Origin of the sequence: Sphingomonas hankyongi (genome assembly GCF_023516575.1) — a bacterium.
GTDB classification, from domain to species: domain Bacteria; phylum Pseudomonadota; class Alphaproteobacteria; order Sphingomonadales; family Sphingomonadaceae; genus Sphingomicrobium; species Sphingomicrobium hankyongi.
Genome location: NZ_JAMGBE010000002.1, coordinates 1 through 56,054, shown reverse-complemented (window position 1 = coordinate 56,054; position 56,054 = coordinate 1). Strand labels below are relative to the sequence as shown.

Below are 56,054 nucleotides of genomic sequence, written 5' to 3'. Positions count from 1 at the left end.
TCTCGGTCCTACGTGACATCGCAAGACCTCGTGCGAACTTAATCCAGGGTATATCAACCCCAATTTAGCGCCCGAATTCGGGACTTTGCGGATTGGAACGGTCGTGTAACCTATGCGCGTTCGCGTTGTGTGGGTGGCGTTTGCATGATTACCGTGCACCTGAAGAAGTTGCGTAGGCGTGCTGAGGTGGCCCCCGAAGAGGAACGGGCCATTCGTAATGCCGTCAGCGAGACGCGTGAAATCCGCGCCGATCAGGTCCTCGTTCGATCGGGCCAGATGCTGGACGAGAGCCTGCTACTGCTGCGCGGCTGGTTGGCGAGAAGCAAAGACCTGCCCGGCGGCGAGCGGCAGTTCACGGAGCTTCATGTGCCCGGCGATTTTCCCGACCTCCACGGCTTCACCCTGAAACGCCTGGATCACGATGTGCTGGCACTCAGCGACTGTACCATCGCCGTGGTGCCGCATGAGCGGCTGCGAGAAATTACTGAGCGTTATCCGCGCCTCGCACGCATCTATTGGATGTCGACGAATATCGATGCGGCCATCCATCGTGAATGGGCTCTGTCGCTCGGCCGGCGCTCCGCCATCGCCCGGATGGCGCACGTCTTCTGCGAGCTTTACGAGCGTCTCCACATGGTAGGGGCGATGCAGGGCGATTCCTACGAGTTTCCGCTCACGCAGCGAGAGCTTGCGGAGTGCCTCGGGCTGACGGTGGTCCACGCTAATCGAACCGTCCAAGAAATCCGCCGTCGCAACCTGATCGGACTTGCAAATCGCCGGCTCACGATCCTCGATCGGGACCGGTTGAAAGGGTTGGCGGAGTTCGACCCAAGCTATTTGTATCTCGAGCGGCGGCCCATTTAGCCCACGCTGCCCTCCACCCAGTCTGCGTAGCTGCCCAGGATCTTGTCGATGGGCCATGTCACGATGCAGGGCACGTCGTAGCTGTGCAGTCCCGCAATGCGCGCGATCAACGCATCCGCCTGCTCATTCGATGTTTTCAGGATCGCGCCGACCTCTTCAGCACATTCAATGGCGCCCTGCCAACGGTAGATCGAGCGCACCGGACCCAAGATGTTGATGCAGGCGGCGAGGCGCTCTTCTATCGCGGTCCTGCCGATGCGCTCCGCTTCGTCCGCGCTGCCGAAAATTGCGTAGACCGACACGACGCTCATGTGCGTCTGCTCCCGAGTTCATGGGCTCCCCAGACTGTGCTCGCCAACAGCAGTGCGCCAACGGCTTGATGGAGCGCCGCAAGCCAGATCAGAACACCAGTGAGCACAGTCAGGATGCCCAGGATCACCTGCGTGCCGAAGGCTGAATGTATGGCGATCGAAGCCCGTCGGCCCCCAGGCACCCGCCGTACTCTTCGCGCGAACATCACCATGGCGACCACGACGACCCAAGCCCACCACCGATGGATGAAGTGGACGAGATACGGGTCGCTGGTCAGCGCCCAAAGCGAACCGTGGCTCCAGTCTATGCCTTCAGGCACAAATCGTCCCTGCATGTCGGGCCAGGTGGGCGCGACCTGGCCCGCATTCAGGCCCGCTACCCAAGCGCCGTAGAGCAGTTGCACGTAAAGGATCGCGAGGGTCACTGCTGCTTGCGCGGTCAGGCGGGAGGGCTCGTCCTGGCCAGTCTTCGCAAGACGGCGGAGATCAAGAGCCACCCAAATGAGCGTACCCATGATCGTAAGCGCCAGGAGAAGGTGCGCTGACAGTCGGAGGTGGCTTACGTCCGTTCGTTCGGAGAGCCCGGACATGACCATGTACCACCCCAGGGCGCCCTGCATCCCGCCCAGCGCTAGCAACCCCACCACCTTCCAACCGTAACCGCTCGGGATTTCTCGCCTGACTGCGAACCACAACAAGGGCAGTGCGAAGACGATGCCGATCAGGCGGCCGAGCAGCCGATGCAAGAATTCCCACCAATAGATTTGCTTGAATTGGTCTAGAGTCATGCCTGCGGGCCCGTTGATTTGCTGATACTCGGGCGTTGCCTGGTAAAGCACGAAGGCATGCATCCAATCGGAGTGCGTCAGCGGCGGTATCGCGCCGCTGATCGGCTTCCATTCGGTGATCGACAGGCCACTCTCGGTCAGTCGGGTAATTCCGCCGACCACCACCATCGCAAATACGAGCAGGGCGACAAACAGAAGCAGATTCGAGAGCGCGAGCGGACGCGCGCGGGATTGGGTCGGTGCCAAGGGAGTCGTGCGGGTAGCCATCGGTGAACGCCTATTTGCGCGCGACCAGCGGCGCGACAAGTGCCGAAATCGAGCTTATGATATATTGTCACCAGCGAATGCATTCTCTATATGCGGCTGCAGTGAATCAGTTGTCCGTCCCGAACTCGCGCCTTGACCGGCTAGCGATGACCCTGTCGGGTCTTTGCCTGGTTCATTGCCTGGCGACGTCGGTGCTGCTGGCGCTGCTCTCCGCCGCGGGCGGAATCCTGGGCGATCCGATCATCCACGAAGTTGGATTGGTCTTGGCGATAGCATTGGGCGCGATTGCGCTCGGCCGCGGCATTCGGGAGCACGGTTTCTGGCTGCCGAGCGCGATCGGAGGCTTGGGGCTGGCGTTGATGGCAGTTGCCCTCACTCAGCCGCATGGAGGCCGTGAGGCCATTTTCACGGTGGTAGGAGTGATGATCCTGGCGCTCGGTCATCGGCTGAACGTGCTGGCAAGCGAGTAGCGCGGCTGCTGCTTGCCCGTATGACCCGTCGGGACTAACTTCCGCTGTGTCCATGATCCGACACGACCATAAGCTCCATGAGGGCGCATCGCTAAAGCGGGCCGCTCGAGACCGGCTGGTGCGCGAAGGCGAGCAATGGACCGACATGCGCGCTGCGGTGTTTGACGCCTTGGCTGGCTTTGAGAAACCGGCCAGCGCTTATGACATCGCCGAAGCCGTCTCGAACACGCAGGGACGGCGAGTGGCCGCAAACAGCGTGTATCGTATCCTCGACCTGTTCGTGACGGCCAACCTCGCTCGCCGCGTGGAGAGCGCCAACGCCTATGTCGCGAACCAGCATCCCGGCTGTCTCCACGACTGCATTTTCCTCATCTGCGATACGTGCGGGCAGGCTGTCCATATCGACGACGACAACCTGACCAGCGGAGTCCGGGAAGCCGCGAAAGAGGCGGGTTTTTCCGCACCTCGCCCAGTCATCGAAGTTCGCGGCACCTGCGGGGACTGCCGCGTTTCCTGAGCAGGGCGTGAGGAATCGCTGAAATCGTTGGCGCGCTAAGGCGTGTTGGTGACATCTCAAAGGCTTGTGGGTAAGGCGCACACCCGATGAGCGATCGCCCTAATACGCCACTGCTGGATAAGATGCAGTTCCCGGCTGATATCCGTGCTTTAAGCAAGGAGCAGCTACCGCAGCTTGCCGATGAGCTCCGCCAGGAAATGATTTCGGCCGTTTCGGTGACGGGCGGGCATTTGGGAGCGGGCCTCGGCGTCGTCGAGCTTACGATCGCTATCCACTATGTCTTCAACACGCCGAACGACAAATTGATCTGGGACGTGGGGCATCAGGCCTATCCACATAAGATCGTTACGGGGCGCCGCGACCGGATCCGCACTTTGCGTCAGGGCGGGGGCTTGAGCGGATTTACCCGGCGCAGCGAGAGCGAATACGATCCTTTTGGGGCTGCTCACAGCTCGACGTCGATCTCGGCTGCGCTGGGCTTCGCGATTGCGAACAAGCTTTCGGGTGAGCCCGGGCGCGCGATCGCGGTGATCGGCGACGGCGCGCTATCGGCCGGCATGGCGTACGAGGCGATGAACAACGCCGAGGCAGCCGGCAATCGCCTGGTGGTGATTCTCAACGACAATGACATGTCGATCGCGCCGCCCGTAGGGTCGCTTCGCAACTCGCTCGCGCGGCTCGTCAGTTCCAGCAAGTATCTGTCGGTCCGGGGCGTGGCGCAAAAGCTGGCGCGCGCAATGCCCGATGCGCTCCACACGGCTGCCAAGCGCATGGAAGAATATGCGCGCGGCATGATGGCTGGCGGTACGCTCTTCGATGAGCTCGGTTTTTATTATGTCGGACCTGTAGACGGTCACGATGTGCGCGCGCTCGTCGAGGTCCTGGAAAATGTTCGCGATGCCGACATAGGGCCGATCCTCGTCCATGCGGTGACCCAGAAGGGCAAAGGCTACGCGCCCGCCGAGAACAGTGCCGACAAATATCATGGGGTGGTCAAGTTCGACGTTGTCTCGGGGATTCAAGCCAAAGCAGCTGCAGGTGCGCCGAGTTATACTTCAGTCTTCGCCAAAGCGCTTTCGGCAGAGATGCAACGCGACGAGAAGGTCGTAGCCATCACGGCTGCCATGCCTTCGGGGACAGGCCTCGATAAGGTGGCTGAGGCATTCCCGGAACGGACGTTCGACGTCGGCATTGCCGAGCAGCATGCAGTCACCTTCGCGGCCGGCCTCGCTGCGCAGGGATATCGGCCGTTCGCGACGATCTATTCGACCTTCCTCCAGCGAGCCTACGATCAGGTCGTCCATGACGTGGCAATCCAGAACTTGCCGGTTCGCTTCGCGATGGACCGCGCGGGTCTGGTGGGTGCCGACGGCGCCACGCACGCCGGCAGCTTCGACCTCGCGTACCTATGCACTCTGCCGAACTTCGTCGTCATGGCGGCCGCGGACGAGGCTGAGCTCTGCCATATGGTTCATACGATGGCATTGCACGACAGCGGCCCGATTGCCGTCCGCTATCCGCGCGGCGAGGGAAGGGGGCTGGCGTTGCCCGAGGCACCGCAGGCGCTGGAGATCGGCAAGGGGCGCATCGTAAGACAGGGTAACAAGGTCGCGATCCTTTCACTGGGTACCCGCCTTGCCGAGGCGGAAAAAGCCGCTGACCAACTGGAGGCAAAAGGCTTGTCCACCACCGTCGCGGACTTGCGCTTCGCCAAGCCCCTCGACGAAGACCTCATCCGCGGGCTGCTGACGACTCACCAAGTTGCCGTGACGGTCGAGGAAGCGGCGATCGGCGGCCTGGGTGCGCACGTGCTGACTCTGGCGAGCGACGAAGGATTGGTCGACGGGGGCCTCAAGATCCGCACCATGCGGCTCCCGGATCGCTTCCAGGATCATGACAAGCCCGAGAGGCAGTATGACGAGGCTGGGCTCAATGCGCCGCATATCGTGGAGACAGTGCTCAAGGCCCTGCGTGTGAACAGCGCCGGGGTCGAGGAGGCACGCGCGTAGCCAAGTCGCGCGCAGACCAGCTTTTGGTAAGCCGTGGGATGGCCGAGAGCCGAACACGCGCCCAGGCGCTGATAATGGCCGGAGCCGTGTTCAGCGGTGAGAGGAAGCTGGCAAAGCCCGGCGACATGTTAGCCGAGGATGCGCCCCTGGAAGTCCGCGGCAAGGACCATCCCTGGGTATCTCGCGGCGGCATTAAGCTCGATCACGGACTGACCCAATTCGGTTTCGATCCGGCCGGAGCCGTTGCACTAGATATCGGCAGCTCGACGGGCGGCTTCACCGATGTGCTCCTCTCGCGCGGAGCATTCAGAGTTTATGCGGTCGATGTCGGGACGAACCAGCTGGCCTGGAAGCTTAGGCAGGATCCGCGTGTTGTCGTCCACGAGCAGACCAACGCCCGAAGTCTCGACAACAAGCTTATCCCCGAGCCAGTGGATATCGTGGTTTGCGATGCAAGCTTCATCAGCCTAGCGAAGGTGCTCGATGCGCCGCTGAAGCTCGCGAAGCCTCATGCAAAATTGGTCGCATTGATCAAGCCGCAGTTCGAAGCCGGGCGCGATGAGGTGGGTAAGGGCGGCGTCGTCCGCGACCCCGCTATCCATCAGAAGGTCTGCACTGGGGCCAAAGGCTGGGTTGAATCGCAGGGCTGGACCGTGCTGGGCATTACGCCAAGCCCGATCACCGGGCCCGAAGGCAATGTTGAGTTCCTGCTTGGAGCCGAAAAATATGGTTGAACGTGCGGAACAGAAAAGCTGGTCGACGCTGGCGGTCATCACCGCGCCGCTGATCGTGTTGCTCGGCTCCGCGAGCGGGTGGCTGTCGAATAGCGGATATGGGAACAGCTGGTTCGCTGGACTAGATAAGCCCTTCTTCATGCCACCTGGCTGGGCCTTCGGCGTGGTCTGGCCCGCGCTTTATCTGCTGATGGGCATCGCGCTTGCGATGGTGCTCGCCGAACCACCAAGCCCGCGGAGGCGAACAGCGCTCACCCTCTTTTTCATCCAGCTGGCGCTGAACTTCGCATGGTCTCCGATCTTCTTCGCGGCCCATGACATCACCCTGGCGAAATATGTGATCTATGTGATGGCCATCCTGGCCGCGGCAACTGCTGGTCAGTTCTATCGGCTGCGTAAGCCGGCCGGCTTCCTGTTGATCCCTTACTTGGCGTGGCTGGTCTTCGCCGCGACGCTCAATTCGGCGATTGAGAGCCTCAATCCTGGGGCAGGAACGTCGCTACTGGGCTGAAATAGCTGGGGATAGTCCGCGGACGTCTCCTCTAAAGCTGGGGATAGACGCGGCACCCAGGGTGGCGAAATCGACGGCGACATCCTATTTGGCCGCCGAAAGGGAGGTATTCCTATGCAGTCCGAGAACAAGATGTTCGACGACTTCGTCAAGATGGTGAATGGCTTTGCCGGCACGATGGCAGGCATGGGCCGCGAGGCCGAATCGTCCGCGCGTGAGAAATTCCGTGAATGGATGGGGGGCCAGGACTTCGTCGGGCGCGACGAGTTCGAGGCGGTCAAAGCCATGGCAGCCGCGGCCCGTGACGAAAATGAGATCCTGAAGGCGCGGATTGCCGCGCTGGAAACCAAAAGTGCAGGGTCAGCACGCACAACGACTGCATCCAAAAGGGGCGGTCGTCCGAAGGGCGCGGCCGGAGCTTGAACCTGCGCGAGGAAGAAACCCAGGACGAGCGGGACGACGGCGCCCCGATCGAGGTCCTCGAAGCCTATTTCGAGGCGCGCGGTTGGGCTTGCGAGCGGACGGCCGAGGGTGAGATCGTGGCGTCCGCTACCGGAAGCTGGGCTCAGTATGAGCTTCGCGGCGTCTGGCGGCCCGAAGACCAGGTCCTGCAGTTTCTCGCCTTCCCTGACATCAAGGTCGGGCCCGAGAAGCGGGCCGCAATCTTCGAGGCATTGAGCCTGATCAACGAGCAGCTTTGGCTCGGCCATTTCGAAATGTGGTCCGGATCGGGGCTTGTCGTTTTCCGACATTCCACCATACTCGACGTGAGGGAGGACGATGGCCTCAGCCTCGAGCAGGCAGAGGCGATCGCCGAGGCCGCCGTCGAGGAGTGCGAACGCTTCTACCCGGTATTTCAGTTCGTCCTCTGGGGCGGGAAGTCGCCCGGCGAAGCAATCGCGGCAGCATTGATCGATACGCACGGGGAAGCATGACCACGATACCTCAATTACCCGTTCCGACCTGGTTCGTAGGATGCGGCAACATGGGCGGCGCCATCGTCCAGGGCTGGCGTTCGGCAGGCATCGACCTGTCCAACGCAGTAGTGATCCGCCCGAGCGGGACACCGGTCGAAGGCGTGCGCACCGTCTCAACTATTGCAGACGCTGGTGCCTCGCCGAAGCTGATTATACTCGCCGTAAAGCCGCAAAGGCTCGACGAGGTGGCGGATCAGCTGCAGCCTGCGCTCACCGAGAAAGCCGTAATTGTGTCGCTTCTCGCTGGTGTGGAAGCCGACAGCCTGCGCCACCGCTTCCCGAATGTCGCCTCAATCGTTCGCGCGATGCCTAACATCCCCGTGGCGATCCGCCGCGGAGTGATAGGACTGTTCAGCAAGGATGCGGACGATAGCGTCCGCCGCCAGCTGGCCGAGGCCTTCGCGCCCCTGGGCTTCGCTCCGTGGCTGCCTGACGAGGTGAAGCTTGCGGCGGTAGGATCGGTCGCTGGCGCAGGAACGGCGTATGTCGCACGCTTCATCGATGCGTTGCGCAAGGCCGCAGAGGAATGGGGATTAAGCACTGAGATCGCGTCGGTAGTCGCGCTTGAGACGGTGCTCGGCACGGCGTGGTTGGGCGCTACTAACCGCGATAGCATGGATGAGATCGTGCGCCGCGTGGCAAGCCCAAACGGGACGACAGAGGCAGGTCTCGCGGTGCTCGATCGGGATGGCGTTCTCGATCAACTGATTGCGGTCACCATAGAGGCCGCTGCGCGGCGCGGCGCAGAGCTCGCCGCCGAGGCAGAAGCGGCTACGCTTGCGGGAGCGTCACAGCTGCACTAGTCGCCCTGTCCTTAAGAAGGGCACGCGATGATTGGCGAACTCCACAAGGCAGGCGAAGCTGGCCTGCTCTTCGAACCGACGGCAAAGCCCGTTCCCGCCGAAGAGCGCGCTCGGCTGCTCATCGATCCCGGCTTCGGCCGTGTGTTCACCGACCACATGGCGATCATCGAATATGACGAGGAAAAGGATTGGCATGGCGCCCGCATAACCGCGCGGCATCCGTTCACGATGGACCCTGCATCGCCGGTTCTCCACTATGCCCAGGAAATCTTTGAAGGCATGAAGGCGTACCGCAGGCCGAACGGGGGCGCTGCACTGTTCCGGCCGGACGCCAATGCGCGGCGTTTCGCCAAGTCGGCCATCCGAATGGCGATGCCCCCGTTGCCTGAGGACATGTTCCTTGAATCGGTGCGTGCGCTTGTCCGCGCCGACAGGGAGTGGATTCCGGATACCGAGGACGGCTCGCTCTACCTGCGGCCTTTCATGATCGCGAACGGCTCCTTCCTGGGCATGCGGCCGTCGACCCAGTTCATCTACGCTGTGATTGCCTCGTCCGTCGGAGCTTACTTCAGGAACGACTCCCCCAGCGTGTCGCTATGGGTGACCCGCGAATATGTGCGAGCGGCGCGGGGGGGAACGGGCGAAGCCAAGTGCGGCGGAAACTATGCCGGTAGCCTGGTGGCCCAGGCGGAAGCCCTCCGCCAAGGCTGCGACCAGGTCGTTTTTCTCGATGCCGTCGAGCGCCGCTGGGTCGAAGAACTCGGCGGAATGAATGTGTTCTTTTTGTTCAGCGACGGGTCCATTCAGACCCCGCCCTTGGACGGCACCATCCTTCATGGCGTGACCCGCGATTCCCTCCTGACGCTTGCGCGCGATATGGGACTGGCGGTTCGCGAAGAGCCCTATTCCATTGAGCAGTGGAAAGCAGACGCGGAGAGCGGGCGACTCACCGAAGCCTTCGCATGCGGAACGGCGGCTGTGGTCACGCCCATCGGGAGCGTCAAGGAAGCCGACGGAACGTTCACGATTGGCGGCCAGTCCATGGGACCGCTGACGGCTCGCTTGCGATCGGCCCTAGTCGACATTCAGCGCGGAAGCGCTCCTGACCCCTACGGTTGGACCGAGCTGGTTTGACCCTGCACTAGAGTCCGAAAATCGAAAGATCGAGCTGTTCGCTCGGGCCGAACCAGACGACATGGCGCGTGTGATCGGCGACGTCGTCTCCAGTCTCCGCGTGGGCGAAAACGGTCAGTCCGTTTCGATTTAGCGTAAGCCATTGGGCGACGTCGCCAAACTGGTCGGTCGGAACGGTCAACTGAACGCTGCCACGCGGGTGCGGGCCGACGGGCCGTTGGTGGAAGTGGCCGACCGCTACTCCGAATCGCTCATGCGCCGCCTCGGCAACGGCTCGAGCTCTCTCGACCTCTTCGGGATCGAAATAGAGGTGGGCGTGAAAATCGTGGATCGCCGACTCTGCCATCCGCCCCGCTTACCAGATGCGCGCTCTCTTTTCCTTCGGGATGTAAAGCTTGTCGCCTGGCTTGATGCCGAACGCCGCATACCATTGGTCGATGTTCGGAACGACGCCATTGACGCGATACTTCCGGAAGCTGTGCGGGTCGCTGGTCGTATAGCGCTTGATTTCTTCGGGCGTTGCCTTGCCTGCCCAGGCTTGCGCCCAGCCGAGGAAAACGCGCTGCTCTCCCGTCAGGCCGCCGAGAACAGGTGCCGCCTTGCCATTGAGAGACAGGTGATAGGCGTCGAGTGCCATCGCTAGGCCACCGAGGTCCGCGATATTCTCGCCCATCGTCAGGTCCGGGTTGATATGAACGCCGGGCACCGGCTCGAACTTCGCATATTGGTCGCCGAGGATCTTCGCGCGACGCTTGAATTCGGCGGCGTCTTTAGGTGTCCACCAGTCGCGGAGAGCGCCGGCTGCATCGATCGTCCGACCCTGATCGTCGAAGCCGTGGGTGAGCTCGTGGCCGATTACTGCACCAACTGCGCCGTAGTTCAGCGCCGGATCAGCTTGGGCGTCGAAGACGGGCGCCTGGAGGATTGCGGCGGGGAACACGATGTCGCGAAGCGAGCCATTATAGGCATTGTTTGTCTGCGGGCTCATGATCCAGTCTGATTTGTCGACCGGTCCGCGGCTGCGGTCAGCGTAAAAGGTCCAGTTGGCGGCGGCGAGGCGGCGGACGTTGCCGAGCAGGTCGTCGCGACGAATGGCGATGGCCGAATAATCGCGCGGCTTGTCCGGATATCCGACCTTGATCTGGTAGGTGTCGAGCTTCTTGAGCGCTTCGGCCTTCGTCGGCGGCGACATCCAGTCTAGTTTCTCGATCCGAGATCGGAATGCCTTCATGAGGTTCCCAATCAGGTCATCCACGGCCGCCTTCGTCGCTGGCGGAAAATATTGCTCGGAATAGAGCTGCCCGACCGCCCAGTTCATCGAGCCGAGGCAAGTGCTTGCATCGACACAATCCATTCCGGCGACTGCGGCGAGCCCGCGCTTCCACCGCGGCTTGGGCTCCGCCTGGCCGGCGAGCTTCTGTTCGCGGAATTCGAAATAGGCGTCGAGGAAGGGCTGCGAGAGGTACGGCGCCGCGGTATCCGAGACCCTGAACGCCATCCAAGCCTTCACCGTGTCGAGCGGCGTCGACGCGATCACCGAGGCAAGCTTCGGCATGGCCGTGTTCGTGGTCACCACGAAGCGGTCGCGGTCGGCCACCGCAGCGCCTTCAAGGAAGCTCGCCCACGGAAATGCCGGAGCGAGCGTCGAAAGGTCGGCCCTTGAGGACGGATTGTATTGAACCGTCAGGTCCCGTTGCTGCACCTTCGTCCAGCTTGCTTCCGCCAGCGCGGTTTCGAAGGCTAGGACATTGTTTGAAGCCGTTGCTGGGTCGGGCCAGCCTGACAGCTGAAGCAAGGTTTGAATATACGCCCGGTAGGCGTCCCGTTCGCCGGCGAAATCTGCTTTCAAATAATAATCTCGGTCGGGAAGCCCGAGGCCGTTCTGGCCGAGATAGAGCGCATAGGCCTCCGGGTTCTTGAGGTCCGTGTCGATGGTCAGGCTGAAGGGAGAGGGATAGAGGGTGCCGTTGCCGGATCCCATCATCCTCGCCAGCGCAGCAAGGTCGGGCGCCGCCCGGATGGCGTCAATCTCGGGAGCCAAGGCGCGTGCGCCCAAAGCGTCGATCGCGGCCTGATTCATATAGGCTGCGTAGAAGGCCCCGACCTTCCCTCTTATGTCCGCCGGTTCGACCGGCGCTGCGACGGATGCCTCCCGAAGGATCCGCATCAGCTGCGCTTCCGTGCGGTCGCTCATGTCGTAGCGGCGCGAAGCGATAGGCCGGTCGGCTGGGATCTGCGTTCGGGCGAGATAGCTGCCGTTCGCGTATTGGAAGAAATCGTCGCCGGGCTTTACCGTCCTGTCGAACGCCGTGAGATCGTAGCCGAACGGTGGAAAGAAGGGCGCACCCGGACCCTCCTGGGCTGAGGCTGCGGTAGCGATCGCCATAGCTCCGCACGCAAGCAGAAATGACTTCTTCATGTTATTCCCCGTCCCCCTCGGATGAATGTCCAGCTTCCCTGCTAGGATGCTGCAGTACAAGCCGGAATAGCGATTCGACCAATGGGCGAACGGCGAATTGCTGTCGCCCTTCCCTTAGGCGCATCGGTGGGTATAAGCGCCCGCTCTCCCGCACATGCGGATTACGCCTGCTGGGGCGTCGCCAAGTGGTAAGGCACCGGTTTTTGGTACCGGCATTCGCAGGTTCGAATCCTGCCGCCCCAGCCAGTCGACTATGCTCGTCGAGACAACGCTGCGTTCGTCGCAAAATGCCGGCGCTATGCAGCTCGCTCGGCAGCTTTCATCGACAAGGCAGCGACGGCTCTTTCTGGCCGCGGATAGCTGCACGCGGACATTGTCGAAGGGAACGCTTTAACATGAGTCGCGCGATGCTGATCGCCGTCCTGCTGACGGCTGCCGTGATTCCGTCCACACAATCGCTAGCGGCGAATGCCGAAGCGAAGCAGTGCAAGGAAAGCCCCGAAAAGAAGGCCAAACGATCGATGTTTGGCGGGCTATTGGGCAATGTCGCCGGAAGTATGCTCGGCCAGGTCGGAGGCGGGCATGGTCGCGCCATTCAACAACACGGGTGCGGATACCGCAGCCAGCGTCTACGACATCTTCGGACGTCGCTATTACGCCGGTGCGCGCCTGCGCTTCTAAACCGACGAACGATCGTCAAAAAAAACTGGCGGCGGGGAGGAAACTCCCCGCCGCTTTTTATTGCCTAGTGGTCCGAATAACCTGAGGCTGATGCTCGCCGCTTCAGCAACGCGGTTGGTCGAAAAGCACGACCTGAGCGCGAGGCGACATCCTAACGGCGCGAGGACAGCAAAGCCCCGGGGGAAATCCATGCGTATACCAGTTGCCATTATGATCGGCGCTGCGATGGCCACGTTCGCCGTTCCTGTGAGCGCCCAATCGAATGTTCAAACGGCGGCTGTAACGCCGCTGACCGCGGAATCGACCAAGGAAATCCTGGCCATGGAGGCTGGCACCTGGGACGCCGACATAACTTTTCCGTCCGCAGAGACTGACAAGCGAAAAGCCAAGGGCGTACAGGTCAATCGGCTTCGTTCCGGCGGCATGTGGATCATCAACGAATTCCACGTCGATGGCACCCCCTATGAAGGCACCGGCATCTGGGGCTTCGACCGGACCAAAGGCAGGCTCAGCGGCATTTGGGTCGATAACAATGACGCGCAAATCCGCATGGATGACGGGCGCTGGGACGCGACCACCAAAACCATCACCTGGTCGGCCAATATGCCCCAGCCTGACGGAACGTGGATGCGCTTGCTCTTCACCGAGAAATTCGAAGGCGATGTCCGCCGTTTCGATTCCGTGGCGTTGACGCGCAAAGGCGAGGTCCCACTCGTGAGCATCGTCTTCAAGCGGCGCCGAACCTGAAAAGACCGGGCCCCAGCGGCTCGATGAAAATTGCTCACCGCGCTTGTGAAGCCTTTTGACTGGCCGTGGCTCCTCGCAGACGGCGATAATCGGCGCATGAGCAAACCCATGGTCTTCTATTACGCACGGAACGCCTGTTCGATTGCGCCGCACATCGCGCTTGAAGAGGTCGGCGCAGAGTTCGAGGCCCGGTGCGTGGATCTTACCGCCGGTGAGCAGCTGTCACCTGGATTCCTCGCGGTAAATCCGGCTGGCCGCGTCCCGGCGCTCGTCATGGAAGAACGCACGGTTACGGAAGTTCCAGCGCTGCTGACCTACATAGCGTCGCTAAAAACTGGCGCGGGACTCATCCCCGCCGTTTCCTCCATTGAGCATGCCCGATGTTTCGAGTGGCTGGCGTTCCTCTCGAGCAGCGTCCATGTCGCATATGCACAGTTTCGACGTCCGCACCGGTTCGTAAGCCAGGACTTCGCCTGCGTGCACGCTCTGGTCGAACAGGGCAGGCGAAACACGATCGCCCTATATCGCGAAGTGGAGCGCCGGCTCGGCGACGAATGGGCTGCGGGAAATGCTTATTCAATCGCCGATATGTACCTCGTGCCGTTCCATGGGTGGTCGTGGCGGCTGGATTTCGACATCGAAGCGGAATGCCCGAAGTGGAGCGCGATTGTGGAGCGCGTTCTCGACCGAGACGCCGTCCGCCGGGTTCTCGCGCGCGAGAACTCCCACGAAGCGGAAGCTCAAACCGTGGCGGCTTCGTTCGCCAGATAGCGTTCCAGGTCGTCGCGTCCGCCGATCAGTTCGTCATCGATAAAAATCTGGGGCGTGGTCACGACGCCGTGCTTCGCCTTGTAGTCTTCAACCTCGAGCCGGGTAGACAGAATCCGGTCGTCTATTTGGTAGCCAGCATGCTGCAGCATTTGCAGCGCACGGACCCCGAAGGGACAGATATGGTCGGGAAGTACCATCCGGTACAGGGTCGCTTTACGCGCGGCCATCGCATTCCTCATGCCAACTGAGTGTCAGGTGCGAATGCAGGCCGACTGTGAAAGTTGCTTTGCTGCGTCGGGACTGACGCTATGGCGAGCCCAAGGAGCGACGAGCGGCCGTGAATCCATTGTATCAGCAAATGAAAGTAAGCGTGTTCGAGCGAATGTCGGCTCTCGCGACCAAACACGGTGCGGTGAACCTAGGCCAGGGGTTTCCAGATTTCGGCTGGCCGCCCGAGATCTTGGAAGCCGCCGCAGCGGCGCTCCGAAACGGTTCTAACCAATATCCGCCTTCGCGTGGCCTCGCGGAGCTGCGGGCGGCCGTTGCGAACCATTACAGTCGCCATCAAAGCCTCGCGCTGACTGCGGAAGAGATTTGCGTCACGAGCGGAGCTACCGAAGCCCTGGGAGCATCAATCCTGGCGACGGTCGCGCCCGGCGACGAAGTGATCCTGCTTACACCGGCTTATGACAGTTATGCGCCGATGGTGCGCAGGGCAGGGGGAACACCTGCCGAGGTCGCCCTGCGGCCGCCGAATTGGCGGGTTGAGCGGCAGTTGATCGAGGCTGCGGTAAGTCCCAAGACCCGCGCAATCATTTTCAACAATCCGCACAATCCAACCGGGCGTTTGTTCGACCTTGAAGAACTGCAGACCATTGCGGACCTCGCGAAACAGCATGACCTCGTCGTCATTAGCGATGAAGTGTGGGAGCATGTCGTGCTTGGCGAGCGCCATTTTACGCCGTTGGCTTCGCTCCCTGGAATGGCGGAACGCGTGATCAAGATCGGCTCGGCGGGGAAGATCTTTTCGTTGACGGGTTGGAAGGTCGGTTGGATCGCCGCTTCGCCTGACCTTGCCGGCGTGGTTGCGCGCGCTCACCAGTTCCTAACCTTTTCAACCGCTCCGAACCTGCAGGTGGCCGTGGCGTACGGATTGACGGAGGGCGATGCATGGCTTGACCCGATGCGGCAGCGCTTCGCCCGAGCTTGCAACCGTATGACAGAGGGTCTCCGCGCCGGCGGATATGAAGTGCTGGAAGCTGCCTCGACATATTTTCTGTGCGTCGATCTGGATGCGTCGGGCATAGCCGTGTCCGACGAAGAATTCGCGATCGCAGCGGTCGAGCAAGCGGGGGTGGCTGTCGTGCCGCTTTCGGCATTCGCCGAGGAAAATGCCTGCCGCCACCTTGTGCGCCTGTGCTTCGGCAAGAAAGACGAGACGATCGATGCGGGCGTCGCTGCGATGTTGAAAGCCAAGGAGATATTTTCATGAGCCCGTCCGAGGATGCTGTCGAGTTATTGCGGCATTTCGGGATTCCCGATTCGGGTGAACTGGTCAGCCGTTCGCCGATTGACGGCAGCGCTATCGGCGGTGTCCGCGTCGGGAATCCAGGCGATGCTGCCGAGCGCGCGGCCGCGGCATTTGTTTCGTGGCGCAGCGTTCCCGCGCCCAGCAGGGGCGAGCTTGTGCGCCTGCTTGGCGATCAGCTGAGAGAGGCCAAGGAGCCGCTGGCCCGATTGGTTACGCTGGAGAGCGGCAAGATCTTGCAGGAGGGTCTGGGCGAAGTTCAGGAGATGATCGACATATGCGATTTCGCGGTCGGTCTTTCGCGCCAGCTTTATGGACTCACCATCGCCAGCGAGCGGCCAAAACATCGGATGATGGAGCAATGGCACCCTCTGGGGCCGGTGCTCATCATCAGCGCTTTCAATTTCCCGGTCGCCGTCTGGGCATGGAACGCAGCGCTGGCGCTGGTCTGCGGCGACCCTGTCATCTGGAAACCGAGCGAGAAAACCCCTCTCTGCGCCGAGGCCGTCATGGCTCTAATGAAAAGAGCCCTCGACCTTTTTGGCGATGCGCCTGAAGGCCTCGTGCAGCTGGTGCAGGGTGAGCGCGATATCGGAGAGGCGCTCGTCGACGATCCGAGAATAGCGCTCGTTTCGGCGACGGGATCGACAGCCATGGGCCGCGCGGTCGGCCCGCGCGTCGCTCAACGCTTTGGCCGCGTCCTCCTCGAATTGGGCGGCAATAATGCCACGATGGTCTGCCCTTCGGCGGACCTAGAGCTGGCCGCGCGCGCCATCCTTTTTTCCGCCGCTGGAACGGCAGGACAGCGTTGCACCAGCCTTCGAAGATTGATCGTGCATGACAGCGTCGCGGACCAGTTGGTCGATCGCGTTCGGCGGCTGTTCGCTAACGTCGCGGTGGGAGATCCGCGCGATCCTGGCACGTTGATGGGACCTTTGATCGACGAAGCCGCTTTCGAGAGCATGAAACGGGTGCTTGGGGACGTCATCGAACGCGTCGATGCCGTCCAAGGCGGCTTTTACGTGCGCCCCGCGATAGTCGAGTTGGATCGGCAAGAGGGCTCGGTGCTGCACGAGACTTTCGCGCCCATCCTTTACATGTTGCGTTACCGTGATTTCGAAGAGGCGATCAAACTGAACAATCGGGTGCCGCAGGGCCTCAGCTCCTCGATTTTCACGAACGATGTGCGTGAGGCGGAGAGGTTCATGTCTGCGGCAGGATCGGACTGCGGGATCGCCAACGTCAATATCGGGCCATCGGGAGCCGAGATCGGCGGCGCATTTGGCGGAGAAAAGGAGACCGGCGGAGGGCGTGAGAGCGGGTCGGATAGCTGGCGCGCCTACATGCGACGGCAAACCAACACGATCAATTACGGCTCAGATTTGCCCCTCGCTCAGGGTATCCGTTTCGACGTTGCCCCATAGGGCGAGCTTTTCTTCCTCCAGCATTCGTGGCCAGGCCTTGCGGAAGCGCTGCCTCCAGCCCTGCAACGACGACGCCTCCATCGGGGGCGAGATGAGAAAGCCCTGGACGAGGTCGCAACCCAGTTCGCGCACCAGTCGAAGTTGATCGATCGTCTCTACACCTTCCGCCGTGGCGATCAGGCCGAGCCCATGCGCCAGGTCGGCGACAGACTGAATAATCAGGCGGCAGTCACGCGACCGCGCCGCGTCCCGGACGAAAGACTGGTCAATTTTCACTTCCGTGAAAGGCAGCTGCCGGAGCTGCATGAGCGACGAATAGCCGGTGCCGAAGTCGTCGATGGCGAGGCCTATGCCCTTGATGCGGAAGCGCGTCAGCGTATCCATCAGCTTGATCAGTGGCTGTGTTGCTCCTTCCGTAAGCTCCAGCACCAAACGATCCGTGGGGACGTCGAGCGCCCGGCACATCCTTTCAACAAGGTCAGGGAAGTCGAGATGCTCAAGGCTGAGGGCTGAGATATTTAAGGCTACGCACGTATCGATCCCATCGTCACGCCAGTCTACCCATTGCCTGAGGATCGTCCGAAGCCCCCACAGGGTGAGGTCATCGATGAGCCCATGCTGCTCTGCCACCGGGATGAAGCGCGAGGGCTCCACCGATCCCAATTCAGAGTCTTCCCAACGAACAAGGGCTTCAACGCGAGTAAGCGTCCCGTCCCGAAGGGAGACCTTGGGTTGGTACAGCATGTAGAGCTTTTGATCCGCGAGCGCCTGCTCGAGGTTCGACAGGAGCCGTGCCTCGGCCCTGCGGCTCATGTGACGAGCGTCGCCTTCAGCTGATTGAGCATGGCCTCGAGCTGATCGAGGCGAACCGGTTTCTCGAGGGGGCCGGCCATGTTGAGGCCCAGAGCTTCGCCGAGCCGGAAAGCTGATTCGAGAACGCGGCGATCGAAGCCGCTGACGATCAGTACCGGTGCTTTGAAATCCTGCTTTGAAAGGAACCGGAGCAGCTCGATTCCATCCATGCCGGGCATCCCGAGGTCCAACGCGACCATCTCGGGTTCCCCGGCCAGAAAGGAGCTTCGAAACTGTTCGTCGTCGGATGTGACGATCGGCACGAATCCGCAACCGAGCGCCGCATCGGCCATGAACTGCGCAAGCACAGGCTCGTCGTCGACCAGCAGCAGTCGCGGCTGCGCCATCGCGTCTCCTCTCTCCCTCGCGTGGGGTGCACAGCAACGGCCCCACAGGTCAAGAAGTGAAACGCTCTTTTAACCCTGACGGCGATAAAGTCCCAATCTGAAGCGTTTTGGCACCCGATTGGGAGGCGCTGGGTACGAATGTTTGGATCCTTGATCCGCCGGAAATCGGCTGAATCCTCTGAAAACGCGGTCGACGCGGCATTCGAGTCGACCACGGTTTCCCTGTCGACCGCCGTTCCTCGGCCAGTCGAGCGCCGTGGGGACGGACGCGTCTCGGCGATGCTGCGGATCGGGAAGCTCGTCGTGAACAACAGCGAGCAGCTGATCCGGATCAAGAATCTGTCGGCTGGGGGTCTGATGGCGATCGTCACCCGCCCTCCCTCGGTCGGCGATGAGGTCCAGGTAGAACTATCATCGCAGAAAATCCCGGCATCGATAGTATGGACCCGCGAGGACCTTGTGGGTCTAAAGTTCGACCATACTCTCGACATCGGCGAGTTGTTGGCCGGTCGCAAGCAGCGGCACGGATTTCGTCCGCGCCCGCCGCGCCTCGAAATTGCCTGCAAGGCATCGGTTCGCGTCGGCAAGCTCTACTATACCGTGGACGTTCACGACATCTCGCTCGCCGGGATGAAGGTCGAGCCGATCGAGGAATATTGTGTCGGCAAAAAGGTTGTCGTGGTCGTGGAAAGCCTTCGGCCGATCAAGGGCGAGGTGCGCTGGTACTCCGACCGCAAAGCGGGAATCGTGTTCGATCAGCCGCTCGATTTCGATGAGCTGAGCGAGTGGGTAGGGAAAAGGCTTGAGCTCGCGAGCCTGAAGGCCTCTTACAAGAACGGCTGACCGCCACTATTTCGCTCCTGATAGCAAGGAGCGAGCAATGGCCGATGAAATCGCAATTCTGGCTGGCGGGTGCTTCTGGTGCACCGAAGCAGTCTTTCTCGATGTCGTCGGGGTAAAATCCGTTGAGAGCGGCTACACGGGCGGGACGGTCGCCAAACCTACCTATAAGCAAGTCTGCGGTGGCGACACCGGCCATGCCGAGGCCATCCGTGTGACGTTCGATTCCGACCAGATCAGCTATGCGGACTTGCTCGACATCTTCTTTGCCACGCACGACCCCACGCAATTGAATCGGCAGGGCAACGACGTTGGCACTCAATATCGCTCGGCGATCTTCCCGCGGAATGAAGAGCAGGAGCAACAGGCGCGGGCCGCGATCGAGCGGAACAATGCCGACTATGACGGCCGCATCGTGACTGCGATCGAACCTTCAGGCGAATGGTACCCCGCCGAGGAATACCATCAGGACTATTGGGCCGGAGAAGGTCAGCGGAATCCGTACTGCATCGCCGTCATTCCTCCCAAGCTCCAGAAGCTGCGGAAGAGCTTCCAGAACCGTACGAAGAGCGCTGCGGCGACGGCCTAGGCAGCGGCTGCGCGCCGCAACCTGTCATTGATGGCGATGCCCAGGCCTTCGTTGGTGACGGGAGCGATCGCAATCCGTGCCTTAGACGATGAATCGGCCTCGTGAAGAAGGTCGAACAACCTGGCGGCGGCTTCGGTCAGGCTGCCGCTCGGGCTGAGATTGGACTCACCCTGAATTGCGCCGAAGCCGATCATGTACTCGCCCTCGTTGGCACTGGTCGCATTTAACCGCAGCGGCTTCGCGGGAGCATAATGGCTCGCCATCTGTCCCGGCGCCTCGATCCTGCCCGAAAAAGCAGTCTCGGCCTGAAGCTGTATCGGACCAGGCCGTAGCAGACGCAGCTCTCCATCGGTCGCAGCGACGATCGTGGACTCGAGTCCGCGCTCGGTGGGCCCGCCGTCGATAATCAAGGCGATCCGCCCGCTCAGGCTCCTCGCCACGTGCTCGGCCCGCGTCGGGCTGATCGTTCCGCTGGCATTCGCCGATGGTGCCGCGAGAGGACGTCCGGTCGCCTGCAGCAAGGCCTGCATTGCCGGATGGTTCGGAACCCGTAGGCCGACCGATTGCAACCCAGCCGTCGCAAGCGATGCGATGCCGGCATTTTCTCGACGTGGAACGACCAAAGTCAGGGGCCCGGGCCAGTGCTCTTCGGCGAGCTTGCGTGCGAAGTCGCAGAACTCGCCGATGCGTTCGGCGACTTCGATGTTGGCAACGTGGATAATGAGCGGGTTGAAGCTTGGACGACCCTTTGCTTCGTAGATGCGAGCGACGGCGGATGCGTTCGTTGCATCGGCCGCGAGCCCGTAGACGGTCTCAGTAGGCACAGCGACCGGCTCGCCGGAGAGGACAACACGTGCTGCCTCGGCAATTGAGTCCGCGTCAAAAGGCAATATGCGGGTCTGAAGGACCATGGCCCCACGCGGCTAGAGCGCGCGCTCGGTTGCTTCAAGCGCTACAGCCGATATCAGGCCGGGAAGGTGCCTCTTCCGACCCATCCTTCTTTGCTCTTCCGTTCCCTGTGGGTCGCGCTTGCCGTCATCGGGCTGGCACTCTCCTCACAGGTCACAATCTCAATGAACCCGGTCCCGATGACCCTGCAAACCTTGGCTGTTGTTCTGACGGGGTTCCTGCTTGGGACCAGGTTCGGTTCGCTCGCGACTTTTCTCTGGCTAGGCCTCGGTGCGGCAGGGGCGCCGGTCTTCGCCGAAGGGGCGGGAGGGCTGGAGCATCTTACCGGGCCAACGGCTGGCTACCTCTGGTCCTTTCCGTTCGCGGCTGCGCTAGCCGGAATAGGCGCAAATTCGGGACGCAAAACCGTGACGTGGCTGTTCGTTTTCGCCCTCGCTGCACACTTGATCATTCTGGCGATGGGGGCTTCCTGGCTGGCCGCGAAAATCGGCGCGCAAGCCGCGCTGTCGAAAGGTGTCATGCCGTTCCTGCCCGGCGCTGCTTTGAAGTCGGCGGTTGCCGCCGCGCTGTTCCGGCTGATCCGCGGTCTTAGGCGCGCTCGCGATCGAGAAGCTGCGCCGGATCAATGCCGAGACGGCGCATCCTCGCACTGATCTGCGGCCACTCTTCCTTCAGGAACCGGCTGCGCTCGGATTCACTCAGTCGGCTCCTGGCGCCGGGGGCTACAAACATGCCGACCCCACGCTTGACCACGATCAGCCCTTCGTCCTGAAATCCTTGATATGCCTTCGCGACCGTCAGCGGGTTGGCCTGCTCTTCGGCTGCAAGGGCCCGAACCGATGGGAGTGGATCGCCGTCGGAATATTTGCCCGCAAGAATTGCATCCGCAATCGTCTCACGCAGGCGAACGTAAACGGGCTTATCATGCTGGGTGCGAAGCGTCATGCTGTCATAATACAGCGGATCGGAGAAGATTCAACTCAAAAGGTTAGGCGGACGGCTTCCAGCGCTTCCAGATCGAGCTGAGCTCAGGACGCTCCCGCTCCTCAACTTCACGAGCGGGATGCCCGATGAAGATGAAACCTGCGATCCGCTCCCCGGGACCGCAAAAGGCTTGCCTGACAGGCTCGGAATAGGCGCGCCATCCGGTTACCCAGCCCGCGACAAAGCCGAGGGCATGGGCGCCAAGCAGCAGGCTCATACCTGCTGCGCCGCATGACAATTCCTGCTCCCAAACGGGGATCTTGTGATCCGGGACCGGTGCGGAGATCAGGACAACCAGCTGGCCGGGGTAGTGGGCAAAATTCACTTCTTTATCGCGGTGCGCCGGGGTGGCCGCGGGGTTATCCTCAACGAGCGCGTTGAGAAGCAGTTCGGCCAGTACGCCACGCTGGTTTTCGGAGACCGTGATGAATTTCCATGGGGTGAGCTTGCCGTGGTCGGGAGCGCGCGCAGCTATCGTGAGGATCCGCTCCATCTCTTCGGTCGAGGGGCCCGGCCCGACGAGCTCGCGCGGCCGGCCCGAGCGCCGCGTCTCGAGGAACGAAAGGATCGATGAACGGTCGTTGAGCATCGACCAGGGCAGATAGTGAGCTGCGGCCGTTGCAACAATCAGCTTCACAAGCGGATTTTGCCCGTTAGGGTCGCGCCCCGAGCGCACCCGCGCTTGGGGAGAGAGTACAAATGGTCGACACGCCGGCCGTAGAAGAGCCGTTTTCGCCTGCTTCGGGTAGGACAAGCCCAGCCGACAAGAGCACCTGGTTCGGGCATCCGCGCCAACTCGCACGCCTGTTCACCACGGAGATGTGGGAGCGGTTCGGCTATTACGGTATGCGAGCGCTGCTCACGCTCTACCTCACCAAGCATTTCCTTTTTTCCGACCAGCAGGCAACCGGTCTCTACGGAGGCTACACCGCGCTGGTGTATCTGACGCCTCTCGTCGGCGGCCTGATCGCCGATCAGTTTCTGGGCTCCAAGCGATCCGTGAAGTTCGGAGCGATCGTTATGGCGCTCGGCTATTTCACGCTCGCATTCGGAGGCTCGCCTGCGAAGCCCTACGCAATGATCGACGGGCAGAGGTACGAAGTGGTCGTCGACAATTTCGTCGACCGGCCATCGAGCGACCCGAATGAAGCGCGCTTCGTGGTCGCTGAGGGCAAGAAGCTGCAAATTCGCGGCAACGAGGACGGTTCGATTTCGCTGCTCGACAATGGCCAGGAAGCGCAGCGCCTTGAGAAGGGCCGCTTCGAATCCGGCGCTGACCGCAATTCGATGACGATCACGATCATGTTGCTAGCGCTGTCGCTGATTTCGGTCGGCAACGGCTTCTTCAAGCCGAACATCTCGACCATCGTGGGCACGCTCTACGACCAAGGCGACCGGAGGCGAGATTCCGGGTTCACCATCTTCTACATGGGCATCAATCTGGGATCGATCGGCGGTCAGCTGTTCTGCCCGTTGCTGGCCGATTACTTCGGTTGGTGGGCCGGACTCAGCCTCGCGGGCGTCGGGATGTTGATCAGCTATGCATTGATCCAGTTCGATGGCGGCCGGCTCAGCGGCTATGGCGAACGTCCTGACTCGGCACCGAACAAGGACATCATCATTTACATCTGTGCGCTGGTCGCAGTGCCCGTGCTGATGTTCCTGTTCCACAACCTCATGAACAGCCAGCCGGCGGCCGAGGGCTCTGGCTTCATCGGGTACATCGCTTCGCTGTCGCTAATGGGCAAGCTGCTCTTCGGTACCTTTCTCGTCAGTGTCCCGGGTATCCTTATCTGGTCCTATACCAAAGGGACGCGTGTCGAGGCACAGATGATGACGGCGGCGATGATCCTGATCATCTTCAACGTCTTCTTCTGGACTCTGTTCGAGCAGGCGGGATCCTCGCTGACCCTGTTTGCCGACCGGAACACCGATCGCAGCGTGTTTGGGCTGTTCACATTGTCCGCACCGCAGACGCAGAACTTCAATCCGCTCTTCATCGTGCTGCTGGCGCCGGTGATGAGCGCATTGTGGATAGGGCTCGCAAAGCGCGGTCTTGAACCCACGATCCCGGTTAAATTCTCCGTTGCGCTCATGGGGGTCGGGGCCGGATTCCTGCTGCTTGTGTTCGGAACGCAGTTCGCCGGCGCTGGCAACAACTTCCAGGTGGGGCTGTGGTGGCTTGCGGGCCTCTACCTGATCCACTCGATCGCGGAGCTGTGTATATCCCCGGTGGGCCTCAGCATGATCACGAAACTGTCGATCGCGCGCGTCGTGGGATTGATGATGGGCGTGTGGTTCCTGTCGATTTCGGTCGCGCAATATGTCGCGGGCGTCGTTGCGCAGTTTGCGAGCGTCGAGACGGTTGGCGGGCAGGTGACGAACCTGAAGGTCAGCCTGGACACCTATACCGGCACGTTCACGACCATTGCCTGGATCGCGATCGGAGCGGGAGTTGTGCTGTTCCTCCTGTCCTGGCCTCTTCAGAAGTGGATGCACGGTGTCAAATAAGGGGCGCGTTGCACTCGCGCTCGCTGCTGTTTGTCTCCTGACGGGCTGCGCCGAGCTCGGTGGGAAGCCCAAAGCGGCGGCGCCGATCCGCATCAACGAAGATCCGTACCCTTCGACCTACGTCCGCTACCCGGGCGTGCTTACGGTCATCCGCCACGCGACAGTCTTCGATGGCGAGGGGAAGCAGATCAACGACGGCACCGTCATCTTCGGGGACGGCGTCGTGCAGGGAATCGGCGGACCAGAGCTCGCGACGCCCGCGGGCGCTCAGGAAATCGACGGAACCGGCAAGTTCGTCACGCCGGGCGTGATCGATATCCATAGTCACCTGGGCGACTATCCGTCTCCGGGCGTCGAATCCCAGTCGGACGGAAACGAAGCCACATCACCTGCGCGTCCGGAAGTTTGGGCTGAGCATAGCGTCTGGCCGCAGGACCCGGGCTTCACGCGCGCCTTGATGAATGGCGGCGTCACTACTTTGCAGGTCCTGCCGGGATCCGCGAACCTGTTCGGCGGCCGATCCGTAACGCTTAAGAATGTGCCCGCGCGAACGGCGCAGGGCATGAAATTCCCTGGAGCGCCGTATGGGCTGAAAATGGCCTGCGGCGAGAACCCGAAGCGAGTCTATGGCTCGAAGGGCAACATGCCGCAGACGCGCATGGGCAATATCGCCTATGCGCGCGGGGTCTGGATCAAGGCACAGGCCTACAAGCGCAAGTGGGACAAATATGAGCGCAACGGCGGCGAGATGCCGGAGCGTGATCTTGCCATGGATACGCTTCGCGGAGTGCTAGCGGGCAAGATCCTCGTCCAGAACCACTGCTATCGGGCCGACGAAATGGCCAACATGATCGATATGAGCCATGAATTCGGCTACAAGATCGCGGCGTTCCACCATGCGGTGGAAAGCTACAAGATCGCCGACCTACTCGCTCGAGAAGGAATTTGCTCGGCGATGTGGGCCGATTGGTACGGCTTCAAGATGGAAAGCTACGACGCGATCAAGGAGAACATCCCGTTCGTCCACAACGCAGGTGCATGCGCCATCGTACATTCCGACGATCCCAATGGAATTCAGCGCTTGAACCAGGAAGCGGCAAAGGCACTCGCCGATGGTATCCGAGCGGGGATCCCGAACCTGTCGGAAGCCATCGCCTGGACGTGGCTCAGCCGCAATCCCGCGCAGGCCATGGGTATACTCGACAAGACGGGCACTCTTGCGCCTGGCAAGATGGCGGATGTCGTGCTGTGGAATGGCGATCCATTCAGCGACTATTCGCGGCCGGAGCGCGTCTGGATCGATGGAGCGATGATGTACGACGCCAACGATCCGAAGCACAGGCCGGTGACCGACTTCGAACTCGGCCAGCCCGGCGAAGGGGACGTCAAGTGATCGCGCGGCTCGCGGGGCTGCTTCTCGCGGCAGCCGCAGTAGGCGCGCAAGGTCAGACGTTCGTGATCCGCGGCGGGACGGTCGCGCTCGGCGACGGATCGGAGCCTATCCCGAACGGGACGGTCGTCGTCCGCGATGGCCGAGTGGTCGCTGCAGGCGGCATGCAAATGAAACTGCCGGCCGGCGCTCAAGTCATCGACGCCACCGGCAAGTGGGTCACGCCGGGCATTATCGGCGGCTTCACCCGGCTCGGGATCAGTGAAGTCGATCTCTCGGCCGAGGGCTCCGAGGACGTCAGCGCAAACGGGCCGTTCAGCGCTGCAATCGACGTCGTACCGTCGGTCAATCCGCTCGCGTCGACAATTGCAGTCAACCGCGCAGACGGAGTTACCCGGGCTCTCGTTTCGCCCGGAACCGGCAAGAGCATCTTCGGCGGACAGGGCGCCGTTATCGACACTGGCGCGGACATGGATCCGATCACTGCGGCCAGGAAGTTCCAGTTCGTAGAGCTCGGCGAAACTGGCGCCGACAAGGCCGGTGGATCACGCTCCTCGGCATTCGCCCTGTTCAGAAATGCGTTGCGAGAAGCTTCCCAGCTTCGTCGATACGCCGTTCCGATGCAGGCTTCGCGGGGACAGGAACCCGATGAGCGCGATCGCCCCATCGTCCGCGATCCCAATGAGTCTCGTATCTACGAAGCGCGCCGCAACGAGGACGTGCTTCTGACCCGCTACGACGCGGCGGCGCTGGTGCCGGTGCTGCAAGGGCGGCAGTACCTCTTCGTCCATGTCGAGCGCGCCAGCGACATACTGAACGTGCTCTCGCTCACGCACGATTTTCCCGGGCTCAAAATCGTGCTGGTGGGAGCCACCGAGGGTTGGACCGTGGCCGACCGGATCGCTCGGGCGGGCGTTCCAGTCATTGCCTCCGCGGTCAACGATTTGCCGGCTTCCTTCGAGCAACTGGCGGCCACCCAGTCCAATGTCGGCCGGATGCGTGCTGCCGGGGTCAATGTCTCGATCGGGATGATCGACGATAACGATACGCGCAACATCTTCGCGCAGCGCCAATATGCCGGGAATCTGGTGGCGCTTCAGCGCGTGCCGGGCGCAGCCGGGGTGAGCTGGGGCGAGGCTTTGGCGATGATCACGTCTCGGCCCGCGGAAGCGATCGGAATGGGCCGCGAGATCGGCAGCCTCGCGCCCGGTCGTCGCGCCGATGTGGTCATCTGGTCGGGCGATCCGCTCGAAGGTTCGAGTGCGGCGGAAGCCGTATTCATCGACGGCGTCCGTCAGCCGCTGGAGAATCACCAGACGCGCCTGCGGGATCGCTATCGTTATCTGCCGCGCCGCGATCTGCCGGAGGCCTATCGCCATTGACGCCGCAGATGGGCCTCTTCTTTTCGGTCATCGCGTTCGTCGCCACGCATTTCCTTTTATCCCACCCGCTTCGTGAGCCACTCGTGCGCTCCCTCGGCGCGGGAGCATTCCGGGGAATTTATTCGCTGGTAGCGCTCGTTACCTTCGGATGCGCGATCTACTTCTACCGGGTGATCGGACGGGAACCGCCGCTGTGGGCGGCAGGTGACGCGCTCTGGATCATCGCGACTTTGCTGATGTGGTTCGGCTCGATCCTCTTCGTCGGATCGTTCGTCCGCAATCCCGCTCTTGTCGGCGCTCGGGGCCCATCTGGAGGCCCCACCGGCGTGCTCGCAATCACCCGCCACCCGATGATGTGGGGTTTTGCCTCGTGGGCGATTACGCACCTCATTGCGGTCGGCACGCCCAAGGCGCTGGTGTTCGACAGTGCCATCCTCATTCTCGCGCTCGGCGGATCGCTGGGGCAGGATCGCAAGAAGAGCATGCTTATGGGTGAAGCGTGGCACGAATGGACCGCGCAGACTGCCTTCGTTCCTTTTACGCGCGGCGCCGCGAACCCCGGGGCGCTCGCGCTGATTGGTGGAACTTTGCTGTTCCTAGTGGCGACTTGGCTTCATGGCGCGCTTGGGGGCATGCCTGCCGGCTTCTGGCGCTGGATCGGCTAACCGCGCTAAGGCGCTCGCGATGACACGGAAATATTTTGGCACGGACGGAATCCGCGGGCTGACCAATCGTGAGCCGATGACGGCCGAGACGGCGCTTCGCGTCGGCCAGGCCGCTGGCGCTTACTTCCTTCGAGGCGATCACCGGCATCGCGTGGTGATCGGCAAGGACACGCGTCTGTCGGGATACATGATGGAATCCGCCATGGTCGCCGGCTTCACGAGCGTCGGGATGGACGTCGTGCTGTTGGGGCCGATGCCGACGCCCGCCGTTGCGATGCTAACGAAATCGATGCGCGCGGACCTCGGCGTGATGATCTCTGCCTCGCACAATCCGTTCGCCGACAACGGCATCAAGATGTTCGGCCCCGACGGCTACAAGCTCAGCGACGAGGACGAACGAGAGATAGAAGGATTGCTGCAGGGTTCGCCCGAGCTTGCGACTCCCGGGGAAATCGGCCGCGCCAAGCGCATTGATGACGCCCGCGGGCGCTACATCCACTTCCTCAAGGATACTTTCCCGGAGCATCTTAGGCTCGACGGTCTCAAGATCGTCGTGGATTGCGCGAATGGTGCTGCGTACCATGTGGCGCCCGAAGCGCTGTGGGAGCTAGGCGCGGACGTTGTTCCCGTCGGAGTCTCGCCTGACGGCCTCAACATCAACGACGCTTGCGGCTCGACGCATCCGGCAACCCTGCAGGAAACGGTCGTCGCCAGTGGCGCCGATATTGGCCTTGCCCTTGATGGAGACGCTGACCGGCTCATCGTGGTCGACGAAAAGGGGCAGCTGGTGGATGGCGACCAGCTGATGGCTCTGATCGCGCTCGGCATGCACAGTCGAGGAGAGCTGAAAGGCAAGTCGGTGATCGCCACCGTCATGTCCAATCTGGGACTTGAACGGAAGTTGCGCGATGCCGGCTTGGAGCTGGTGCGGACGAAGGTCGGTGACCGCTATGTTCTTGAAGAAATGCGCCGGATCGGCGCCAACGTCGGCGGCGAGCAGTCCGGACACATCATTCTGACCGATCACTCGACGACCGGCGACGGCCTTGTCGCAGGTCTTCAAGTGCTCGCAGCGCTGGTCGAGCAGAAGAAGCCTGCGAGCCAAATCCTGCGCCAGTTCGAACCCGTGCCGCAGCTGTTGAAGAACGTGCGCTTCAACGGAGGCGCGCCCCTGAAGGCTAAATTGGTCCAGGACCGCATCGCCGCGGCCGAGGAACAATTGAAGGGACGGGGCCGGCTGCTCGTACGCCCATCGGGCACAGAGCCTCTGATCCGCGTTATGGCGGAAGGCGACGATCAGGAGCTTGTCGAACGCCTGGTCGACGACATCTGCGAGGCCGTCCAATCGGCCTCGTGAACCATTTCTTCGCATTTGGCGCTCAAACCACAGTGCCGTGCGCATGGAAAACTTCGCTCCGCGGAGCCGAACCGCGGTCGACGCGATGACGTCGACGGCGCGAATCCTGATCATCGCCGGATCGGACTCCGGCGGGGGCGCCGGGATTCAAGCTGATATCAAGACAGTGACCATGCTGGGCGGCCACGCCATGACGGCTGTTACTGCGGTCACGGCGCAGAGCACTTTGGGCGTAACCGGCGTTCATCCCGTGCCCACAGAGATGGTGCTTGCCCAGATCGATGCCGTGATCGCCGACATCGGCGTCGATGCGGTCAAGATCGGCATGATCGGCAGCGCATTCACGGCTGAACAGGTTGCCGGCCGGCTCGAGCAGATTCGTGAAAGCCAGCCCGACCTTCCGATCGTGTTCGATCCCGTAATGGTTGCTACGAGCGGGGCTGAGCTTGCCGACGACGCGACGATTCGTGCGTTCGCCCGCCTGATGAAGGTGGCGACGATCGCGACACCCAATCTGCCTGAACTTAAGCGCCTGACGTCTGAGGACGATCCTGTCGCCGCGGCGCTGCATCTGGTTGGAGAGCACGGCTGTGCAGTCCTCATCAAAGGCGGACACGAAGAAGGGGACGCGCTTGCGGACGCGCTGATCGAGACTGACAATATTACGAGCTGGCAGGGCCAACGCATCGATACCACGAGTACGCACGGCACCGGCTGCACGCTTGCAAGCGCCATCGCCATGTTCCTCGCCCAAGACGCAGCCCTTCCGGACGCGGTAGCGCGGGCCCGCGAATTTGTGCGCGTGGCTCTTCATGATGCGCCAGGGCTTGGTCAGGGTTCGGGACCCATGGGTCAGGCGTTCGTACGTCTGGACATCGGCGCTTCGCCACGATTGAACCAGGTCACGGTTACCGGGACCAACTATGCTCGGTCAGTCGCTTTCTACCGGAAGCTTGGACTGAAGCAGATCGTCGACAGCCCGGACACGGGCTATGCCCGTTTCGAGGCTGGCGGTGGCGGGACATTTTCTGTCCAGATCGACCCTGAGGAAACCATCAGCGCGACGACTGCGGTCTACTTCGAATGCGATGATCTCGACGAGCGCGTCGAGCAGCTGGCGCGGAACGGCATCGCTTTTGAGCACGGCCCCCGCAATCAACCATGGCTTTGGCGCGAGGCGCGGCTCCGGGATCCCGACGGAAATATCATCTTCCTCTATAAGGCCGGCGAAGCCCGCCGCTTCCCGCCCTGGCGGATGGACTAATCCACAAAATTCGGCGGTTGCCACTGGCGACTCACTGAGCAGCTTCATAGGCTTACGCTATGCCTCGGCGCTGTTCCTTCAAGCTTGAGCTGGATTTTCCGCAACCGTTGGCGGGGGTGGACGAGGCCGGATGTGCGCCGCTCGCCGGCCCAGTCGTCGCTGCCGCCTGCATCCTGGACCGTCAGAAATTCCCGCGCGGGATCGACGATTCGAAGAACCTGCCCATCGAAAAGCGAGAGGCGATTTACGCGAGGCTGATCGATTGCTCGGCCTGGGGCGTGGGGGTCGCAACGGTCGAAGAGATCGACACGATCAACATCTACTGGGCGCGCATGCTGGCCATGACCCGCGCCGTGGAGGCGCTCGGACTGGAGCCCGCGTGGGTGCTGGTCGATGGCAATGCCTGTCCGAAATGGCAGCGCCCTTCGAAAGCGATCGTCGACGGCGACGCCAAATGCCGATCGATCGCGGCCGCCTCGATCATCGCCAAGGTCACACGCGACCGAATGATGGTGGACTATGCAGCCGCACACCCAGGCTATGGCTGGGAGCATAATCGCGGCTATCCCACGCCGGACCATCGTCGAGCGCTGCGTGAATTGGGTCCGACCCCGCTTCACCGGCGAAGCTTTGGCCTCGTCCGTCAAATGATGGCGGAAGCGGCGCAGCCGGAACTCGGACTGGAAGAAATGCAGCCAGCGAGTCCTGAGGGTCACACCACCAGCTGTTGAGTCTCGGAGATCAATGCGGACTCAACATCTTGTGTCGCGCAACTCCTGGACTCGGTCTGTTCCGATGTGCCGTTTTGGCGCGTTAACCCTTGTTTGCTTGACCGCGAGTCCGCGCTGACTCACGTTTCCGGGTCAAAGACGGGGGCAAAGCTATATGAACCTCATCGCCCGCATTGCGGATGGCGAGTCACTTTTGCGACCGAAAGCGATCGCACCGCGCGAGATTCTTCCGTTCAATGTTATCATTGAGGGGGACTGCATCTCCGAGATGACGAAGCTGCCCGACAAGTCGGTCGACATGATCTTCGCCGACCCACCTTACAACCTTCAGCTCGGTGGCGATCTCTTCAGGCCTGAGGGCAGTCGCGTCGACGCCGTCGACGACGAATGGGACAAGTTCGAAAGCCTCACTTCATACGATAACTTCACGCGCGACTGGCTGGAGCAGGCGCGGCGCATCCTGAAGGACAGCGGGACGATCTGGGTGATCGGCAGCTATCACAACATCTATCGTGTCGGGACTTTGCTTCAGGATGCCGATTTTTGGATCCTGAACGATATTGTCTGGCGCAAAACAAATCCGATGCCGAACTTCCGCGGCACGAGATTCACGAACGCTCATGAGACTTTGCTTTGGTGCGCGAAAGACGAGAAGGCACGGTACACGTTCAACTATAGGGCGATGAAGGCCCTCAACGACGATCTCCAGATGCGGTCCGATTGGGTCCTCCCGATCTGCGCCGGCAGTGAGCGGGTCAAAGGGGAAGATGGCGCGAAGGCGCATCCGACGCAGAAGCCCGAGGCATTGCTCTATCGCATCCTGCTTGCCTGCACGAAGCCGGGCGATGTCGTGCTGGACCCTTTCTTCGGGACTGGAACGACTGGAGCTGTCGCGCGGCGGCTTGGCCGTCGCTGGATCGGGATCGAGCGAGAGCCTTCCTATGTCAAAGTCGCGCGGGCGCGTATCGAGTCGACGCTTCCGCTGGACGAGAGCGCCATGCGCACGGTGCCGGACAAGCGCGAGCAGCCCCGTGTGGCTTTCGGAGTCCTGGTGGAAAGTGGGCTGGTGCCCGCAGGAACGGTCCTGTGCGACGCCAAGCGCCGCTGGACTGCTTCGGTTTGTGCCGATGGTTCAATTGCTTCCGACGCTCATTCGGGCTCGATCCATAAAGTCGGTGCAGCTCTCCAGAACGCTCCTTCCTGCAATGGCTGGACTTTCTGGCACGTGCGCGACGGCCGGGATCTCCAGGCACTGGACGTCTTGCGGCAGCGCTACTTGTCCGCGCTATAGCGCGGTTCGATGCGCACGCTCCTTCGCCCGACGGCTTTCGTCGATTCCCCGTTCGGCCATGACGGCAAGGTCGCTCGGCTTGCCGGTGGGCTGAACTGGTTCTCAGCCGTCGAATTGATTCATGTCGACGGACGCAGCAGGACCTCTTCCGAGCTTGTACCCGTGGAAGGCATCGATAGGCGTCTCGACGCCGATGCCACGGCCCAATGGGATGCCCTAATTGCTTCACGCCCTCCGTTGCAGCTCGGCGAGCGCACCATTCGCCTCGACCAACCGCAGCTTATGGGCATCGTGAATGTCACTCCGGACAGCTTCTCCGACGGAGGCCAGTTCGCCGACGCTGGGCAAGCCGCCGACGCAGGTGCACGGATGACCGCAGCGGGAGCGGCAATGATCGATGTCGGAGGCGAGTCGACCCGGCCCGGCGCGAAGGCGGTTTGGGAAGGCGATGAACTTGAGCGAGTCGTGCCGGTAATCCGTCAACTGGCCGCGGGCGGCACTGCAGTGTCCGTGGACACACGGAAAGCGGACGTCATGACGGCGGCGGTTGGCGCCGGTGCGCGCATGATCAACGACGTATCTGCGCTCACCTTTGACGACCGCGCAGGTGACGTGATCGGGTCCGCGAGTGTCCCGGTAGTCCTCATGCACCACCAGGGCGCTCCGGAGACGATGCAGGACGACCCTCGTTACGATGACGTGCTCGTGGAGGTGTTCTTGTGGCTCGAGGAACGAATTGCCGCGGCCGAGGCAGCCGGGATATCGCGCAACAAGATTCTCATCGACCCGGGCTTCGGCTTCGGCAAGAACGTCGGCCACAATCTCGAGCTGATGAACGGCCTTGCGCTCTTGCATGGCCTTGGATGCCCGATCGTCGTGGGCGCAAGCCGCAAGCGGATGATAGGTGCCCTATCGGGCGAGGCACCCGCGGATCAACGACTTGGCGGGAGCATTACCCTCGCGTTGAAGGCGGCAGAGCAAGGCGCCCAGATCTTGCGCGTCCACGACGTTCCCGAGACAATGCAGGCCGTTAGGGTTTGGCGTGGCCTCCGCGATCAGGCGTTGACGCCGAGGGTTTGAGCCCGACGATCATCGGGCCGAGCTCCGCATGGGAGTCCATTCTACCATTGGCCGGGTCCCACAAAGAGCTGACCGATCCGTCGAAGAACAGCGCGTTCGGCGTCTTCAGGCTATCGCGAAAGAAGCGGGCCAGCTTTCCGAACGACACAGGGTCTTCTGAAATCACGAACAGCGGCCGGCCATCGCGTGTCACGCCGACGCCATTGCGGATGAGCCGCGATGTGCCGTCCGCCTCGATCTTTGGATGAAGTTTGCCATCGATCACCAGCATGGGGCCGGACTGGGTCTCGATGTCAGGTGCGCAGCGGAATTGCGGGACTGCCTCGCTCTTCACAATCATTACCGACTTTCCGCCGCAGGTCACGATGAAGACGCCGTTCGGCTTCATATGAAAATTGCCCGGACCATCCCGCAGGTTCACTTTGTGCAGCGCTGCGCCATTCGCTGTCGCGAGGCCGATCGGACGGCCGTCTTCGTCGAACATCCCCGCATTCATCGCGAATGCTACCTTGTCCTGGTCAAGCGCCAGATCCGCGAAACTTCTGAGCGGCGTTTGTCCCTTGGCAGCAGCAAACAGCCTCAGCTCGCCACCCTTATTGCCGCAGACGGTGAACCGAGTACCTTCGAACGTTTGTTCCGAGCAGAAAGACGCTGCAACCTCGCGCGCAGGACTTCCACCGCACGCGCATAAGGCAAGGACGATCGCGATGAGGAGGCCGCGCACCCCTGCGAGACTAGTCCGTCAGGCCGCGGTGTCGATCCCGAGCTCGCCTAGCTTGCGATAGAGCGTGGACCGGCCGATGCCGAGACGGCGGGCAACCTCCGCCATACGCCCCCTATAATGGCCGATCGCCAGCCGGATGATGTCCGCTTCGATATCTTCAAGCGGACGAAGGTGGCCGTCGCTCGAATAAAGCGTGACGCCCGGTCGTCCTCCGATGGCCTCATCGCTGCTTGCCTTGCTGATGATCGGCGCGAAGTCATTGCGCCGTCCCGAGAAGCGCGACTGGATGGCGATGTGCGGAAAATGCTCGGCGGTGAGCGAGCCGCTTTCGCATTGAAGCCCGGCGCGAAAGAGGACCGCCGCAAGCTGACGCACGTTGCCTGGCCAGCCGTATCGCATCAGCACTGCGAGAGCGTCATTGCCGATCGAGAGCGGGCGTGCACCGATCTGTTCGGCAAGGCGGGTCAGGAGATGCCGCGCAAGCACTGGAATATCTCCGCTTCGGTCGCGCAGCGACGGCAGGTTTACCGTGGTGGACGCAATTCTTTCCGCGAGACCGGAATTAAAGTCCTCGGGAAGGGGACGGCTGCTTGTCGCAATCACTCGCACATCGACTGAATAACTGCCGTTGAGGCCAACGGGACGGACCTCGCCAGTCGCCAACACGCGATCGAGCCGCTCCTGGGTCTCGGCAGGCAGGCCACCGATCTCGTCGAGCAGCAGGGTCCCGCCGTCGGCCTGGACGATCTTGCCGACTTTCGATGCAAATGCGCCTGGAAAGGCGCCCTTTTCATGACCGAACAATTCGCTGTCGATGATATTCGCAGGCACAGCCTTGCAATCGAGCAGGAGTAATGGACCCTTCGCACGAAGGCTTGCTGAGTGGATCGCGCGAGCGATCGTTTCCTTGCCGGTTCCCGGCTCACCAATGATCAGGATCGGCAGCCGGTTTCGTGCGGCCTTAGCCGCAACCGCAAGCGCCGACCGGAATTCTGGAGCCGCGCCGATAAGTTGCTCTAACGACAGATCGGGAGCCATCTTCTCGGATAGCGGCGCAAGCTCGCCCGCAGCCTTGCGGCGGTCGCTGTTAGCCGCGAGCGCCTCAGTCAGGCGCTCTGGCGCCACGGGACGCACAAGGAAATCCGATGCGCCGGCCCGCATGGCGTCGACGGCCGTCGAGACGCTGTCACCGGTGGAAAGGACAATGACCGGGAGGCGCTCTCGCTGGTCGCGGAGAGCTCCGATGAGGCTCGGCCCGGTTTCGGGATCCCAGTTGGTGACCAAGACCGCCTGTACCTCGCGACCGTGAGGTCCCTGCAACAGCGCGACGGCTGTTTCCTCGTCGGCCGCGCCGACGACGCTCCAATTTGCCCGAGCGGCGACAGCAGAGATCAGCCTCCGTTCGGCTGGATCCGCGGCTAGCAGCAGCAAGGACCGAGTGCGCTCTTCGCCCATCGTGACTCCTTCAGAGGGCACTCTAAGGCCGAGGAGTAAAGGCGTGCTTAAGAACCATGCGGTCGCGCGCGATGAGGGGCTTGGGTGTCCTGCCCGGCGTTGTTATGGACGTCGCAAGCGTTGAGGCGCGTCTAGGAAAGGGAATTGGGATGGCAGAAGAAGAACCGTTGCTCGTCGATCCGCCGACGCAGGACGTGGCGATTCACGTGCGCGATTATTCACGCTTCACCGCAATGTTAAAGTGGGGCGCCATCGTCTGCCTGATCCTGGGCTTCCTCGTCCTTCTCATCATTTCTTCCTGACGCCGTGACCAAGATCGCGGTGTTGAAGGAGACGGCTCCCGGCGAGACGCGTTGTGCCGCGATTCCGGAAACCGTGAAGAAGTTCGTCGCGCTTGGCGCGCAAGTGGCGGTAGAGCAGGGGGCCGGAGCATCCGCCTCGATCGGTGACGCAGACTTCGAAACGGCCGGCGCCACGGTGGGTTCGCGGCAGGATGTGATAGCCGGAGCTGACATCATTCTTTGCGTCCAAGGACCTGACGGCATCGAAGGCGCCCAAGCAGGGGCCTTGCTGGTCGGTGGTCTCGACCCGGTTCGGCGCGCGGACTCCATAGAGGCATATGCGAAGACCGGCATCGACGCGCTTGCGATGGAATGGATGCCGCGAATTACTCGCGCGCAGTCCATGGACATATTGTCGTCGCAGTCCAACCTCGCCGGGTACAAAGCCGTGATCGACGGCGCCGCGGCATATGGCCGCGCCTTCCCGATGATGATGACGGCAGCTGGGACCGTCAGCCCTGCGAAGCTGTTTGTGATGGGGGTGGGAGTTGCTGGTCTGCAGGCGATTGCCACCGCGCGGCGTCTGGGGGCGCAGGTCAGTGCGACAGACGTCCGCTCGGCAACGAAGGAGCAGATACTCTCACTCGGCGCGAAGCCGATCTTCGTCGAAAATGTAGCAGGCATCGAGGGCGAGGGCGCCGGCGGCTATGCGACGGAAATGTCCGACGAATATCAAAAAGCGCAGGCTGAGCTCGTGTCCGGGCATATCGCGAAGCAGGATATCGTGATCACAACTGCGCTGATTCCGGGCAAGCCCGCGCCGAAGCTGATCAGCGATGCGCAGATCGCCAGCATGCGTCCGGGCAGCGTGATCGTCGATCTGGCCGCGGAAGCCGGGGGCAATGTGGAGGGCACAGTGGCCGGCGAGAGCGTCGAGAAGCACGGAGTGACGATCGTCGGAGCGAGCAATCTCGCGCGCAGTCTTTCGGCCGATGCCTCGGCCCTGTTCGCGCGCAATCTCTTCAATTTCCTCAGCGCTTTCTGGGACAAGGATGCGGGGCGCCCGCTGCTTCCGGACGATGACGAGATCGTCAAGGGCATCCGCCTGACGCACGGCGGGAAGATTGTTCACGAGCGGTTGACCGCCGCAGCATAGTGCCGCTGCTGACAAGCGACATCCTCGTGATCGGGGGCGGGATCGCCGGCCTTTCCGCCGCCGCCGCTTTGTCTCGAGATGCTCACGTCCGTGTCCTCGAAGCCGAGGAGCAAATTGGGTTCCACTCGTCCGGGCGGAGCGCGACAATGCTCCATTATGCGCTCGGCGACCGCTTGGTTCGCGCGCTCACCTTGGCAAGCAGGCCGTTCTTCGATGAGCCGCCCAGCGATTTCGCTGACGTGCCGGTGGGCCGGGAGATGCCTGTGCTGGTCTATGCGCGCGACGACGAACGCGGCGAGCTCGATGTGCTGGGCTCCGAGCTGGCCGGCTTTGCTCATCTCGAGAGGCTGGATGGAGTGGCAGTGAGCCAGCTCTGTCCGCTGCTCAAGGAAGATGCCCGGCACGGCCTTGCCGACCACCGAGGTATCCGGTTGGACCCGCACGCTCTTCTTCAGGGTTTCTTGCGCCAGCTGCGTGGGAGCGGCGGGCAGTTTCATTCGAAGTCTCGCGTGGCGAAGATCGAGCACCGCGCAACCTGGAGCGTGAGCACAGAAGAAGGCGACGAATTCCAGGCGCCCATTGTCATCAACGCAGCGGGTGCGTGGGGCGACAGTGTTGCGCGGTTGGCCGGGGTGCAACCCATTGGGCTTCAGCCCAAGCGTCGCACGATCATCACTTTCGATGGGCCGGCGGGGACCAAGCTCGAGGAACTGCCTTTCGCAAAGACTGTCCACGATGAGCTTTATTTCGCGCCGGAGAGCGGTCGGCTCTTCGCGTCGCCGATGGATGAGATTCCGGCGGATCCATGCGATGCGCAGCCGGACGACTATGAGGTCGCGCTTGCCGCCTTTCGCATGGAGGAGCGAACCACGGTCAAGGTCGAACGAATTCACAGCAAGTGGGCCGGACTGAGAACATTTGCGCCCGACCGTCACCCCGTGTGCGGCTTCGAAGGTCAAGCGGAAGGGTTCTTCTGGCTGGTTGGACAGGGAGGCTTCGGCCTTCAGACCTCGCCGGCGATGGCAGAAATCGTCTCCGCGCTGATTACGAAGAGCCGATGGCCGGTCGCGGACGTACAGCCCGAAGACCTAAGTCCCGACCGTTTCCACGGGTAGGTTGCATAGGTCCACCCACCGGTCCCCGACGAGATCGAACAGCCGTTCGGTTGGGCATTCGACCGAGGTGTTGAGCGAGCCGCCTGCTGGATAGACGATGCTGAAAGCTTGCAGCGACACATCCAAATAGACGGGCAGGGATGTTCGAAGCCCGAACGGGCAGACTCCGCCGACCGGATGGCCAGTGACCTCAAGCGTTTCCTCTGCACCCAACATCCTCGGCCGAGCGCCCAATGCGTCCTTGCATTTGCGATTATCGAGCCGCGCATCCCCGCGAGTGACCAAGAGGAAGAGATGATCTCCGGCACGTACAGTCAATGTCTTGGCGATCTCGCCAGGCGTCACGCCCAAAGTCCTCGCGGCATCCTGGACCGTGGCCGTGGTGTCATGGGCTTCGACGAGCCTGAGGTCGGGTGCGTGGCTGCGGAGCCAGGCCCGCACGGATTCCTCGCTCATTCGCCGATCAGGTGGAGCGCAATCTCGCGCTCAGGCGTGTTCTGTCGATGCTCGAAGAGGAAGATGCCCTGCCACGTGCCCAGCATCATTTGGCCTCCCGCTATAGGAACGCTGAGTTGCGTCGCCGTCATTGCCGAGCGAAGGTGCGCGGGCATGTCGTCAGGACCTTCCTCGTCATGTTCGTAGTGAGTCCCTTCGGGCGCGATATGGGCGAAGTAGCGCTCGAGATCGCGTCGTGCGGCGGGCGCGGCATTTTCCTGGATTACCAGCGATGCGGAGGTGTGCCGGCAGAAGATGGTCAACAGGCCCCGCGCTATTCCGGTGGACCTGACCCATTCGTCGACGTCTTGGGTGAATTCGTGAAGTCCGGGCCGAGTCGCGCGAATCGCTAAAGTAGTGTCCGCTTGGCGAAGCATGGGGGCGCCTAACGATTATCATTGGCCTGGGCCAGCGTCGCAGGGGTTGCGGGTAAGCGCATAAGAGAAAAGCGCCCACCCACCGGGTAAGCGCTTTAACTCTTTGAATTTGCGTTCCGTTTCCGGAACGGCTTAGAACGATTAGCCGTTCGATCCGGCGTTCGTCCAGCCTCCACCGCAGAGCCAGCTCCAGAACCCGCGGCCAGCGTTAACCTTTTTCATCGTTCGTACCCCTGTCTTCTTCTGCGATTCGGCAGATGAGGGGATCTTAACCTTAATCGATATGGTTAGCAAACCATTAACTATTTCGGCGCGGGCACGAGAATTGGCTGCGCTAGTCTTCGCGCGATTTGCCGGTTAGTTGGGGTCTTCGTCTTTAAGCGACGCTGCGCTTGCGATCCGACGAAATACGCTTGGTCAGGCTGTCGATGCTCATGGGTCGGCCAACGGCAAAGCCCTGCGCAACGTCGCAGCCCATTTCGATAAGAAGGTCGAGCGTTTCGTGGTCTTCCACACCCTCCGCGACGACCTTGCGATCGAGCGAGTGGGCCAAGCCAATGGTGGACTGGACCATTACGCGGTCGCTCCGATTGTCGACCATGCCTTTGACGAAACTCTGGTCGATCTTGATCTCATTGGCGGGGATCTTCTTCAGATATTCGAGAGTGGACAGGCCCGTGCCGTAGTCGTCGATGGATATGCGCACCCCTAGCTCGCGCAGACGCGAGATCATCTCAATTCCCTCGCCGCTGCCGCTGAGCGCTGCAGTTTCCGTGAGCTCGAGCGTCAATAAATTGGGCGACATTCCGTGGCGCGCGAGCAGGGCGGAGACGCGCAACGGGAAGCCCTTGTCGCCGAGCAGTCGAGCAGAGAGATTCACGGCGATCTCGAAATCGGCCGCGCGCTTGTTGATGGCTGCCGCCGAGGCGATCGCCTTTTCGAGGACAAAGTCCGTGAGCTTTCCGATCCGGCCGTGCTGCTCTGCGGCCGCGACGAATTCCGACGCTGCGATCGGGCCCTTTTCCGGATGGGTCCAGCGGGCCAAAGCCTCTGCCCCGATGATCCGGCGCGTCGCCAGATCCAGCTTAGGTTGGTACGCCACCCAGACCTCGTTGCGGTCGATGGCCTCGTCCAGCTGGCTCAGCATCGAAAGCTTCCATGAAGCGTCCTGCAGGCTCTCCGGATCGTGATATTTCCACCTGAGCCCGTCATGCGCAGCTTCGTCGGCGGCGACGAGCGCGCTTGCCAGGCGGTTCGCAAGCGAACGGCCGCTTCCAACCTCGACGCCAAACGCCACGGTCAGGTCTAGCGATACGCCCCCAACGCGCGCGGGGTTTCGGAACAGCGAGTAAAGGGCGTCCAGGTGATTGCTGAATGCTGTGCGAGGTTCTTCGAACCATGCGAAGATACCGCCGTCGCCTTGATAGATCCTGCGAGTGGGATCGCCGATCGACAGACGGCTCACGATCTGGTCCACCAGCTGGCGCTCGCCGTTTGCCGGGAGCGTTGCGACGATCTCGGCGTAATTGAGGATCCGCGCAGCCACGAGCGACTGCTTGCTTCCGGCCCTGTTTGCACGAAGCGCATTCAGGTTGGGAAGGTCCGATACGGGATTCACCAAGCCGCGCGCGCGGTACCGGCGCCATCCGAGCACGGAACTGACGGTAAGCAACACGAAGACTGCCGGCGTGATGTCGAAATAGATAAGCTTGGCCTCAAACAGGGCGGGTATGAACAGAAGCGCCACAGCGGCACCCGCTAGCGAGAGGCTTTGCGGCACGTTCGTGCGCAGCGAGGTCACGCCCGCGCACAGCAGCAGCGAGACCAGGAAAGGCGCGAACCAGCCCAGATAAACAGGATTACCGGCCTTCAGGGTCTCGGCCCCGATGATGTGCACGTTCACCGCGCCCATCCGACCGGTCCCCGGGATGAACATCTGGTCGCCGATGGCTTCGCTCGTTGCACCGATGATGACGTCCTTGCCCCGAAGCGACGTCGGATCGAAAGATCCCCCGAGAACGTCAGCTGCTGAAATCGAGGGGATGCTCGAAAGGTCGAGCGAATAATCAGGCACGAACAGGCCAGTCTGCTGCGTTCGATTGGCCAACAATGCCGCGAACGACGGCATCGATCCGGCACTGGACTGCGCGGAATAAGGCACGCGCCAGGCGGCGTCGGCGTAATTGTACGGCAGGCTTATCGAGCCCAGTTGGGCGTGCTTCGTGAAAGCGCCCATCGGGAAAGCGTCTTGCTGCGCCCCCTGGCTCGGTCCTGAGCGGGTCTTCACCGGCAGGACCACCCGTCCCGAGCGCGCCAGCGAACGAGTAAGCGCCCGATCGTTGGGGTCGTCTGTTGCTCCGCTGAACAACACGTCTACGAAGATGCGCTTCGTGCCAGCACTTGTGAGCTTGTCGATGAGCGCGGCATGCTTGGCTCGCGGCCATGGCCATCGGCCGATGTCGCGCAGCGATTTATCATCGACTTTGATTAGGACGATGTCGCCGCTAGCTTTGTGCAAATGCAGGCTGTTGCGGCCCGTGCGCAAAAGATCCTCGGGTAGCTCACCAAAGCCGATGAGCCCGAAAATCAGCCCTGCAATCGCCGTCCACAGCAACAAGCGCAACGGCGAATGCTCGGCTTTCTGATCCTTACGCCGAAGCACAGGCGCACGTTCTCCCGAACAACCACTTCGCTTTGACGGTTAAACGGTTAAAAAATTGGAAACCGCGCCATGGTTAAGCGCCTACGCTGAGCGAGGCCTCGACAGCAGCCGATCCAGCGGCCAGAAAAGCCGCCGCATTCCGCGCCGGAGGGGCTATGGACTTCATCTCCATCCTGTCGATCTTCGTTCTGGCCTGTTTCGTCGGATATTATGTGGTTTGGTCGGTTACTCCGGCGCTTCACACTCCGCTTATGAGCGTGACCAACGCAATCTCCTCGGTGATAGTCGTCGGGGCGTTGATCGCTGCCGCTGCAGCTGGAAGCCCCAGCTCAAAGTGGCTCGGCCTGGTGGCGGTTGCTCTTGCAAGCGTGAATATCTTTGGGGGCTTCGCGGTCACTCAGCGGATGCTCTCGATGTACAAGAAGCGGGAGCGCAAAGATGCCTGAAGCGGCCCACGCGCAGCCTTCTTGGGTGCTGCTCGCTTATCTGATCTCTGGCATCTGCTTCATTCTGGCCTTGCGCGGCCTGTCGAGTCCGGAGAGCAGCCGCCGCGGCAACTGGACCGGCATGCTCGGCATGGCGATTGCCATTGGTACCACCCTTGCCGTTCACGAGATCGCATCGCTGCCGGAGATCGTCGGCGCCATGGCGATCGGTGGCGGCATTGGCCTGGTGACCGCTCGTAAGATCCAAATGACCGCGATGCCGCAGCTGGTCGCCGCCTTTCACAGTCTCGTCGGCATGGCCGCAGTGCTGGTCGGTGCGGCGGCCTATCTCAATCCCGAGGCATTCGGCATTGCGGCCCGCATCACGCCCACTTTCGGGCCCTCCATTGTCAGCATCTTGCCGGTCAGCCGTGTCGAGATGGGCCTTGGCGTGGCAATTGGCGCAATTACCTTCTCGGGCTCGGTGATCGCCTTCCTCAAGCTCAACGGCAACATGTCGGGCAAGCCGATCCTCCTGCCGCTCAGGCACCTGATCAACCTGGGCACATTGGCCGCGATCCTGGCGCTCATCGCCTATTTCACGACGGATCAGAGTCACTGGGTGTTCTTCACCATTGCCGGGCTAAGCTTTGTGATCGGCTTTCTCCTGATCATTCCCATCGGCGGCGCGGACATGCCCGTCGTGATCTCGATGCTGAACAGCTATTCCGGCTGGGCCGCGGCGGCGATGGGCTTCACCCTTCACAACAGCGCGATGATCATTACCGGCGCGCTAGTCGGAAGCTCTGGCGCGATCCTCAGCTACATCATGTGCAAGGCCATGAATCGCAGCTTCATTTCGGTAATCGCTGGGGGCTTTGGGGGCGACGCAGTCGCTGGCGGTGCCGCCGCAGCGATCGACCGGCCGTACAAGCGGGGCTCTGCCGAAGATGCGGCATTCCTGATGAGCCAGGCCGACCAGGTCATCATCGTACCCGGCTACGGCATGGCCGTAAGCCAGGCGCAACATGCACTTCGCGAGATGGCGGATCTCCTCAAGAAGGAAGGGGTTCGGGTCAAATATGCGATCCACCCCGTTGCAGGCCGCATGCCCGGACACATGAACGTGCTGCTCGCGGAGGCCAACGTGCCATATGACGAAGTGTTCGAGCTTGAGGATATCAACAGTGAGTTTGCGCAGACCGACGTCGCCTTCGTGATCGGCGCGAACGACGTGACGAACCCGGCCGCCAAGACCCACAAGAGCTCGCCAATCTATGGGATGCCGGTTCTGGACGTGGAAAAAGCTCGCACAGTGCTGTTCGTGAAGCGGTCGATGGGTGGCGTTGGATATGCGGGCGTCGACAATGAGCTCTTTTATCGGGACAACACGATGATGCTGCTCGCTGACGCCAAGAAGATGGTGGAGGAGATCGTCAAGAATCTGGGCTGACGCGAGGTCCAATTCTAGGCAAGTGGATGTCGGCGATCATGCAGCGAACGCTGCCGCCTCCCACAGCCTCGATTGTCGGAATGGCAGCGTCGACAAGGCTTCCGAACTTTTCCAATTGCCGCAGCTGATCGGGCCGGAAGCTCGCCCGCGCCGCGCTGGAGAGCGCGACCAGTGGCTCTCCTTGGTGAGTCCTCAGCTCGATGACGTTGCAAGCGAATTGCCGGAGCTGATCGAAATCGACCTGGATGATCGTACGGCCGCTCGCTTCGATCTCGTCGATCAACACTGCCCTCATCTCCTCTGCGACAACATCGCTGCAAAGCACCGCGAACCTAGCGCCCAGGCTCAACAGGACATTGGTGTGGTAGATCGACTGGCCGCCGCGATCATGCGCTTCGAAAACCAAGGTCGAATAGTCTACCCGATCGTCGAAATCTGCAATGACATGAGGATCGGTGCGCGGGCTGAGGCTCGCATAAGCGCGGCGTTCCGGTCGATCCAGGATCAGGCTGCCGGTACCTTCGAGAAAATGCCCGCTCCGCTCGTGGAAGCTGAGGTCGACGATTTGGCGCACATCGAACTCGGAAGCAGCGAGAAGCGCCTTCAAACCATCGGCGTTGCGCTCGAGGCGGCGCGCTTGCGTTGCCATGGGATAAAGCACCACGGTGCCGTCGGCGTGGAACGAGCACCAGTTGTTGGGGAATAGGGCATCCGGTTTCGCTGGCGCGGCTGAATCCTCCAGGACGACAACACGGACGCCGGCGGCGGTCAGCCGCTCTGCAAGTCCATCGAACTCGCGCAACGCCTGGGAGTGAACATCTTCGGAGCCTCGCCCTTCCGCGAAGACATTGCTCTCCGCTGCCTCCGGGTGGAACCCGAACGCAGCTGGTCGCACGAGCATCACTTCGCTGCTGGTTTGCGCCTCGCTCTGCACGGGCCGCTTTTCGGCTATCGAACCGAGCGCTGGCAAGCGCGCTCCATCAATCCACGGAAATCTGATTCATTTCCTGTAAAACCAAGCGTTTACCGCTTGTCCCGTTACAGCCCATCGAAGACAAGATTCGGGCGTTGCCGATTCTGGCGACGAATTCGGGTTCTAGGCCGGGGGCGAGACATTGCGGAAACTAGGCATCGTTGGTGGAGCGAGCTGGTCGTCAACTGCGCTCTATTACGACCATATCAATCGGGGAATCGCTCGCGAGCTGGGCGGCATGCACAGCGCCCGCTTGATCATCGAGAGCTTCGACTTCGAGGATTATGCGGCGTTCAACAATACGGAGAAATTCGAGGCCGCCAATTCAATGGTGGCCAATGCTGCCAAGCGCCTGGCCGACGCCGGCGCTCAGGGCATCCTCCTTGCCTCGAACACGATGCATCGGGCGGTCGACACCGTCGAGGCAGCCTCGGGCCTGCCGGTTATCGACATTCGCCGCGTGACCGCGGAGCGCGTGGCCGCCGACCGGCGGAACGTGGTTGCTCTTCTCGGAACGCGCTTCACGATGGTCGAGCCGTTCGCGCGCGGGCCCTATGAGGAGCGCGGCATCGTAATCCATGAGGTCAGCCCTTCCTGGCGAGACGAGGTCGATAGAATCATCTACCAGGAGCTTGTGGCCGGACGGGTCGTTCGCGACAGCCAGCGCAAGCTCAAGACTCTTATCACCGAACTGCAGAAGCAGAAGGTCCAGGCGGTCGTGCTCGGCTGCACCGAGCTCGTGCTAGCAGTCGACGTTCGCGCCAATGTTCTTCCCGTCTACGACACGACCGCTATCCACGCGCGCGCGGCGGTCGAGTGGATGCTCGACGACGAGCAGGAGGCGAGGGCGGCCGCCTGACCCTCTCGCGCCGGCGAGGGCTAACGCCTATCTCCATCGTGTGAGCAAGGCCGACCGTCCAGATCATCCGGGAGCGCGTGAACGCTTCAACGAAGAGCAGGCGACCTACGCAGTGCGGGGGGCGGAACAGCCCGACCTCGAAAAAGGCATCGCAGCGATCCGCGAGGTGTGGAAAACGCTTCCGATCCGTCCCGGCGTCTATCGCATGCAGGATGCGCGTGGTGACGTTCTGTACGTGGGCAAGGCCAGGGCGCTGAAGAACCGCGTCACCAATTACACCCAGGTCGCCAAGCTGCCGAAGCGGCTCCAGCGGATGGTGGCGCAAACCCGCTCGATGACGATCGTGACTACCAGGACGGAGGCCGAAGCGCTCCTCTTGGAAGCGCAGCTGATCAAGCGCTTCCGCCCTCCTTACAACGTTCTGCTGCGTGACGACAAAAGCTTCCCTTTCATTCTTCTCCGCGAGGACCATGCCTTTCCGCGCGTGCAAAAGCATCGCGGGGCCCGGCGAATCAAAGGCCAATATTATGGTCCGTTCGCCAGCGCCGGATCCGTCACCAGAACGCTTAACGCGCTTCAGAAGCTTTTCCTGCTAAGAAGCTGTTCCGACAGCTTTTTCGAGAATCGGGCGCGACCTTGCCTGCTCTACCAGATCAAGCGCTGCTCCGCACCGTGCGTGGGACGGATCAGCGGAGCGGACTATGACGAGCTGGTCGACGACGCGAAGGCGTTTCTTGCCGGCAAATCTACGAATGTTCAGGCCAGGCTCTCGCGGCTGATGGCTCAGGCGGCGGACAAGCGCGATTACGAGCTTGCAGCGGTCTATCGGGATCGGCTGCGCGCGCTGACGTACATACAGGGTAGCCAGACCGTCCATGCCGAGGGGCTTGGCGACGGCGATGTGTTTGCGCTGGCCTGCAAGGCCGGGACGATGTCCATCCAGGCCTTCTTCATCCGCGGCGGGCAGAATTGGGGGCACCGTGCATTCTTCCCTGCTCACACAAGCGACGTGCCTGAAGCGGAGGTGCTCTCGAGTTTCCTCGTTCAATTCTACGAGGACATGCCGCCGCCTCGCCGAATCCTGGTCGACCGCGAATTGCCCGATCAGGAAGTCCTCGAGGAAGCTTTGTCGGCGCGTGCCGGCAGGCGCGTCGGCATCGAAGTCCCCAAGCGGGGTGACCGTCGCAAGCTGCTCGATCAAGCGCGTCGTAACGCAGAAGAAGCGCTCGAGCGCCGTCTGGCTGAGACGACCACCCAGGGAAAGATACTGCGCGAGCTTGCCGACACGTTCGAGCTGCCCGACGTTCCCAAGCGGATCGAAGTCTACGACAACAGTCACATAATGGGCACGAACGCGACTGGCGCGATGATCGTCGCGGGACCGGAGGGGTTCCGGAAAAACAGCTACCGCAAGTTCAACATCAAGCGCGCCGAAACCCAGCCTGGCGACGACTTTGCAATGATGCGGGAAGTGCTCGAACGCCGCTTCGCGCGCCTCGAGAAGGAAGATCCCGACCGGCAGAGCGGTGAATGGCCGGACCTGCTGCTAATCGATGGAGGCAAGGGACAGCTCTCATCCGTCCTGGAGGTCATGGAGGATATGGGCGTTCACGACGTCCCGGTTGCAGGTGTTGCGAAAGGCCCCGACCGCAACGCCGGACGGGAAATCTTCCACCTGCCCGGAGGCCGCGAGATTACGCTGCCTCCCAACTCGGCCCTGCTCTTCTATCTTCAGCGCCTGCGGGACGAGGCGCACCGCTTCGCGATCGGCACGCATCGCGCAAAGCGTGCGAAGAGCCTCACGACCTCGACGCTCGATGAGGTCCCCGGAATCGGTCCAAATCGAAAGCGGGCGCTCCTCATGCACTTCGGCACTGCCCGAGCAGTGAAGGGCGCCGCGCTCGAGGATCTCGAACGTGCGCCGGGCATAAGCAAGGCGATCGCGCGCCAGCTCTACGATTATTTTCATCCGCGCGGATGAGGACCGAGACCCGAGCGATCGTCTGTGCTCTCCGCAATCACGGGGAACATGGCGCGATTGTGCGGCTCATGACGCCCGATCTTGGGCTGCAGGCCGCTTATGTGCGAGGCGCGCGGGGGCGCCGGATGCGCCCCGTCCTGATCGCCGCCAATATCGTCGAGGCACAGCTTTCGCAGCGAACGGATGCCCAATTGCCGCAAGCGAGCGTCGAGCTGGTTCACAGCCGCGCTCCACTGCTGAGCGAGCCCTTGCCGGCCGCAGCTATTGAATGGGCAACGGCCTTGACTGCCACGGCACTTCCAGAGGGTCAGCCCTATCCATCCCTCTACGAGGGCCTGGCCGGCCTCCTCGACGCCATCGAAGCGGCGCCATCGGCGAGCGGATGGGGCGCCGCCCTCGTTCGTTACGAGCTGCTGCTGCTCGCTGAACTCGGCTTTGGGCTCGACTTGGGGCAATGTGTCGTGACCGGCTCTAGCGACGATCTGACCGCTGTGAGCCCGCGATCCGGCCGCGCCGTAAGTGCAGCAGAAGCCGAGCCCTATGCGGGCAAGCTGCTCCCGCTTCCCCGATTCGTGAAGCAGGGCGGCACCGCAACCTGGCGGGAGATCGCAGAAGGACTAAACTTAACGGGCCACTTTCTGGCAAGAGACGTGCTGGCTGAGCGTTCCTCTCCCCTATTGGATGCACGTATTCGGCTCGTCGAGCGGTTGCGCGTGGCGGGTGGACTGGCCTAACTGAACAACGTGACGATCGACGCGCTGGCCATGTTGTTTCCCAACGTCGCGGTTACTCGCGGAATAGCCGTCCGCGTTGCGGTCAGTTACCTCGCCGAGCAGTCCGACCCTTCGTCGAGCCGATGGTTCTGGTCTTACCATGTCCGGGTAGAGAATGGGTCGGATGTCGCGGTTCAGCTTCTTTCTCGAAACTGGAAGATCGTCGATGGCCGCGGCACCGTGCACGAAGTGCAGGGAGAGGGTGTCGTCGGGGAGATGCCGCTGATCGCCCCTGGCGCCAGCTTCGATTACGTCTCTGGGTGCCCGCTCGACACGCCAACGGGAACGATGAGCGGAAGCTATAGGATGGTCGACGAGGACGGAAGCGCCTTCGACATTGATATTCCGCGTTTTCAGTTGCTCAGCGCCTGAAGCAAGCTTTCGTCGGCCATCATGCCTCAGAGGGGAAAGCAATCCCGCTTCGTGAGTTCTAGGGACTATGTTCATGTTGAGCCGTAAGTCTGTCGGTCCCGTCGGTGCACGGGCCCACCGCGCTTACGTGGTTGGAGACATCCACGGCCGGCTCGATCTCCTCGAGCAGTTGCTCGGGAAAATACACGAGGATCTGAAGGACCGCCCGGCGAAGGCGACCCTGCTCGTCTTCGTGGGCGACTTGATCGACCGGGGACCCAACTCAGCGCAGGTGATCGAGCGCCTTCGGACCTACCGGCATGCTGGTGTCAGTCCCGTCTTCCTGCTCGGCAATCATGAAGAGGTGCTCCTTCGCATCCTTAAGGGGGACGGCTCTCTCATTCCCAGCTGGCTGCGTTTCGGCGGGGCACAATGCCTAACAAGCTATGGCGTTGATCCCGCCACGCTCGCCAGGTTGCGGTCGGACGCAGCTGTCGAGGCAGTCCGCGCAGCAGTTCCGCCAGAGCACGTCGAGTTCCTGGAAGAATTCGTCGATACTTGCCGGTTCGGGGACTACCTTTTCGTTCACGCCGGAATACGTCCTGGCGTCGAGCTCGATGATCAGCGCCAGTCGGACCTTCGATGGATCCGGGAGCCATTCCTTCTCGACGATACGGACCACGGTTTCATCGTCGTCCACGGTCATACGATCAGTTCGGAGATTGAGGAGTGCGCCAATCGGATTGGCATCGACACGGGAGCCTTCGCAACGGGCATATTGAGCGCGGTCGCAATCGAGGGTGAAGAGAGATGGTTCCTCGACACGCGAGCCCCTACGCCCACGGCCGTTGCGCACGCGCATTGATTCAATCCGTATTGAATACTAATCACGCCCGCTCCGGGGAGATCGATTAGGGGGATCGCGCGTATTTTCGCGAGGTATTGTTGTGCTTGCTGATCTGATTGCCGCCCCGAAGTCGTTCCGGTTCTTCCTTGCTACCCTAGCTGCCACTTTTCTGCTGGCCGGCTGCACGGAAGGTCGGGGAGGCCCGCTACCCTATGATATTGCCATGCCCGCGCCTGATGCGCCCACCGTGGCGCCGCTGGAAAGCGACTACAGGATCGCCCCTCTCGACAAGCTGGCGATCAAAGTCTTGAAGATGGACGATCTGACGGGCGAATATAATGTCGATCTCGCTGGCAACATATCGCTCCCGTTGATCGGTGAGGTAAGAGCGGTCAATCTAACGACAGCTCAACTCGACAGTGAGCTTACCGCCAAGCTTGGCGAGAAATATCTGGAAAATCCGGACGTCAGCGTTGGAATCAAGGAATCCACTAGCCGCGTGGTCACGGTAGATGGCGCTGTCAGGGAGCCAGGAGCCTTTCCGACGATCGGCCCCACGAGCCTCATGCGCGCGGTGGCCTCCGCGAAGGGCATAACCGAGGACGCCAACCCGCACCGCGTCGCGGTCTTCCGTACCGTCAATGGACAGCGCCAGGGCGCCGCATTCGACCTGGTGGCGATCCGCCGCGGTCAATCGCCGGATCCCCAGCTCTACGCCGGTGACATCGTAGTCGTCGACGGTTCCTCGATACGCCAGGCGTACAAGCAGATTCTCGGCACTATTCCGTTGCTGGCTATCTTCGGTCCGCTCTAAGCGTGCGACACATGCAACATCAGGATTTAGTCAGGCCGTGAATAACAGCATCGCCGTACCGGACGATCGAGCCTGGCCTATCCAGCCCTACGCGCCCCAAGCCGCCGCCGAAGCTCGTCCGGGACAGCGAATCTATTCCGCGAGCAACATTCTCGATTTCACCACCTTCCTGCGGATCTTGCGGCACTGGAAGTGGCTGATCCTGGGGGCAATTGCTCTGGGCATAGCTGCGGGGATGATCCTCAGCCTGATCACGACGCCAATCTACCGGGCATGGGTGACGCTCGAGGTCAATCCGCCCACCGTGTCGGTCAACGATGAACAAAGTCGCCAACGTGAGCAGTCGATCGGCGATAGTTACGAGTTCGTGGTCACGCAGGCCGGGCTTATCGAGAGCCAGAATGTCGCGCAACGAACGGCTCAAGAACTCAATCTCGCCAACAACCCAAACGTGGTTTCGATGGACGTCGATGCATCGGACCGGCTCAAGATCGCCGCAGCGACCGTGCAAGGAGGACTTCACGTCATCGAGCCCAAAGAGGGCACGCTCATCAGATTCAGCTATGACTCGCCATCGCCACAACTAGCCGCTCAAGTGGCCAACGGCATTGCCGACAGCTTCATCAATTCATCGCTCCAGAGGCGTTATGAAGCGTCAGCTTACGCCAGGAATTTTCTTGAGCGGCAGATATCGAAGGCGCGCAGCGATCTTGAGCGATCGGAGCGGTCGCTGGTCGCCTATGCACAGGCTCAGGGGATAATCACGACGTCGAACGAAAGCGACGGCGGGCCCCCAAGCGATGCGGGCTCGCTTCAGGGCGAGTCCCTGATAACGCTCAACCGCGCTCTTGCGGACGCGACTGCTCGTCGGGTCGCGGCCGAAGGTGCCTATCGGCAATCGCTGGCCACGGGGCCGACGAGTGATGTGACTGCAAGCACCCAAGCCCTCAGGCAACAACGTGCGACGCTTCAGGCCGACTACCAACAGAAGCGCACGTTCATGAAGCCCGAGCATCCGGAGATGCAGAGCCTTCAGGCGCAAATCAACGAGCTCGACCGGCAAATCGCCCAGGAGGGAGCTCGCATGTCGTCGGGGCGGAGCAACACCCTGCTGGCCGATTATCGTGCAGCCTTGTCGGCGGAACATGCCCTTCAAGGGCGCGTGAACCAACTGAAGGGTTCGGTGCTCAATCTTCGTGGCAGGAGCATTCAGTACAACATCCTGCAGCGCGAGGTGGATACTAACCGCGGCCTGTACGATGCGCTTCTTCAGCGCTTCAAGGAGATCGGAGTGGCAGGAGGGATCGGCATGGCGCCGGTCTCGGTCGTCGACCGCGCGGATGCGCCATCCGCTCCCTACAAGCCCAACCTGCTGCTCAATCTGCTTGGTGGTCTGGGCCTCGGGCTGCTCGCCGGCATCGGAGCCGCGGTCGCGCTTGAATTCATTAACGACACGATCAAGACTCGAGAGGACATCCGAACGAAGCTGGCCCTGGCCTGCCTCGGCGCAGTCCCCAAAACGGCCGCGCGCGACGCGTTTGTCGACGACCTCAAGAATCCAACGTCAACGGTATCTGAGGCTTATTCGGCAATCGTCGCCGCGCTTCGATTCAGCACTGACGAAGGCATGCCGAAGATCATGGTCGTGACCAGCACGCAACCGGGCGAAGGAAAGTCGTCTACCGCCTTGGCGCTTGCCCAGAATCATGCTCGCCGCGAGAAGTCGGTCCTGCTGATCGACAGCGACTTGCGTAAGCCGGCGTTCAAGGCGTCCAACGAAAAGGTAGGCCTCAGCAAGTTGTTGACCACTGAGGACCAGATCGACGGCCACGTGCTTGAGACACAGCACGAGAATCTGTGGCTTCTGCCGAGCGGTCCGGTCCCCCCGAACCCCGCCGACCTGCTATCCACGAGCCGGATTCGGAAGATCATCGCCGAGGCTTCCGAACGTTTCGATCTGGTTGTCATCGATGGTCCGCCGACAATTGGCCTCGCCGATTCTCCTTTACTGGCGTCTGCGGCCGGCCACGTCCTCTTCGTGGTCGAGAGCGGGAAGACGAGGACGAGGGCCGCAATAGAAGCGCTGAATCGGCTCGAAGCGACCGGAACTCATGTCCTCGGGGCAGCGCTGACCAAGGCTCGCGACATGGGCGGTGGCTACGGCTATCACCGTTATGGCTATGGCTACGGATATGGACGCCAGCTCGATCGCAACAGGACAGAGATCCTGATGATCCCGCAGGCGAGCGACGACTGAGGCAAGCGCCGACCAATTCCATGACTCGAAAGCTCCTCGTCGCGTTCGCCGCAATGCTGCTCGCCGCGCAGGTCGTGCGTAATGCCGCTGTGAACGCGTGGGTGGAAAGTCGCCCGGAACGCGCATCGCTGTTCTGGCGATCGCATCCTCTCGTCGCGTTGTCGGACGGGATGATGGCAATAGCGACGTCGGTTCGACAGGGGCGGGCGGTAAATCCCGAAACTGTCCAAAAGATCGTGGATGTCGGTGAAGAGGCGCCGCTACAACCTGAGCCCTACCTCGTACGGGGGGTCGAACGGCAACTTTCCGGCGACCTGCCGTCCGCGGAGCGAGCTTTTGACGATGCAAAGTGGCGCGCGGGACGGTCTCTTCCCGCTCGTTACTTTCTCGCTCAGCGATATTTTCAGCGGGGCGACGAGCGGCGGGGCCTTGCGGAATCTGCAGTCCTTGCGCGGCTTGTGCCGAATGGCGCGGAAAGCCTTGCGCCCTACATCGCGGTTTACGCCCGAAATCGTGCCAATTGGCCGATGCTGCGCTCCATGTTCGAGGAAGGACATGGTCTAGCCGAGGCCACGCTGCGCGAGCTGGCCCGCGATCCAACCGCCACCGGGACTGTCCTTGCTCTTGCTGGTCCGCCGCCCGCCGGTGTCCACAGCGCATGGCTGCCGACGATGCTAAGCTCGCTGTTGGAAGCCCGACAATATGCGCTCGCTCGCCGGGTGTGGGCGTCCAGGTTCGCTGTCCGCGCAGACCAAGCGCTTCTATTCGACCCGGATTTTCGACAGCCTGCGCCTCTGCCGCCGTTCAACTGGTCGCTGCTTTCGAATAGGGCGGGCCTTGCGGAGCGACAGGTCGGCGGCGGCCTGCATGTCATTTCTTACGGCCAGGAAGACGGCTCGCTCGCCGGGCAGATCCTTCTCCTGAAACCCGGAGCCTACCGTTTCATCGCGCGATTCAGCGGTCTTGTACCTGAAGAGTCAGCGCTGCAGTGGCGATTGACGTGTGCTCCGACGAACGTCGTCCTGGCAGCCGCTCCCCTTGAGCGCGCCGTTGCGGGCTGGCGCTTCCAAGTGCCCGGCAATTGCGCGGCGCAGCGTTTGGAGCTGTTCGGCACGGCCACGGAGATTCCGCAGCAATCGGAGGCCCGGATAGTGCACGTCGAACTGACGCGAGAACCGGGCAATGGCTAGTCGCATGCGCGAAGCCGTAGTGCCGGCCTATCTGCTCCTGTGTCTGTTGCTGGGGGGCAGCGTGCAGGGCGTCTGGTTCAACATGATTTTGCAACTGGTCGGCTTGGCGATCGTTGCCTGGGCGGCGTTGGGAAGTGATGAGCGCCCGCTGATCCAGCCCGCTTGGAACCTGTTGCTGCTCATCCTTCTCGGGCTTGCAGTGATAGCTTTGCAGCTCGTTCCGCTTCCGGCTTCGATCTGGCCGCATCTCGGGGGAAGGGAACGCCTCGCCGCTGGTTTCAGTGCCTTGGGCGTACCGGTACCTCCTGTCGCGATTTCGCTGGCGCCGCATGAGTCTCTCACCGCCATGTTTGCCATGATACCTCCAATTGCGGTGATCTGTGCGATGCTACGCTTGCGCGCTTATCGTTCGCGGTGGCTAGCAATTACGCTCGTCGCTGGAACGATCGTCGGCATTCTGATCGGGGTGCTCCAGGTTTCGGGCGGCGCGGCTTCGCCTTGGTACCTATACGCCGAAACCAGCCGCGGCCTGGCTACCGGCTTCTTCGCCAATGCAAACCACATGGCGACCCTCTTGGTCGCGACCTTGCCGTTCCTCGCCGCGCTGCTTGCGTCCGTCCGCGGCGGCAGCGCTCAGCAATGTTCGGCGATGGCCGCGCTGATCGTCGGACTGGCGTTGGTCATCCTGGTGGGCTTGGCGCTTAATCAATCGCTGGCCGGATACCTCCTGGCAGTGCCGGTGGCCCTCGCGAGCGTGATGATCGTTCTGCCCGGGCGAAACCGCTTCCGCACGATTTCGGCGATGGTCTCCGGCACATTGCTCATTATCGCGATCATTGCGCTCTGGGTTGTGCCCATCGGTGGCCACAACTTGCGCGGCGATGTCCAGAGCTCGGTGCTTTCGCGGCAGGAGATCCTCACCACGTCGATCCGCGCGACCCGCGACCTCCTTCCGTTTGGGTCCGGTGCCGGCACCTTCCGGTCCGCCTACCAGCTTTACGAGGACCATGATCGTCTCGAGAAGCCGATCGTGAATCACGCCCATAACGAATATGTCGAGGTGGCTTTCGAAACGGGTGTGCCCGGCTTGGTGGTGCTCGGTCTTTTCCTTGCCTGGTGGGTAAGTGCGGCCGGAAGGGCCTGGCGCTCGGGCGTTTCTCCGTTTGCACGCGCCGCCAGTGTCGCTTCAGCCGCGATCCTCGCCCACAGTCTCGTAGACTTTCCGCTTCGCACGGCTGCTATTTCGACCGTTTTCGCAATGTGTTTGGCATTGCTGGCGCAGCCCAAGGTGCAGCGTGGACATGTGCGAGATTCGTCGGAATTGCGCCCCACGCGGCATCTCAGCTGGGAGTAAAGCGTGCTTCGTCAGCTCTGGTCGGCGCTCACCTCGGCGATGAGCTCATGGCATCAAGCGAAGCTGTTCGTCGAACATTCGACGACGATTAGCCATGACGCGCTGCATGTCGTGGTTGGCGTGGTGGCGCTTCTGATCTTGGGCTTGGTCCTTCGTCGCCCGATTGGGGCATGGCGACCCTGGCTATGGCTTTTCGCGCTCGCCTTGTGGAACGAAACCGTCGACCTTTGGGTGGAGCGCTGGCCCGATCCCGGCATGCAATATGGGGAGGGCGCGAAGGACTTGCTTCTGACGATGTTCCTTCCGACAACCCTGCTGGTTGCCCTCCGCCTTCGGCCAGAGCTTTTCCGTCCCGGTTCGGCACAGCGGACGCGCCGCCGGCGGTGAAGAAAATTGCCTCGAAAAATCCCGGTTTGGGACGGATGCGCAACCAAATGCTTGGCAACTCTCGTAAAATTCTACTAGTTAACGAAAGTTAACCGAGTCGCCGGGGGGCGGCTTGTGTATCTCGGGGGTACGCAAAATGGCTGGAGCAAGCGGCACGACGACGTCAACGGGGACGTCTGGCAGTGACAATCTCGTTGGCGGTTCGGGCAATGACACGCTGAGCGGGGGAGCCGGCAGCGATACGCTGAATGGTGGCTCCGGCAATGACACCCTGGATGGCGGCTCAGGTGCCGATCGGGTGCTAGGCGGGTCCGGGGCGGACACACTGATCTACCGGGCATGGGAGAATCTGACGAGCTCCACACCCATCGTATTCACAAGCTATGATATTTACGACGGCGGTAACGGGTCCGCGAGCGGCGGAACCGCTGAAATCGACACTCTTCTGATTTATCTCAGCCAAGCCCAGATGAACAACGCCGCGTTCATGGCGGCATTTACGGCTGAGTGGACTCAATACCAGGCGTTCATTCTCGCCAATCTCAATAGGAATACGGGCCAGGCAAGCCAGACTGAATTCACCTTCAAGACGATCAATCTCAGGGTCTCGGCGATCGAGCAGGCTTCCTATGGCCTCGATCCGACTTCCCCCGATGCCAAGAACGATGTGGCGTGCACTAATGAAGATAATGCGGTCGTGATCGACGTCCTCGGCAACGACACCAACGTCGACGTCTACGGCAATAATCAAGCGCTCAAGATCACGCAGATCAATGGGACGAACATCACCGCGGGCGGACCGGGAGTTGCGGTGCCCGGCGGTACGGTGACGCTGGGAATGGACGGCAAGCTCACATTCACGCCGACGCCCGATTACAACGGAACTCCGTCATTCACATACACGGTCCAGGATTGCGATGGCCTGACGGACACAGCAACCGTCAATCTCACCGTCAAGAGCGTCAACGACGCGCCGGC

General features: G+C 61.8%; 57 protein-coding genes, 1 tRNA gene and 1 pseudogene. 43 read left to right on the top strand and 16 right to left on the bottom strand.

What is annotated here, in order from left to right:
* Positions 1-186: 186 nt before the first annotated feature.
* Positions 187-864, top strand: coding sequence for a Crp/Fnr family transcriptional regulator (locus LZ538_RS04905; protein WP_249830899.1), 678 nt, complete (start codon positions 187-189; stop codon positions 862-864).
* Here the strand turns inward: LZ538_RS04905 and cutA are convergent.
* Both cutA and LZ538_RS04895 read right to left on the bottom strand, forming a co-directional pair.
* Positions 861-1,175 (bottom strand): divalent-cation tolerance protein CutA, encoded by a 315-nt coding sequence (gene cutA, locus LZ538_RS04900; protein WP_249830898.1) that lies wholly within the window; start codon positions 1,173-1,175, stop codon positions 861-863. The two genes, LZ538_RS04905 and cutA, sit on opposite strands and share 4 nt — an antisense overlap.
* Complete coding sequence (locus LZ538_RS04895; protein WP_249830897.1) at positions 1,172-2,230, bottom strand: COX15/CtaA family protein; 1,059 nt, start codon at positions 2,228-2,230, stop codon at positions 1,172-1,174. The genes cutA and LZ538_RS04895 overlap by 4 nt, the downstream gene beginning before the upstream one ends.
* A gap of 146 nt (positions 2,231-2,376) precedes the next feature.
* Here LZ538_RS04895 and LZ538_RS04890 point away from each other — a divergent pair, with 146 nt between their 5' ends.
* From LZ538_RS04890 to LZ538_RS04850, 9 genes and pseudogenes are all read left to right on the top strand, one after another.
* Positions 2,377-2,700: a MerC domain-containing protein gene (locus LZ538_RS04890; protein ID WP_430741960.1), complete on the top strand. Its 324-nt coding sequence runs from the start codon at positions 2,377-2,379 to the stop codon at positions 2,698-2,700.
* Positions 2,701-2,752: 52 nt separating this feature from the next.
* Positions 2,753-3,217 carry a Fur family transcriptional regulator gene (locus LZ538_RS04885; protein ID WP_249830895.1) on the top strand — a complete coding sequence of 155 codons (465 nt, stop codon included), beginning with the start codon at positions 2,753-2,755 and terminating at the stop codon, positions 3,215-3,217.
* A gap of 86 nt (positions 3,218-3,303) precedes the next feature.
* Positions 3,304-5,226, top strand: coding sequence for a 1-deoxy-D-xylulose-5-phosphate synthase (gene dxs, locus LZ538_RS04880; RefSeq protein ID WP_249830894.1), 1,923 nt, complete (start codon positions 3,304-3,306; stop codon positions 5,224-5,226).
* A pseudogene (locus LZ538_RS04875) lies at positions 5,223-5,960 on the top strand (TlyA family RNA methyltransferase); the annotation flags it as partial. The gene dxs and the pseudogene LZ538_RS04875, both read left to right, overlap by 4 nt.
* Positions 5,953-6,471, top strand: coding sequence for a TspO/MBR family protein (locus LZ538_RS04870; RefSeq protein ID WP_249830892.1), 519 nt, complete (start codon positions 5,953-5,955; stop codon positions 6,469-6,471). The pseudogene LZ538_RS04875 and the gene LZ538_RS04870, both read left to right, overlap by 8 nt.
* 114 nt (positions 6,472-6,585) lie before the next feature.
* Positions 6,586-6,894 (top strand): accessory factor UbiK family protein, encoded by a 309-nt coding sequence (locus LZ538_RS04865; RefSeq protein WP_249830891.1) that lies wholly within the window; start codon positions 6,586-6,588, stop codon positions 6,892-6,894.
* A gap of 2 nt (positions 6,895-6,896) precedes the next feature.
* On the top strand, positions 6,897-7,406 hold the full coding sequence (locus LZ538_RS04860) for a type III secretion system chaperone family protein (RefSeq protein ID WP_249831562.1): 510 nt from the start codon (positions 6,897-6,899) through the stop codon (positions 7,404-7,406).
* Positions 7,403-8,251, top strand: coding sequence for a pyrroline-5-carboxylate reductase family protein (locus LZ538_RS04855; protein WP_249830890.1), 849 nt, complete (start codon positions 7,403-7,405; stop codon positions 8,249-8,251). The genes LZ538_RS04860 and LZ538_RS04855 overlap by 4 nt, the downstream gene beginning before the upstream one ends.
* A 27-nt stretch (positions 8,252-8,278) precedes the next feature.
* On the top strand, positions 8,279-9,385 hold the full coding sequence (locus tag LZ538_RS04850; RefSeq protein ID WP_249830889.1) for a branched-chain amino acid aminotransferase: 1,107 nt from the start codon (positions 8,279-8,281) through the stop codon (positions 9,383-9,385).
* Positions 9,386-9,392: 7 nt separating this feature from the next.
* Here LZ538_RS04850 and LZ538_RS04845 read toward each other — a convergent pair whose 3' ends face one another.
* Positions 9,393-9,731, bottom strand: a complete 339-nt coding sequence (locus LZ538_RS04845) for a DOPA 4,5-dioxygenase family protein (protein WP_249830888.1) — start codon at positions 9,729-9,731, stop codon at positions 9,393-9,395.
* A 9-nt stretch (positions 9,732-9,740) separates the two neighbouring features.
* Entirely contained in the window at positions 9,741-11,804 is a 2,064-nt protein-coding gene (locus tag LZ538_RS04840; protein ID WP_249830887.1) for a M13 family metallopeptidase, read from the bottom strand.
* Positions 11,805-11,975: 171 nt separating this feature from the next.
* Between LZ538_RS04840 and LZ538_RS04835 the strand changes: the two genes are divergently transcribed.
* The 3 genes from LZ538_RS04835 (at position 11,976) to LZ538_RS04825 (ending at position 14,003) form a co-directional block, all read left to right on the top strand.
* Positions 11,976-12,050 (top strand) — tRNA-Gln (locus tag LZ538_RS04835).
* Positions 12,051-12,674: 624 nt separating this feature from the next.
* Entirely contained in the window at positions 12,675-13,232 is a 558-nt protein-coding gene (locus tag LZ538_RS04830; protein ID WP_249830886.1) for a DUF1579 family protein, read from the top strand.
* 96 nt (positions 13,233-13,328) lie between these two features.
* The gene (locus tag LZ538_RS04825) at positions 13,329-14,003 is read left to right on the top strand and encodes a glutathione S-transferase family protein (protein ID WP_249830885.1); all 675 of its coding nucleotides are present in this window, start codon (positions 13,329-13,331) and stop codon (positions 14,001-14,003) included.
* Here LZ538_RS04825 and LZ538_RS04820 read toward each other — a convergent pair.
* Complete coding sequence (locus tag LZ538_RS04820) at positions 13,973-14,230, bottom strand: glutaredoxin domain-containing protein (protein ID WP_249830884.1); 258 nt, start codon at positions 14,228-14,230, stop codon at positions 13,973-13,975. The two genes, LZ538_RS04825 and LZ538_RS04820, sit on opposite strands and share 31 nt — an antisense overlap.
* A 110-nt stretch (positions 14,231-14,340) precedes the next feature.
* Here LZ538_RS04820 and LZ538_RS04815 point away from each other — a divergent pair, with 110 nt between their 5' ends.
* Both LZ538_RS04815 and amaB read left to right on the top strand, forming a co-directional pair.
* A complete protein-coding gene (locus LZ538_RS04815) occupies positions 14,341-15,495 on the top strand; it encodes an aminotransferase (RefSeq protein ID WP_347402740.1) in 1,155 nt (384 codons plus the stop codon).
* Positions 15,492-16,955: an L-piperidine-6-carboxylate dehydrogenase gene (gene amaB / locus LZ538_RS04810; protein ID WP_249830882.1), complete on the top strand. Its 1,464-nt coding sequence runs from the start codon at positions 15,492-15,494 to the stop codon at positions 16,953-16,955. Before LZ538_RS04815 ends, amaB begins: the two co-directional genes overlap by 4 nt.
* On the opposite strand, the gene LZ538_RS04805 is transcribed toward amaB, so the two are convergent.
* Positions 16,908-17,768 carry an EAL domain-containing protein gene (locus LZ538_RS04805; protein ID WP_249830881.1) on the bottom strand — a complete coding sequence of 287 codons (861 nt, stop codon included), beginning with the start codon at positions 17,766-17,768 and terminating at the stop codon, positions 16,908-16,910. The genes amaB and LZ538_RS04805 overlap by 48 nt on opposite strands.
* On the bottom strand, positions 17,765-18,154 hold the full coding sequence (locus LZ538_RS04800; protein ID WP_249830880.1) for a response regulator: 390 nt from the start codon (positions 18,152-18,154) through the stop codon (positions 17,765-17,767). Before LZ538_RS04800 ends, LZ538_RS04805 begins: the two co-directional genes overlap by 4 nt.
* Positions 18,155-18,292: 138 nt before the next feature.
* Here LZ538_RS04800 and LZ538_RS04795 point away from each other — a divergent pair, with 138 nt between their 5' ends.
* Together LZ538_RS04795 and msrA are read left to right on the top strand one after the other, a co-directional pair.
* A complete protein-coding gene (locus LZ538_RS04795; RefSeq protein ID WP_249830879.1) occupies positions 18,293-18,997 on the top strand; it encodes a PilZ domain-containing protein in 705 nt (234 codons plus the stop codon).
* A gap of 37 nt (positions 18,998-19,034) precedes the next feature.
* Positions 19,035-19,583, top strand: a complete 549-nt coding sequence (gene msrA / locus LZ538_RS04790) for a peptide-methionine (S)-S-oxide reductase MsrA (RefSeq protein WP_249830878.1) — start codon at positions 19,035-19,037, stop codon at positions 19,581-19,583.
* Here the strand turns inward: msrA and LZ538_RS04785 are convergent.
* Positions 19,580-20,494, bottom strand: a complete 915-nt coding sequence (locus LZ538_RS04785) for an L-threonylcarbamoyladenylate synthase (protein ID WP_249830877.1) — start codon at positions 20,492-20,494, stop codon at positions 19,580-19,582. The two genes, msrA and LZ538_RS04785, sit on opposite strands and share 4 nt — an antisense overlap.
* Positions 20,495-20,560: 66 nt before the next feature.
* Here LZ538_RS04785 and LZ538_RS04780 point away from each other — a divergent pair, with 66 nt between their 5' ends.
* On the top strand, positions 20,561-21,145 hold the full coding sequence (locus tag LZ538_RS04780; RefSeq protein ID WP_249830876.1) for a biotin transporter BioY: 585 nt from the start codon (positions 20,561-20,563) through the stop codon (positions 21,143-21,145).
* Here LZ538_RS04780 and LZ538_RS04775 read toward each other — a convergent pair.
* Both LZ538_RS04775 and LZ538_RS04770 read right to left on the bottom strand, forming a co-directional pair.
* Positions 21,081-21,437, bottom strand: coding sequence for a GntR family transcriptional regulator (locus tag LZ538_RS04775; RefSeq protein WP_249830875.1), 357 nt, complete (start codon positions 21,435-21,437; stop codon positions 21,081-21,083). The genes LZ538_RS04780 and LZ538_RS04775 overlap by 65 nt on opposite strands.
* A gap of 43 nt (positions 21,438-21,480) precedes the next feature.
* Positions 21,481-22,113, bottom strand: a complete 633-nt coding sequence (locus LZ538_RS04770) for a nitroreductase family protein (RefSeq protein ID WP_347402739.1) — start codon at positions 22,111-22,113, stop codon at positions 21,481-21,483.
* 62 nt (positions 22,114-22,175) lie between these two features.
* On the opposite strand from LZ538_RS04770, the gene LZ538_RS04765 reads away from it, so the two are divergent.
* From LZ538_RS04765 to folP, 9 genes are all read left to right on the top strand, one after another.
* Positions 22,176-23,987 carry a peptide MFS transporter gene (locus LZ538_RS04765; protein ID WP_249830874.1) on the top strand — a complete coding sequence of 604 codons (1,812 nt, stop codon included), beginning with the start codon at positions 22,176-22,178 and terminating at the stop codon, positions 23,985-23,987.
* Entirely contained in the window at positions 23,977-25,380 is a 1,404-nt protein-coding gene (locus LZ538_RS04760) for an amidohydrolase (RefSeq protein WP_249830873.1), read from the top strand. The genes LZ538_RS04765 and LZ538_RS04760 overlap by 11 nt, the downstream gene beginning before the upstream one ends.
* A complete protein-coding gene (locus LZ538_RS04755) occupies positions 25,377-26,759 on the top strand; it encodes an amidohydrolase family protein (RefSeq protein ID WP_430741948.1) in 1,383 nt (460 codons plus the stop codon). Before LZ538_RS04760 ends, LZ538_RS04755 begins: the two co-directional genes overlap by 4 nt.
* A complete protein-coding gene (locus LZ538_RS04750; protein WP_249830872.1) occupies positions 26,756-27,424 on the top strand; it encodes an NnrU family protein in 669 nt (222 codons plus the stop codon). The genes LZ538_RS04755 and LZ538_RS04750 overlap by 4 nt, the downstream gene beginning before the upstream one ends.
* 19 nt (positions 27,425-27,443) lie before the next feature.
* Complete coding sequence (glmM, locus tag LZ538_RS04745; RefSeq protein WP_249830871.1) at positions 27,444-28,781, top strand: phosphoglucosamine mutase; 1,338 nt, start codon at positions 27,444-27,446, stop codon at positions 28,779-28,781.
* Between the two features lie 43 nt (positions 28,782-28,824).
* Complete coding sequence (thiD, locus tag LZ538_RS04740; RefSeq protein ID WP_249830870.1) at positions 28,825-30,045, top strand: bifunctional hydroxymethylpyrimidine kinase/phosphomethylpyrimidine kinase; 1,221 nt, start codon at positions 28,825-28,827, stop codon at positions 30,043-30,045.
* Positions 30,046-30,104: 59 nt separating this feature from the next.
* Complete coding sequence (rnhB, locus tag LZ538_RS04735) at positions 30,105-30,776, top strand: ribonuclease HII (RefSeq protein WP_249830869.1); 672 nt, start codon at positions 30,105-30,107, stop codon at positions 30,774-30,776.
* A 154-nt stretch (positions 30,777-30,930) separates the two neighbouring features.
* Positions 30,931-32,067: a site-specific DNA-methyltransferase gene (locus LZ538_RS04730; RefSeq protein WP_283937632.1), complete on the top strand. Its 1,137-nt coding sequence runs from the start codon at positions 30,931-30,933 to the stop codon at positions 32,065-32,067.
* A gap of 9 nt (positions 32,068-32,076) precedes the next feature.
* Positions 32,077-33,147, top strand: coding sequence for a dihydropteroate synthase (gene folP / locus LZ538_RS04725; protein WP_249830867.1), 1,071 nt, complete (start codon positions 32,077-32,079; stop codon positions 33,145-33,147).
* Here folP and LZ538_RS04720 read toward each other — a convergent pair.
* Together LZ538_RS04720 and LZ538_RS04715 are read right to left on the bottom strand one after the other, a co-directional pair.
* A complete protein-coding gene (locus LZ538_RS04720) occupies positions 33,098-33,871 on the bottom strand; it encodes a phosphodiester glycosidase family protein (protein WP_249830866.1) in 774 nt (257 codons plus the stop codon). The genes folP and LZ538_RS04720 overlap by 50 nt on opposite strands.
* An 18-nt stretch (positions 33,872-33,889) precedes the next feature.
* Positions 33,890-35,326, bottom strand: coding sequence for a sigma-54-dependent transcriptional regulator (locus tag LZ538_RS04715; protein WP_249830865.1), 1,437 nt, complete (start codon positions 35,324-35,326; stop codon positions 33,890-33,892).
* Between the two features lie 149 nt (positions 35,327-35,475).
* On the opposite strand from LZ538_RS04715, the gene LZ538_RS04710 reads away from it, so the two are divergent.
* From LZ538_RS04710 to LZ538_RS04700, 3 genes are read left to right on the top strand one after another with little or no spacing between them, the layout of a single operon-like run.
* Positions 35,476-35,628 (top strand): hypothetical protein, encoded by a 153-nt coding sequence (locus LZ538_RS04710; protein ID WP_249830864.1) that lies wholly within the window; start codon positions 35,476-35,478, stop codon positions 35,626-35,628.
* A gap of 4 nt (positions 35,629-35,632) precedes the next feature.
* Complete coding sequence (locus LZ538_RS04705) at positions 35,633-36,763, top strand: Re/Si-specific NAD(P)(+) transhydrogenase subunit alpha (RefSeq protein WP_249830863.1); 1,131 nt, start codon at positions 35,633-35,635, stop codon at positions 36,761-36,763.
* Positions 36,763-37,878: an NAD(P)/FAD-dependent oxidoreductase gene (locus LZ538_RS04700; protein WP_249830862.1), complete on the top strand. Its 1,116-nt coding sequence runs from the start codon at positions 36,763-36,765 to the stop codon at positions 37,876-37,878. The genes LZ538_RS04705 and LZ538_RS04700 overlap by 1 nt, the downstream gene beginning before the upstream one ends.
* Here LZ538_RS04700 and LZ538_RS04695 read toward each other — a convergent pair.
* The 3 genes from LZ538_RS04695 to LZ538_RS04685 all read right to left on the bottom strand — a co-directional run bounded on the left by LZ538_RS04695 (position 37,852) and on the right by LZ538_RS04685 (position 41,412).
* Positions 37,852-38,334, bottom strand: a complete 483-nt coding sequence (locus LZ538_RS04695) for a YbaK/EbsC family protein (protein WP_249830861.1) — start codon at positions 38,332-38,334, stop codon at positions 37,852-37,854. The genes LZ538_RS04700 and LZ538_RS04695 overlap by 27 nt on opposite strands.
* The gene (locus LZ538_RS04690) at positions 38,331-38,750 is read right to left on the bottom strand and encodes a secondary thiamine-phosphate synthase enzyme YjbQ (protein ID WP_249830860.1); all 420 of its coding nucleotides are present in this window, start codon (positions 38,748-38,750) and stop codon (positions 38,331-38,333) included. Before LZ538_RS04690 ends, LZ538_RS04695 begins: the two co-directional genes overlap by 4 nt.
* 376 nt (positions 38,751-39,126) lie before the next feature.
* Complete coding sequence (locus LZ538_RS04685) at positions 39,127-41,412, bottom strand: EAL domain-containing protein (protein WP_249830859.1); 2,286 nt, start codon at positions 41,410-41,412, stop codon at positions 39,127-39,129.
* A 155-nt stretch (positions 41,413-41,567) separates the two neighbouring features.
* Here LZ538_RS04685 and LZ538_RS04680 point away from each other — a divergent pair, with 155 nt between their 5' ends.
* Positions 41,568-41,858 carry an NAD(P) transhydrogenase subunit alpha part 2 gene (locus LZ538_RS04680; protein ID WP_249830858.1) on the top strand — a complete coding sequence of 97 codons (291 nt, stop codon included), beginning with the start codon at positions 41,568-41,570 and terminating at the stop codon, positions 41,856-41,858.
* On the top strand, positions 41,851-43,290 hold the full coding sequence (locus LZ538_RS04675; RefSeq protein WP_249830857.1) for an NAD(P)(+) transhydrogenase (Re/Si-specific) subunit beta: 1,440 nt from the start codon (positions 41,851-41,853) through the stop codon (positions 43,288-43,290). The genes LZ538_RS04680 and LZ538_RS04675 overlap by 8 nt, the downstream gene beginning before the upstream one ends.
* Here the strand turns inward: LZ538_RS04675 and ctlX are convergent.
* Positions 43,274-44,260: a citrulline utilization hydrolase CtlX gene (ctlX, locus tag LZ538_RS04670; RefSeq protein WP_249830856.1), complete on the bottom strand. Its 987-nt coding sequence runs from the start codon at positions 44,258-44,260 to the stop codon at positions 43,274-43,276. The two genes, LZ538_RS04675 and ctlX, sit on opposite strands and share 17 nt — an antisense overlap.
* 145 nt (positions 44,261-44,405) lie before the next feature.
* On the opposite strand from ctlX, the gene LZ538_RS04665 reads away from it, so the two are divergent.
* From LZ538_RS04665 to LZ538_RS04615, 11 genes are all read left to right on the top strand, one after another.
* A complete protein-coding gene (locus LZ538_RS04665) occupies positions 44,406-45,122 on the top strand; it encodes an aspartate/glutamate racemase family protein (protein ID WP_249830855.1) in 717 nt (238 codons plus the stop codon).
* Between the two features lie 40 nt (positions 45,123-45,162).
* A complete protein-coding gene (uvrC, locus tag LZ538_RS04660; RefSeq protein ID WP_249830854.1) occupies positions 45,163-47,103 on the top strand; it encodes an excinuclease ABC subunit UvrC in 1,941 nt (646 codons plus the stop codon).
* Positions 47,100-47,837, top strand: a complete 738-nt coding sequence (gene recO / locus LZ538_RS04655) for a DNA repair protein RecO (protein WP_249830853.1) — start codon at positions 47,100-47,102, stop codon at positions 47,835-47,837. Before uvrC ends, recO begins: the two co-directional genes overlap by 4 nt.
* Before the next feature lie 30 nt (positions 47,838-47,867).
* Positions 47,868-48,248 carry a Co2+/Mg2+ efflux protein ApaG gene (apaG, locus tag LZ538_RS04650; RefSeq protein WP_430741959.1) on the top strand — a complete coding sequence of 127 codons (381 nt, stop codon included), beginning with the start codon at positions 47,868-47,870 and terminating at the stop codon, positions 48,246-48,248.
* 73 nt (positions 48,249-48,321) lie between these two features.
* Positions 48,322-49,092, top strand: a complete 771-nt coding sequence (locus LZ538_RS04645) for a metallophosphoesterase (protein ID WP_249830852.1) — start codon at positions 48,322-48,324, stop codon at positions 49,090-49,092.
* Between the two features lie 205 nt (positions 49,093-49,297).
* On the top strand, positions 49,298-49,888 hold the full coding sequence (locus LZ538_RS04640; protein ID WP_249830851.1) for a polysaccharide biosynthesis/export family protein: 591 nt from the start codon (positions 49,298-49,300) through the stop codon (positions 49,886-49,888).
* Positions 49,889-49,925: 37 nt separating this feature from the next.
* The gene (locus tag LZ538_RS13350; protein WP_249830850.1) at positions 49,926-52,145 is read left to right on the top strand and encodes a GumC family protein; all 2,220 of its coding nucleotides are present in this window, start codon (positions 49,926-49,928) and stop codon (positions 52,143-52,145) included.
* Between the two features lie 20 nt (positions 52,146-52,165).
* Positions 52,166-53,335: a hypothetical protein gene (locus LZ538_RS04630; protein WP_249830849.1), complete on the top strand. Its 1,170-nt coding sequence runs from the start codon at positions 52,166-52,168 to the stop codon at positions 53,333-53,335.
* A 4-nt stretch (positions 53,336-53,339) separates the two neighbouring features.
* Positions 53,340-54,689: an O-antigen ligase family protein gene (locus LZ538_RS04625; RefSeq protein ID WP_249830848.1), complete on the top strand. Its 1,350-nt coding sequence runs from the start codon at positions 53,340-53,342 to the stop codon at positions 54,687-54,689.
* Between the two features lie 3 nt (positions 54,690-54,692).
* Positions 54,693-55,076, top strand: coding sequence for a hypothetical protein (locus LZ538_RS04620; protein WP_249830847.1), 384 nt, complete (start codon positions 54,693-54,695; stop codon positions 55,074-55,076).
* A gap of 136 nt (positions 55,077-55,212) precedes the next feature.
* Positions 55,213-56,054 (top strand): cadherin-like domain-containing protein (locus LZ538_RS04615; RefSeq protein WP_249830846.1); only part of this gene is annotated, 842 nt, incomplete at its 3' end.

Coding starts and splice junctions, on each gene's coding strand:
- cutA (WP_249830898.1), bottom strand. CDS start 1,175: ATGAGCGTCGTGTCGGTCTACGCAATTTTCGGCAGCGCGGACGAAGCG.
- LZ538_RS04895 (WP_249830897.1), bottom strand. CDS start 2,230: ATGGCTACCCGCACGACTCCCTTGGCACCGACCCAATCCCGCGCGCGT.
- LZ538_RS04890 (WP_430741960.1), top strand. CDS start 2,377: ATGACCCTGTCGGGTCTTTGCCTGGTTCATTGCCTGGCGACGTCGGTG.
- LZ538_RS04885 (WP_249830895.1), top strand. CDS start 2,753: ATGATCCGACACGACCATAAGCTCCATGAGGGCGCATCGCTAAAGCGG.
- dxs (WP_249830894.1), top strand. CDS start 3,304: ATGAGCGATCGCCCTAATACGCCACTGCTGGATAAGATGCAGTTCCCG.
- LZ538_RS04870 (WP_249830892.1), top strand. CDS start 5,953: ATGGTTGAACGTGCGGAACAGAAAAGCTGGTCGACGCTGGCGGTCATC.
- LZ538_RS04865 (WP_249830891.1), top strand. CDS start 6,586: ATGCAGTCCGAGAACAAGATGTTCGACGACTTCGTCAAGATGGTGAAT.
- LZ538_RS04855 (WP_249830890.1), top strand. CDS start 7,403: ATGACCACGATACCTCAATTACCCGTTCCGACCTGGTTCGTAGGATGC.
- LZ538_RS04850 (WP_249830889.1), top strand. CDS start 8,279: ATGATTGGCGAACTCCACAAGGCAGGCGAAGCTGGCCTGCTCTTCGAA.
- LZ538_RS04845 (WP_249830888.1), bottom strand. CDS start 9,731: ATGGCAGAGTCGGCGATCCACGATTTTCACGCCCACCTCTATTTCGAT.
- LZ538_RS04840 (WP_249830887.1), bottom strand. CDS start 11,804: ATGAAGAAGTCATTTCTGCTTGCGTGCGGAGCTATGGCGATCGCTACC.
- LZ538_RS04830 (WP_249830886.1), top strand. CDS start 12,675: ATGCGTATACCAGTTGCCATTATGATCGGCGCTGCGATGGCCACGTTC.
- LZ538_RS04825 (WP_249830885.1), top strand. CDS start 13,329: ATGAGCAAACCCATGGTCTTCTATTACGCACGGAACGCCTGTTCGATT.
- LZ538_RS04820 (WP_249830884.1), bottom strand. CDS start 14,230: ATGGCCGCGCGTAAAGCGACCCTGTACCGGATGGTACTTCCCGACCAT.
- amaB (WP_249830882.1), top strand. CDS start 15,492: ATGAGCCCGTCCGAGGATGCTGTCGAGTTATTGCGGCATTTCGGGATT.
- LZ538_RS04805 (WP_249830881.1), bottom strand. CDS start 17,768: ATGAGCCGCAGGGCCGAGGCACGGCTCCTGTCGAACCTCGAGCAGGCG.
- LZ538_RS04800 (WP_249830880.1), bottom strand. CDS start 18,154: ATGGCGCAGCCGCGACTGCTGCTGGTCGACGACGAGCCTGTGCTTGCG.
- LZ538_RS04795 (WP_249830879.1), top strand. CDS start 18,293: ATGTTTGGATCCTTGATCCGCCGGAAATCGGCTGAATCCTCTGAAAAC.
- msrA (WP_249830878.1), top strand. CDS start 19,035: ATGGCCGATGAAATCGCAATTCTGGCTGGCGGGTGCTTCTGGTGCACC.
- LZ538_RS04785 (WP_249830877.1), bottom strand. CDS start 20,494: ATGGTCCTTCAGACCCGCATATTGCCTTTTGACGCGGACTCAATTGCC.
- LZ538_RS04775 (WP_249830875.1), bottom strand. CDS start 21,437: ATGACGCTTCGCACCCAGCATGATAAGCCCGTTTACGTTCGCCTGCGT.
- LZ538_RS04765 (WP_249830874.1), top strand. CDS start 22,176: ATGGTCGACACGCCGGCCGTAGAAGAGCCGTTTTCGCCTGCTTCGGGT.
- glmM (WP_249830871.1), top strand. CDS start 27,444: ATGACACGGAAATATTTTGGCACGGACGGAATCCGCGGGCTGACCAAT.
- thiD (WP_249830870.1), top strand. CDS start 28,825: ATGGAAAACTTCGCTCCGCGGAGCCGAACCGCGGTCGACGCGATGACG.
- rnhB (WP_249830869.1), top strand. CDS start 30,105: ATGCCTCGGCGCTGTTCCTTCAAGCTTGAGCTGGATTTTCCGCAACCG.
- LZ538_RS04730 (WP_283937632.1), top strand. CDS start 30,931: ATGAACCTCATCGCCCGCATTGCGGATGGCGAGTCACTTTTGCGACCG.
- folP (WP_249830867.1), top strand. CDS start 32,077: ATGCGCACGCTCCTTCGCCCGACGGCTTTCGTCGATTCCCCGTTCGGC.
- LZ538_RS04715 (WP_249830865.1), bottom strand. CDS start 35,326: ATGGGCGAAGAGCGCACTCGGTCCTTGCTGCTGCTAGCCGCGGATCCA.
- LZ538_RS04710 (WP_249830864.1), top strand. CDS start 35,476: ATGGCAGAAGAAGAACCGTTGCTCGTCGATCCGCCGACGCAGGACGTG.
- LZ538_RS04695 (WP_249830861.1), bottom strand. CDS start 38,334: ATGAGCGAGGAATCCGTGCGGGCCTGGCTCCGCAGCCACGCACCCGAC.
- LZ538_RS04690 (WP_249830860.1), bottom strand. CDS start 38,750: ATGCTTCGCCAAGCGGACACTACTTTAGCGATTCGCGCGACTCGGCCC.
- LZ538_RS04680 (WP_249830858.1), top strand. CDS start 41,568: ATGGACTTCATCTCCATCCTGTCGATCTTCGTTCTGGCCTGTTTCGTC.
- LZ538_RS04675 (WP_249830857.1), top strand. CDS start 41,851: ATGCCTGAAGCGGCCCACGCGCAGCCTTCTTGGGTGCTGCTCGCTTAT.
- recO (WP_249830853.1), top strand. CDS start 47,100: ATGAGGACCGAGACCCGAGCGATCGTCTGTGCTCTCCGCAATCACGGG.
- apaG (WP_430741959.1), top strand. CDS start 47,868: ATGTTGTTTCCCAACGTCGCGGTTACTCGCGGAATAGCCGTCCGCGTT.
- LZ538_RS04645 (WP_249830852.1), top strand. CDS start 48,322: ATGTTGAGCCGTAAGTCTGTCGGTCCCGTCGGTGCACGGGCCCACCGC.
- LZ538_RS04640 (WP_249830851.1), top strand. CDS start 49,298: ATGCCCGCGCCTGATGCGCCCACCGTGGCGCCGCTGGAAAGCGACTAC.
- LZ538_RS04630 (WP_249830849.1), top strand. CDS start 52,166: ATGACTCGAAAGCTCCTCGTCGCGTTCGCCGCAATGCTGCTCGCCGCG.
- LZ538_RS04625 (WP_249830848.1), top strand. CDS start 53,340: ATGCGCGAAGCCGTAGTGCCGGCCTATCTGCTCCTGTGTCTGTTGCTG.